This window comes from Pseudonocardia sp. TRM90224, assembly GCF_021245725.1.
Classification (GTDB): domain Bacteria; phylum Actinomycetota; class Actinomycetes; order Mycobacteriales; family Pseudonocardiaceae; genus Pseudonocardia.
The window spans coordinates 1-57,671 of the sequence record NZ_JAJGSX010000022.1; the positions used below are offsets into that span (position 1 = coordinate 1).

Here is a 57,671-nt window from a genome sequence, read left to right on the forward strand (position 1 = left end):
CTGGACACCGAGCCGGCGGGTCGGGTGTTGACCGCTGACTCGAACGCGACCGCGAAGGTCGACTGTGACAGCCCGACGTGCAAGGGCACCGGCGCCACTGAGACCACCGGTGCTGCATCGGGTGACATCACCGGTGTGCGGGATTCGAAGGGGTCGGCGAACTGCACCGCGAACGGCGGCGGGTGCAAGGCCACCTCGGGCACCGAGGTCACCGACCGGGCCGCGACCAAGGCCTTGAGGACCGACCCGGCCGGGGTGACCCCGGTGTCGGGCCCGGTCAGCGTCTCCACCGCGACCGCGACGATCACCTGCGAGGCGGGCGCGGCGGAGTGCGGCGGCAGCGGCGCGGCGGCGACGAGCGCTCGTGACACCGCGGTCACGCCGGATGCGCGGGGCACGTCCTCGACGGCGGAGTGCACGGTCAAGGGCGGCGGTTGCAAGGGTGAGGCGTCGTCGAAGGCGTCCAGCGCTCCGGACTTCCAGGTGCTCGACCCGGTGACGGGTAAGCCGGTCGCCGGTCAGCCGCTGACCGGGCCGTCGTCGACGTCGTCGTCGACCGCGACGATCAGCTGCGAGGCCGGGAACGACTGCTCGGGCACGGTCAAGACGGCCACGACGGCGTTCGAGGGCACCGCGGCGCCGCGGACGTCGGAGGGCACCGCCACCTGCACCGGTGGCACGGGTGGGTGTGAGCTGGTGTCGAAGTCCAACGCGTCGAGTGGCCCGGGTGCTGCGCTCGCGTTTGCCGGTGAGGACAACAAGATCAACCTCGCCCGCCTGCCGGCCGGTCCATCGGCGGCGTCGGTCGCCGGTGCGGTCCTGGTGTGTGATGGCGCGAAGTTGTGCGATGGGAAGGTCACCAGTTCGGCGACCGCGACGGACCCGAGCGTGTCGGGGGAGCCGCGTGGTGCGCGCAGCGAGGGCACCTGCACCGGTGTGACCGGTGGTGTGTGCCAGGCGGTGACGAACTCGGGTGCTTCGACCGGGCCGGACGCGAACGTGATCGCTCCGGTGGTGCAGGCCAAGTCGACCGCGAATGCGACCGTCTCGCAGGAGACCACCGGTGAGCAGCAGCCGCAGCCGTCGGAGGAGCAGGGTAAGAAGGGCGAGCAGCCCGCAACCACGCCGGCTCCGACCGCGCCGGGTTCGTCGGCGAATGCGGGTGGTCCGACGGTGGCGGGTGCGTCGGCATGGTCGATGGCCAACGCGACCATGGACTGCGCGGCGGGCACCAAGTGCTCGGGCACGGCGTCGAGCACGGCGGCGGGTTCTGATGGTCCGATGAACGTGGCCGGGGCGAACGGGGCTCGTGGCCCACCGGAGGGTGTGTCGACTTCCAGCGGTAGCTGCTCGGGCAAGGGTGGTTGCCAGGTTCAGACGAGTTCGACCGCGGGTGCCGGCCAGGTTGTGGCCGACGTGATCGCGGAACAGCAGAACCAGACCGCCGAGGCGCTTGCGGAGCAGGCGAAGCAGGCGGAGCAGGACGCCGCGAAGGCGGCGAAGGTCGCGGCCGGTACGGGTGCGACCGAGGACGAGAAGAAGAAGGCTGCAGAGGCGGCCGAGACGGCGAAGCAGACGTCGGAAGCTGCGAAGCAGGCTGCCGAGCTGGCTGCGAAGCCGGTGACCGGCGCCCCGGCCACGATGTCCGATTCCACGGCGTCGGTGCAGTGCCTCTCGAAGGGCTGCACCGCGAACACGGTCGCCGAGTCGACCGTCACGGCCGCGCTGGCCGGCGAGCAGGACCCGGCCATGGCGAGCGTCTCCCGTGCGGAGGCGACCTGCCGCTCCGGCGCCAACGGGTGCATGGTCGAGTCGACCGCATCCGTCACCACGACCACCGATTCCGGCATGCCGGAGAGCACCGACCCCGGCGCGGCGATGATCCCCGGCCGGGCCGGCGGCACCCAGGCCGCCGCCACCGTCCAGTGCCCCGACAAGGACTGCACGGGCACGGCGACCGGCGAGTCGATGTCCGCCGCATCCCCCGACGGCGGCGCTCGGGCCGCGCTCGCCGCCGCGCAGGACCCGAACGCCCCGACCCCCGCCGGCAACGGCGACGCGACCGACCCGACCAGCGTCTCCCTCGCCAAGGGCAGCACCGTCTGCCCCGGCACCGGCCCCTGCGAGGCCGGCATCTCCGTGAGCTCCGCGGCCAGCGGCTCGGCCGGGCATTTCGGCACGACGACGGCCACCGTCCAGGGGATGTGCCGGACCGAGGCCGGCGCCTGCCCGGTCACGACGAGCAGCACTACCGTCGCCACCGACGACCCGGCGACGATCAGCGAGACCGTCCGGACCGGCCGCGCCGGCCAGCTGCCGCAGACCACCCGCGCCATCGGCACCACGACCTGCGCGGCCGACGGGGCCTGCGAGGGCGGCACCAGCGGGTTCGTCGGCGACTACATCGCCGAGGTGACGGCGGGCTGCCTCGGAACCGGCTGCACCACGCGGATCGAGGGCAACGCCGCGTTCGCCGGCCCGGAGGGCACCAACACCGCGACGACGACCTCGGCGTGCACCGCCGGCGCCGACGGGCAGTGCGCCGGCTCGGGACAGGTCGGCGCGTCCGCAGCCGGCACGCAGGTGTCGTCGTCGTGCGCCGGCGACACCGGCTCGGCGTGCACCTTCGTGTTCTCGGCGACCTCGGCGGCGGCAGCGACCGCCGCCGGCACCGCCGCCACGGCGAACGCGGGCTGCCAGGCCAGTGGTGGCGCCGGTGAGGGCTGGTGCGCGACGAACGCGATGGCCGTCGCCGAGGACGGCGCCGCAATGGCCGCGGCCGGTTGTGTGGGCAGCGAGAACGCCGGCTGCACCTACAGCTACCGCGCCAGCGCAGCCGCGGCGGACACCGGCCGGGGGACGAAGGCGTCGGCAAACGCCCTCGGCCACGGGTCGGGCACGATCGGGCAGGGCCAGGTGATGGTCACCGCGCAGGCCGAGGCCGGGCCGGGCAGCGCCCAGGCGTCGGCGTCCTGCCAGGGCTCGCCGGGCACCACCTGCACCCACTCGTACTCCGCCTCGGCCAACGCTTCGGCCGGCTGGACCGGTCCCGGCGGCAAGAGCTCGGCGCGGGCGTCAGCACGTGGCTCCGGCGGCGGCGCGATGGGCGGCGGCGGGGTGGCCGTCTCCGCGCAGGCGTCGGCCGGGCCCGGCTACGCCAACGCGTCGGCGTCGTGCTCCGGCGCGGCGAACTGCACGACGAGCTTCTACGCCCACGCCGAGATGCACGACGCCGTCCAGCGGCCCGAGGGCCTCTACCTCGCCGACGCGTGGGCGACCTGCGGTGGCGGCGGCGCGAGCGGCGGCGGCTGCGGTGTGACCGCGGAGGCCGACGCGTTGCGGCAGATCGCGAAGTCGGACTGCTTCGGCGACGGCTGGTGCGAGAAGGATGCGAAGGCGAGCTTCATCCCGGCGAAGCCGCAGCCGAAGCCCGGTGAGGAGCCGCTCGGCGACAAGATCCACGGTGGCCAGGTCGTCTGCGACGTCGCGGCCAAGACCTGCGACGTGATCCTCTTCGAGCCCGACCGCCCCGCGGCTGGCACGCCGTCGGTGCCGTGCCCGATGCCCTGCCGCCTGCCCGGCAAGAGCGGCCAGACCGTCACGGTCGACGAGCACGGCGTCGCGACCGTCGAGAACCCGCGGACGGCCGGGCGCCCGGACCTCGGCGTCGACAAGAACGTCGGCACGGGCGGCGCAGCCATGGCGGTGGCCGATGAGGAGGGCCACGCCAACGGCTGGGTGAAGGGCCGCAACTCGACGACGTACGACAGCTACAGCCGCTCGACGGTCACCTACGACCGCGGTCCCGCCGACGCGACCCACTACATGTCCTTCGCGGACAGGACAGGCCGCACCTTCCGCACCGAGTGCCCCAACGGCTGCTCGGGCACGGTCGGCTTCCGCGACAAGATGGAGAGCTTCGTCATCGCGGGCACCAACGCGAAGATCAACGCGATCGACGAGGCCGGTCACCAGTCCGACATCTCCTGGAACGGCGCCGGCAAGCTCACCCCCTACGGCCAGCCGACGATCTTCGCCGACGGCAACGGCCCGGCCAGCAAGATGGGCGGCTGGACCCGGGTGCTCGGCCCCGGTCTCGACGCGCAGGGCAAGTGGAACCCCGGCTCGTTCGTGATGACCGCGCAGAGCGGCAGCTTCTTCCTCGGCAACGGGTTCAAGTACGAGAACGTCAACAAGAACCCCGGCGAGAACGACCGGCTGGAAGGCATCTTCACCGACGACGAGGGCAAGGGCGGGCGCGCGGTCTGCAACGGCCCGTGCGTCGAGACGATGCCCGACGGGATCGCCAAGAACATCACGTGCACGAGCGGCTGCGCGTGGGTCACCCGCTGGCAGGACGACAACGGGCTGAAGCTGGGCGTGACCAGCTGCGAGAACTGCTTCATGGAGCGGGAGTTCCGGGCCACCCCGATGGCCCCGAACGGCTACTTCTCGATGACCAACCACACCGACGGCCCGATCCTCTACGTGAGCCCGACGGGCGAGGGCCAGGTCTGCCTGAAGAAGTGCCACTTCACCAACGTCTCGCCCGACGCGCAGGGCAACGGCGGCTACACGATCTGCGCCGGGCACGCGTGCGGCATCGGCAGCTCCCGCACGGGCGAGGCGATCGAGAACGTCACCCCGGACAGCACGATCGGGCTCTTCTTCGGCAACACGGACGGGACTGGCCGCCGCTACATCTGCAGCGCGGAGTGCAACACCTACAACCTGGCCGGCGTGCCGCGGGAGCACGGCGGGTTCGCCGGGAGGATCCCCAACGGCAATTCGACGAAGTACGACTGGATCGGCGACTCCGACCGCGGCTGGCTGCCGCACACCGTCCGGCCCGACGCCGACCGGCCGTCGATGCACACGCCGAAGGACGACGCGATCGCCGTCGCGATGGGCAAGGACCCGAAGGACCCGAACCTGCGGCTGCCGCTGCTCAGCACCGACAGCTACAACCAGCTCTCGGCCGAGGAGCGGGCGCAGTACGACAAGCTGATCCCGATGTCGGACGCCAACCACGACATCGCGATGGGCTCGTTCTACGAGGCGCGGATCCGCGACGACGCCATGCGGGTGAAGGCACCGGGCATCGAGCAGGACATGCGCGACGTCGCCGCGGGTGTCGAGGCGTACCGCACGACCGGTGACAAGTCGAAGCTCGACGCGGTGCAGCCGACCATCGACAAGATCAACAAGGCGGTCGGTGACGACAAGACCGGTGAGCTGGCGCAGTGGGTGAAGGACCGCGGGCTGATCGACACCATCACCCTCGCGAACCTCCCCCAGGACTTCCGCAACGCCGACGGCGACCTGCAGGCGAAGCCGGAGGTCATCGCCAAGATCAACCAGCTCGACCCGGAGCGCACGAGGGACATCCGCAAGGACGACCCGACGCTGACGCCGCTCCAGGTGGCGAACATGAACATGCAGTCGATCATGGCGGAGCGCGGCCAGGCGCAGACGGTCGCGATGGGGCTCGCCACCGAACGCCGCAAGCTCGAGAACGACATCGCGGCGTGGAACACGTCGGCCGACGCCTTCGACAAGTCGCCGAACCAGACCCAGGAGTGGGCCGACCAGCTCAACAAGGACCGCGGGGCGCTCATCGACCGGCAGAACGCGTCGAACCAGCTGCTGGGCGCCGCGAACGAGCAACTGGACCGGTCGTCGGCGATGCTGCGGCAGGCCGATCTCGCCATGGTGAGCGGCTCGACCGACAAGGAATGGGCGAACCGGCTCATCGCCACCAACGGCGACATCGCGCGGTTCAACGGGCTCGCCAAGGCCATGGAGACGTCGAACGACCAGCCGCAGATCGTGCTCGCGCCGACCATGTGGAGCTACGGCACGTTCGCGGAGACGCACTACAGCTCACTGCGGCAGAACCCGATCGACCCGAACGAACGGCTCGGCCGGTACGTCCAGCTGCCCTCGACCGGCCGCACGGACAGCCTGATGGCGCAGCAGGTCGCGATCAACACACCCGGTGCGCTGCACTTCGCCGACGAAGGGACGCGGCAGCAGTTCGAGGCCCGCTACAAGAACGACACCCTCGCCAACGTCATGGCGAGGTACACCGCGCAGGGCTTCCTCGACACGGAGAAGCGGGCGCGGGCACTGCCCGAGAAGGACCGTGCGGCGGCGCTCGCGGCGGCCGGCATCACGGGCGGCAAGGCCGACGAGATCCTCGCGCGGATGCGAGACGGCGACGTCACCGCGATCCCGATGATGTATCGCGACCCGGAGAGCGGCGAGACGTCGGAGCCGGTGCTGTTCCGCGTCAAGAAGGGCGGCACCGAAACCTTCATCGACGAAACCGGGGCCACCTGGGAGAGCGTCGACCAGTTCCGGAACAAGAACGAGATGTTCTCCCCCGACGGCTACCTGTCGTGGACGAAGGACCTCGACGGCGCCGTGGGGACCGTGCGGCTGAACTCCGCGGAGGCGAAGTACACGACGTTCTGGCAGGACGCGGGCAAGGTGGCCACGACGACCGTCATCGTCGTGGGTGTCATCGGGGCCACCGCCGCATCCGGCGGGACGGCACTGCTGTTCGGCGGTGCGGCGTTGGCCGCCGGGGTGGGTAGCTCGCTCTACAACCTCAACGACCGCGCCGCGCACAACCAGGACAACAGCTGGGACAACCCGACCGCGCGCGCCGAGTACATCAACCTCGGGCTGAGCGCGCTGCCCGGCGCAGGCCGGCTGGTCGGGGCGATCCCCAAGGTCGCCTCCAAGGCCGGCGTGAGCGCGGCGATCATCCGGGGTGCCGACCGGGCGGCCGTCGCCGGCGGGGTGGCCATGTACGGCGTGCACGTCGGCGAGGTGGTCGACGAGTTCGGCGAGCTGGGGCCGGAGGGCCGGAAGATCGCCATCTCCGGGCTCGTCCAAGGGGCCGCAACATTGCTCGCACCGGTCGCCACCAGGTCCGGCCGGACCAACATGGTCGGGCTCTTCGTGCCCGGGCGGTCGACCGGGATCCGCCTCACCCCGACGCTGGACAACCTCGGCAACCCGATCGCAGGCGGGTTCCCCGCCTCGGCGAGCGTGGGGCGCAACCTGCCGCTCGGAGAGCGGATCGGCAACCTGCTGAAGGTCAACCCCGGCCTGCCGGTGACGACGATCGCCCACCAGCTCGGGGTGTCGCGCAGCGAGGTGTCGGCCGCGATCTCGGCGAACCCGGCCAGCATCGGACGGCGCACGTTCGAGGTGGGCGGCGACGGCGTGACGACCATCCGGCCAGCCACACCGTCGGCGGCCGGCTTCCACACCGGCCCCGGACCGCGCGGGTCGACCGGCATCTACTGGTGGAAGGGCCCGAACCCGGTCACCAAGGTCGACATCGACAACGGTGTGGTCACCCTGCGGCAGCCGCAGTCGTCGACCCCGGACCCGCCGGCACCGGCACCCGAGGCCCCGCCGTGGACCGGCAGCAAGGAGCTCGTCGTCTACGAGCCGCCCGCGCCGCCGACCTTCAAGGTGGTGCAGACCGACTCGGGCGAGATCGTCCTGGCGCCCGTGCCGCCGGGCGGCAAGCGGACTCCGACCGTCGAGTTCCCGGTCCGCCTCGGGGAGGCCGAGCGGCAGCTGTCGAACCTGCCCGACCGGCCGGCCGAGTACGAGCCGTGGATGCCGGGATATTCGGAGAAGCGGCAGGTGCTGGGGCCGATCGTGCTCGCGGCGACGAGCATCATCGCGCCGGCAGCCGGCGACGGTGCCCCGGTGCACGTGGCGCCGGAGATCGGCGTGCACGCCTCGGCCGTTCCCGGCAAGAACGTCGGCGCCCCGGCCGGCCTGCGGTCGACCCAGCCGGCGCCCGACGCACCGTCGCCGTTCGGGCAGGCGCGGGCGGCCGCGCCGCGGTTCAACGAAGCCGGCCCCGCCGGCGCGGCGACGGTCGGCAACCCGATCCGCTTCGGCTCCACGGCCGCGACGCTGGGGCTCTCGGCCGCTGCCGGGGCCATGGGCAGCCCGGTCGCCGATCCCCTCGGCGGCCCTGGCGGGCCCGATCTGCTGCTGCCGCCGCGCCTGGCCATGACTCCCGAGCTGGAGCGGGCGATCAACAACGGGACGCTGGGCGGGCTGCGGATGGTGCCGGTCCGCACCCGGGCCGCGCTGCCGGCCGGTGTGCGTGCGTACCTCAGGGCGCAGATGTGGCAGGAGCTGGCGAAGGACGCGTCGAGCAACGATGCGCTCACCGAGCAGCTCGCGTCGTGGCGGAGCGAGGTCCTGCCGACCGCCGTGGAGCAGTTGGCCATCGAGACCCGACGGATGGCCGACCACATCCTGCCTGACAAAGCGGCCGGCAGGGAGCTGGCGGCAGCGGTCCGGGCGGGCGAGGTCACGCAGGCCGACTTCGTCGACATCGTCGCCACCGTCCTGCGCTCGGGACCGATCAGCGCCGACCGCGCGTTGGCGAAGTTCGCCGACGAGCAGGGGCTGGCGTGGCGTCCCGCCGCGATCGGCGCGCTCGCCGACGGCATCCAGGACCTCGCGTTCGAGCGGCTGCCGCAGGCGAAGCTCACGAAGTTCAAGGAGTCGCGCGCCGCCCTGCGCAAGATCTTCGCCGACGTGGTGCGGCAGCAGGGTGAGCAGCGCGGCATGCAGCTGACGTGGCAGGGGCTCGCCGACGAGCTGAACCGCGCCGCCGACGAGCTGCTGAAGACCGTGCCCTACCAGGCTTTCCTGCCGCCGCAGAAGCGCAAGCCCGGCCGTCAGCCGGACGTGAGCTGGAAGAAGGCAGCCGATCGGATCCTGGCGCAGGTGGCCGACCTGCGCGGACGTGCGGACGAGCTGGAGCAGAAGGCGACCCTCGCCGGTGTGAAGGCCGACGCGCTGCAGCGGTGGATCGTCTCCGGCGACTTCGAAAAGGGCTCCGACGAGGTCGACCCGCCGCCCGCGAAGCAGGAGCAGCTGCCCTGGTGGCGGTGGTCGGGGCTGGCCCCGCCGGTCCGCGCCGGAGTGCTGGCGGCAGGCGTCGCCTTGCTCCTCGGTGGCGGCCTGGCGATCGCCGGGTACGTCTTCGGGCTCGGCGCGCTGATCGCCGGCGCGCTGGTCGGAGCGATCGCAGGGGCGAAGCTGCGCCCCATCAGGAGCTCACGACAGGCGCGTGGCCCACCGCTGGTCTCCCGACTGCTCGCGGCGGCGGAGAACCTGCCGGCCGCAGCCATCATCGGTGTTCTGACCGGCCTCGCCTTCGGTGGCGGCGCCGCGATGATCACGACCTCCGGCGCGCTCGTGGGCCTGATCGTCAGGGCTCCCGCGGCAACCGTCGGTGCTACCTCGCCCTCGACACGGGTACTGCTGGCCGGCGGCCTGCTCAGCACGGCGCCGCTGGTGGTGATCGCGTCCTCCGGTGGTGTGGGGGCAACCCTCGCCGCTGCGCTCATGGCGGTCACGGTGGTCGCCATCGCACTGACCGCTCCGAAGACGACCTCCGCAGGGAAGGACAACACCAAGGGCACGGCCCAGGAGCAGAACCAGAACACCGGACGCACCAAGCGGGCGGTCGTTGCTTCCGCGCTCCTCGGAGCGCTGATGCTGCCGATGCTCGGCCTCGGTGCGATCGTCGCGCCGGACGCAGCGCAGGCCGCTCCGGCGTCGGCAGTACGGATCGTCGTGTCCGGCACCGCGGTTGTGGTGACCGGTGGCATCAACCAGGTCGCGTTCACGGGCGCGCCGGGTGACACCGCCGGTGCGGTCGCAGCTGCACTCGGCACGGACTTCGCGACGTTCAACGCGGCGAACGGCTACGCGTTCGCCGGGCCCGGCACGGCGATCGGCGGGTTGCAGCTGGTCACGCAGCCGGGCTGGTCGGGGATCTGGGTGACCATCGACGGCGACTCGCTGTGGACGGTCTTCCACACCCGGTTCCACCGCCCGCAGCTGTACGACGCCGCCTACGCGGCGGACCCGAGCCCCGACCTCATCCACCCCGGCGACAAGCAGGTCGTCGAGCAGGCCGCCCCGGTGCCGCCGGTCACGCCCCCGGGTCAGCCCAACCAGCCCGGCCAGCCGAACGTGCCGGGAACGAACCCGTCCCCGACCACCCAGGCGCCGACCACCCAGGCACCCACGACCCAGGCACCCACGACCCAGGCACCTACAACGCAGGCACCCACCACCCAGGCACCGTCGACCCAGCCGCCCGGCACCCCGCCGACGATGGCCCCGCCGGTGCGCGGCCCCACCGGCGGCAGCGGCCTCCTGACGTGGCTCGGCATCGTCATGGGCGGGCTGGTGCTCGTCGTGCTCGGTGGTGCCGGGCTGCGCTACCTCGCGACGGTCGGACCGCTCTTCCGGCTCCGGCTGGGGGTGACCGAACGCCGCACACTGCGCGGTCGGGTGGCCGAGCGGGCGGGTGAGCTCGGCAAGGCGACCGGAGCCGCCGAGCAGAACGCCGCCGCCGGCGAACTCGTCACCGCGGTCGTGGACGCCCTCGAAGCCGGCGCGAGCCCGCGCAGCGTCGCGCGCAAGGCCGGCTGGCCGGTCGAGCTGGTCCGGCTCGCCCGCGAGTACGAGCAGCGCCGCGCGGAGTTCGTGGCCGCGGTCGCGCTCAAGGGCAGCCGGACCCGCCAGGAGTGGGAGGCCGCTCGCGCGGCGATGCGGGTGCTCGACAAGCTCTTCACCGGCAGCCCGACCCCCGAGCAGGTCGCTGCCGCATGGGCCCGGCTCGCGGAGCTGACCGCCGTGCTGGACGGCACCTGGTCGGCCCTGCAGGCCTGGCGCGGGGTCGCCGAGGCGAACGGCGTGACGCTGCGGTTCGGACGCGACGGCGGGATCGTCGCCACAACGTCCGGCGGGCGGCGCATCCGGCTCACCGCCGACGAGGTGCGTGAGCTGCTCGCCGATCTCGGCCCGCGCCCGACGAACGACGCAGACCGCGCCGCGCTGCGCGGGAACGCCGCCACGTGGTGGGAGGAGCGGCTCGGCAACGGGGCCCCCGGCGCACCGGCCGTGCAGACCCCGCAGACGCCGCCGGCCCAGACGCCGCCGGCCCAGACGCCGCCGGCCCAGACGCCGCCGCCCGGCTCGCCGAGCGTTCCCGCTCCGCCCGCTCCGCCGGCCCCGCCGGCCCCGCCCGCACCCGCGCCGGCTCCGCGCCCGCTGACGTTGCTCGGTGTGTTCCGGACCCTTGCCGGGGCGTCCGGCGCCGTGACCGCCGCCGACGTCCGCACGCGGCTCGGCGTCACCGACCCAGTCCGCGCCGTCACGGCGGTGCTCGACGAGCTGGCCGCGGCGGGGCTCGCCGAGTCGCTCGGCAACGGCACCTACCGGCTCGTGCCGCGGCTGGTGGAGCTGCTCACCGCCGCGCCGCAGGGGTTCCGCGACGAGCTGGCCGGCATCGGCAACCCGATGGACACCGTCGCGCTCGCGCTGCGCGAGCTCGACGCCCGCACGCTGGCCGGTCAGCCGGAGCGGATGGCGCAGGCGGTCGAGGCGGTCGACGGGCTGCTGCGCTCGGGCATCCCTGCCAGGAACGGGCTGCGCGCCTGGACCCGTCAGCTCGGCGTGCTCGCCAGGCACCTCGCCCGGATCGCCGCCGCGGTGGTGCAGGCCCGCACCCGGGCGTTCACGCTGACGAACACCCGCAAGATGATCGTCTCCGGGCTCACCGGCGAGCAGCGCGGCTGGCTGCGCTGGCTCGGCCAGAACGCACCCGCCGGCGTGGACGTCGCCGCGCTCGTCGCGGACCGGCTCGGGATCACCCAGGTGGCGGCCGCGAAGCTGCTCGCGGACACCAAGGTGGCGGCGACGGAGCCGCCGCTCACGACGGGTCCCTTCGTGGACGTCGTCGCCGACATCGCCGACCGGATCGCCGATGCCAACCCGACCGACGTCAAGGACGTCGAGGTGGTCCGCTCGGCGCTGGAGATCGAACGGGCCGCGGTCCAGGACGCGCAGCGCGACGCGCTCGACGCGCTCGCACTCAGCGGGTTCGGTGCCGGGCCGCGCGGCCGCTGGGCCGCCGGGATGGTGGAGCGCGCCGGACGCGGCGCCGGCATGGTCGTCCGCACGGTGCGTGCGGCGCACCGGATCGGCCTCGACCGGCTCCGGATGCCGAGGTCGACCGCGACCGCGGGCGCCGCGCTCTTCGTGATCGGCGGCGCGATCGCCGGGTTCGTCGCGTTCCTCCCGCCGACCTGGCCGGTGTTCGCCGCCGGCACGCTGCTCGGTGCGCTGTTCGTCCGTCCGGCGCTGCAGGCGCTGCGCTGGCTGGTGCAGGCCCGGGCGCCCCCGCTGGCGAAGATCGTCCGCGCCGGCGCCGCGCTGCTCGGGGCTGCCGTCGCAGTGGTGGTCAGGGTCGACCCGGCGCTGCTGGGCGATCTGGTCACGGTGGTCGTCGACGCCGCGAAGTGGCTCGCGCAGCGCCCGCAGTTCCGGCAGGTCGCCAACTCGTGGCTGGTCGCTCTGACTATCAGCACGGCGCTGGCGTTCCGCTACGTCCTGCGCCGCCAGACGCTGAACCGCAGCCGCGGCCTCGAGCGCAACCCGCGCGGCGACGGGCGCTGGACGGCGCTGGGCTTCGGCCTGGTGACGGTCGCGTTCGGCCTGGCCAAGCTGCTCGCGACGGGCGGCGTGGCCGGCATCGTCACCAGCCTGCTGGCCGCCGGGCTGGTCGCCGCCGTAGTCAACGCCTTGCAGCGCAAGGACACCGGGTTCAAGCGCGGCTCGAACGCGGTGATCGCCGGCCTGTGGGTGCTCCCGGCCAGCCTGATCAGCGGGATCATCGGCGCGCAGGTCGTTGCGACGACCACGGGGCAGTGGTGGCTCGGGCTGCTCGTCACGCTGCTCGTCGTCGCCCCGGTGCCGTTCATCAGCGACGCGGCGGCGGCGTTCTGGGGCCGGATCATGTCGAAGCGCGCGACGGACAAGTGGTCGCAGCTGGGCGCGAAGACCCGCAGCCCGGACCACGAGGCGGGCTGGTGGTTCCGCTTCCGCATCAGCTGGGCGGCCCGCCGGATGCTCGACCGGTTGAGCATCAACCCGTTCGACCCGCGCCTGTCGTTGCTCAAGCTCGACTCGGTGCTCAGCGCCGGGATCGCGTACTTCGTCACGCGGCCGTGGCCGGGCGACAACCTTTGGACGATGCTCGCCCGGCTCGCCGTCGGCGGCGTGTTCCTGATCGTGCTCAACCGGTGGCGCGACGCGTACGAGTGGTACGCCGGCTACTACGGGTACTCGAGCCCGCGGCAGATCCGTGCGCCCGTCCGCCCGGGCGGGGTGCTCGGCCCGATGCAGCCGGGCGGTCGGCTGCGGGCCGGGTTGCTGACGCTGCGCGACCAGCTCGGCGAGGTCGTCGGCGACCCGGACGTGATGACCGGGCTCGGCACGATGACCGTCGCGGAGCGGCGGGACCTGGCCGCGAAGATCGCCGAGCGGCTCGCGACGCGGCTCACCGAGGTGGTGACCGACGAGCTGGACGGGTGGATGACCAACTCGCCGGGTGCCGGCGTGGCCGCCGCTGTCGCGCGCGAGCGGGAGAAGGCGAAGGAGCGCCAGGAGCAGCACGTCGTCGCGGCGGCGCACGTGATCGCGCTGCTCTCCGCGATCGCCGGCCCCGAGATGCGCGACCGCGCTGCGCAGCGCCTGCGCGGCGCGGGCTACTTCGACGCGGAGGAGCTGATGGCGTTCTTCGGCCTCCTGCTCGACGCGCTCCGCGCCGACCCGGCCATCGTGGGCGCGCTCCCGGCCGGGGTCGGCCCGGAGGGCGATTGGGGCGGCCGGCTGGCGGAGCAGATCAAGCTGCGGAACACGTTGCGGGTCGGGTACCTCGCGCTCCGCCATGAGCTGCTCATGGAGCTGCGGCTGGTCCACCCGCACGGGTCGAGGGAGCGGGAGTGGGTCGAGCAGGAGCTCGTGCTGGTCAAGGTCGACGACGCGAAGGCCGACATCCGCAAGGGCGACGTCGACCCGCTCTACGCCGGCACCCACCTGATGGGCGAGCGGGCCGGCAGCCTCGTCGACCCGAACCGCAACCGGCAGCAGAGCCAGGCGGACCTGCGGGCCGGTGAGCTGGCGCACCGCACCGCGATGCAGCTGGCGATGCTGGTCACCGAGCTCGTCGTCGCGCCGGCGGAGCAGGCGCGGGCCCAGGACGAGTGGCATGATCACCTGCTGGAGGCCACCACCGGGCCGGTCGTTCTCGACCAGCTCTCGCCGCTGGGGGTGCTGCTCTCGGTCGCCGGCCGGAACACGCCCGTCACCGCGGAGGCGTTGGCGGCCGAGTACGGCGCCGGCACACCGCAGGCCTGGCAGCTGCAGCTCGATGCGCTCGCCGCCGCGAAGGCGGTCGAGGGCTCGGCCGCGGCGGGCTACCTGCTCAACAAGGAGCTGAGCGCCCGCTGGTCGGCCGCCGACGCCGTGCTGCGCCACGCGCTGCGGCACAACCCGGCGGTGCTCCCCGGCAACAACGAGCTGGCCCCGCTCACGCGGCTCGACGCGGACGGGGCGGCGGTGGCCGCCGGGGTGCGGGCGCTCTCGGAGGTGCTGCGTGCGGTCACGGTGATCTTCCGCAGCCCCTACGACGGCTTCGGCTACGAGACCGCCGCGCTGCGCGCGCTGTTCGCGAGCGTGCGCTACCAGGCGGCGCACCCGCTGGGCCGGCCGATCTGGCCGAGCGACGAGGCCGAGCGCAGCGCGTTCGCGGAGACGAGGGCGCAGCTGAAGGCGGTCCGTGCGGCGCAGCAGCCGAAGGTGCGGGCGTCGGTGCTGAAGCAGCACGCGGCGGTGCTCGACGAGCACCGCCGGCAGGTGCTGGTCGCGACCCGGCTGCTGGAACGCGCGCTGCGGGCGTTCGTCAGCTCCGGAACGGTCCCGGGGCTGCAGCCGCGTGGCCCGCCGCAGGCCGTCCTCGACGCGCTGCTGGCCGCGCGGATCGCGCAGACCCACGCCTACATCGCGCTGTACGAGGCCCGGGCGGCGGCGGAGGAGGCGGCCAGGGCGGCCAACGCCTACCCCCACCAGATCGACGCGCTGCTCGCCGCCGCCGACGAGACGCTGGACGCCCGGCCGGGCGCCGACCCGTCCGAGCCGGCCGTGCTCTCGTACCTGCGCCGGATGCGGGCGAACCTGAAGGAGGTGCGCGCCACGCTCGCCGCCGCGCCGAGCAGCGAGGCGGCCAAGCGGACCGCACTGGTGGCGCTCGGGCTGCACGACGTCGCGAACGACGCGGCCTGGGAGGCACTGCACTGGCGGACGCTCTTCGGTTACGTCGCGATCGCCCGGGCCCGCAGCCAGGCCGACAAGCTGCGCCGCCAGCTCGCCGCCGCCGGCGGGGCCCCGGCCATCGAGCAGGGCATCGGCGTGCTGTCCGAGCCGGGCTCACCGGTCGGTGCCGCAGCCGTCAGCGTGCGCGGTCGGCGCCACCCGGTGAACCAGGACAGGGCGCTGGTCGGGTCGACGGTCGACGGGATCGGCCGCTTCTCCGTCACGGCCGACGGGCTCTCGGTCGGTTTCGGCTCCGAGCGCGCCGCACGTGCCGCCGTCGACGCGGCGGCCGGTGTGCTGCGGCGGCACCAGCCGGGCGACGACCCCGCGGCGACCGTGCGGCGCGCGTACGACGCGGCCGTTGCGGCGGTCGGCGAGCTGGGCCTGCCGGACGCGGCGCAGCCGCCCGCGACGACCCTGGTGATCTCGCTGGTGACACCCGCGGTCAGCACCGGCCGGTTCGACGTCCACGTCGCGTGGGTCGGCGACACCCGCGCCTACTGGGTGCCCGAGGGTGCAACCGCCGCCGAGCAGCTGACCGTCGACCACACCCGCTCCGGGGCGCTCACGGCCTGGATCGCGATCGACCGCAGGCCGGAGCCCGCCACGCAGAGCAGGCACGACGTCGGCGCCGGCAGCGTCATCGCGCTGACCGACGGGATGTGGGAGGAGGTCGGCGACCCGGCTGCCGCCCTCACCGCCGCCGGCCGCACCGACCCGGCGGTGGCCGTCGACAACCTCTTCGTCGCCGCGGGCGCGGCGAGCCGCACCGACGACCAGACCGCGGCGGTCATCACGATCAGCCGGATCACCGGCGGCGGGCCCGTCATGGTCGACGGGCGCGCCGAGCCGAGCGTCGTCGAGACGGTGCTCGCGGCGCTGCCGGGCCTGGAGCACCGGATGACGCCGCTGGAAGCGATGCCCCACCGGAGGCCGCGCGGCCCGCCCGGCGTCACCGTGCTGGTACTGGACGGCGAGCTGCCGGCGCCGGGGGTGATCGCGTTCGGATGGGCCGAGCGCGACGTCGTGGTGATCACCCGGGCGATGCTCGACGAGATCGTGGAGCACATCGCGGTCGGCCGGCTGAGCGAGCAGTGGTGGTTCGACATGCTCGTGCACGAGCGGGACTTCCACCTGCCCGGCGGGGCGCACTTCCCCGAGCACACGGGCGTCCGGCACGACGCCGACGCCGGCCCGTTCGCCCGTGATCTGCGGATCGCCCGGTGGAGCCTGGTCACCGACGCGTTCGTCCAGCGGCTGCCCAGGGACGTCGTGGAGTCGCTGCCCGCGCGGCCCGGCACGGAGGGTGTGCCGGCCGCGGTGCTGACGTACCTCGTCGCGAACCACCCGCGCGAGCTCGCCGAGGTGATCGAGCGGTTCCGGGCCGTGATGGGCCCGCTGGAGCGTCTCTACGAAAACGCGCACCCCGAGCTGATGGCGGCCCTGCGGCAGCACGGGCGGCAGTGGCGGGCCGCCGCGCTGCAGGCGGCGGTGGTCGAGGCGGGCGGAACGGCCCGGTACGTCGCGAACCCGCTGTTCCGGGCCACCGCCGCGGACCGGGCGTGGTTCGCCGAGCTGCACTACGACGACTACCGCCACGCCGAGGGATTCGTGCTGGACCGGGTCGCGGGCAACCCCGCACTGACCGGGATCCCGCTCGAGGAGCTCGTCGCGGTGAACCTCTACACCGCGGTCGACGCCCCGGCGCTGAACCGGGCGCTGCGCGACTCCGGCACGGAGCTCGACATGTGGTCCTCGCCGGCGATCAACACCTACGACGCGCGGATCGCGGTCACCGTCTCCGGGCTCAACCAGCTGCCCAGCCACGTCGGCTGGGTCAACCGCGGCATCGAGGTGGCCGCCCCCGACGAGGTCGCGGCCGGGTACCAGCGCGGTCGGATCGTGACCGAGCGGCAGTTCCTCTCCACGAACGCAGGCGACCGCGGGTTCGGCGGCAACATCGAGTTCGTCATCTACTCCCGCACCGGCCGCAACGTCGCCGCGGTACAGCGCTACCAGCGGTCGGTCGCCTTCGGGATCGCGATGAACGAGGTGGTGTTCGCGCCCGGCACGAGGCTGCTGCCGCTGCGGCGCGAGCGCAACCCCGTCACCGGGCACTGGAAGATCTGGCTGATCGACGTCACGCCGGACGTCCGCCTGGCCGGCGCGGGGGCGATGCTGCCGGCGCCGTTGATCGGGCTGGACGGCGGGTGGCTCGCCGACGCCGTGCAGGTCGTCGCACAGGTCGGGCTGGTCGGTCTGGCCGGCGCGGGTGTGTTCCTCGGCGTGCGCTGGCTGGTCGAGGCGCTGCGCGGTGGGCGGACCACGACCGGGCCGCCGAACGGACTCCGGCGGGCCGCGGCCGTCGTTGCGGCGATGGGTGCGCTCATGATCGGCGGCGGCTTCGCCGCGATCGTGCCGGCGGCCGCAGCGGACACCGCGCCGGTGGTTCCCACCGTCCAGCGAGCAGCCGTGCAACCGCCCGCGCAGGTCGAGTCCGACGAGCGGGCGCAGCTCGCGCAGCGGGCCCGGGAGCTGTACGGGCAGGCGGACGACCTGCTGCGCCGGTCCGACGCGTACTACTCGGACGACGTCCGGCACTCCGCGTGGGACCTGTCGTGGCGGGCGCTGCAGTTCGCCGACGACGACGAGTCGCGCCGGATCCAGGATGCTGCGGAGCGGATCGCGCAGCAGGCCCGACCGGACATCCCGGAGCACATCCAGCCGTACTTCCTGCGCGGATACGCCCACCGCCTGCAGGGCGACGCCACGAACCCGCGGATCGCGGTCGCGGCACTGCGCCGCAACGCCGACGACCTCGCGGCGGACATCGACGCGGCCGACCGGATCCTCGACGCCACCGACGCGAGGCTGCCCCGACTGCGCTCCGAGCTGACCGAGCTGACCCAGCGCCAGCAGGACCGCGAAACCTACCGGCAGATCCTCATCTGGGCGCTCGCAGGCGGCGGGGTCCTCGGCACCGGCGGCACGTGGTTCGCCGTGTGGTGGCTCCGGCGTGGCAGCCGCTCCCGGAGCGAGAGCCTGGAGGTGCTGGGGCACGACCTCGACGACTGGTTCCGGCAAGCCGCTCGCTCCCAGGACACGCGACCGCTCGCGGACATGTGGGCCCAGCTCGAGCGGGTCGAGCAGGGCCTGCGGACCTACGCGCGGCTGCGCCGCGTGCTGAGCGAGGACCGGCGCTCGGCGGACCACACCGGCGACCTCCGGCGTCGGCTGGCCGTCGCGGAGTCCTACCACCTGCTCGGTGGGGGTCACGGTGCCGTTGCCGACGCGGTCGACTGGGCGCGGCTCTGGCAGCTCCTCGCGATGCTCGACGGCCAGAGCAGGAACGTGAAGACGTGGCGGCTCCGGGTGGCCGGCGCGATGCTGCAGGTCGGGCCGCCGCTGGACACCGGCGTCCTCGACGACCCCCGCCTGCTGCATGCGCTGCGGGTGCTCGTCGACACCGACGCGCACCTCCTCGGCGCGTGGGAGCGGTTCGACCCCGCCACCCGGCTCGCCGTTGCCGCGCTGGCCGTTGCGCCGGGCTGGACGGGCCGGCTGGCCCACCTCGGCGGTCCGGAAGGGCCGCGGCACGTCGTGGAGGGCGTCGACGAGGCGATGCAGGCCACCGTGACGCTGATCTTCGAGTCGTGGCGGACGAGCCGCACGACGCTCGACGCCCACCTCGCCGTGGTCCGTGCCGGGCTCAGGCTGCTGGAGGTCGGCGAGCCGGTGCCGGCCGAGGCGCAGCGGCTGCGTTCGACGCTGGCCGCGTTCGAGCGCACCCTGCCGCTGCTGCTGGCACTCGGCGTGCGGCGCGACCTGCCGCCGTCGGCACAGGAGTGGGCGCAGGTCGGGCCGGTGCTCGCCGGGATCGCCGCGACGCCGCCCGCGCAGCGGCTCTCGTTCGAGGGCTACGCCGTCCAGCGGGCCGCGGCGGTGCTGCTCTCGGCCATGGAGAAGATGGCGCTCGGTGGCGCCGAGCAACCGCGCCTGTTCGCCGATGTGATGCTCGGCGGGATCACGACCGCGCTCGGTCCGGCCGGTGGATGGGTGGCCGGCTACTGGGCCGACGCCACGGACGAGGACCGGGCGGCGCTCGCGATGGCCGTTCTCGCCGTCGGCGGCGACGGGGTGCTCGCCGAGCTGCCGGAGTCCGGTCGCCGTGCGGACGTCCTGTGGGCGCTCGCCGACTGGGGCGTCGCACTCGACCTGGAGGCGCTCACCGCCCCCGTCGAGGCGCTGCTGCTGCTCGCACCGGACGAGCCGGGGCGACCGGAGTTCGTCGAAGCCTGGCTCGGGCTGGTCCGCACGCTGGTGTCCGACGCGCAGGTGCTCACGCACGGCACGCGACCGGGCCCGGCGGCCGTCCGGCTCGTCGAGCGGCTGGACGCCGGGCTGCGCGCGGCGGAGCCCGCGGAGCGGGCCGGGGTGCTGGAGCGCACGACGGCGGTGCTGCGCATCGCGGCGGAGCGGCGACTGGGCACGGCCGGCGCCCGGACGCCCGAGGCCGAGCAGCCGTGGCGCAACCCGCTCGTCGTCTCCCCGAACCTGCGCACGAGCGTGCTCGAATGGTCGGCAGCCGAGCTGGACCGGCTGGCGAAGCTGCCGCCCGATCAGGCGCTGCGGCAGGTATGGGCAGCTCAGGGGACGGACGGCCCGCCGGTTCTTGTGTCCGCCGCCGAGTGGCCCGCGATCGTCGCAGCCGGGCACCGGCCGATGTACCGCGGCATCTCGGGCGCCTACTCCGTGCGGATGGCCGAGCAATACCGCAGCCACGAGGCGTTCATCGGCTGGGCGGCCAACATGCGGGGCCGCGGCACCAATTTCGCCACTGACCACAGCACGGCCGACGAGTTCACCGGCTCGGACCACGATCGGAGCTTCAGCCTGCGGCGGCGCAGCGCCGCGTCCGCGTTGCTGCTGGGTTACCTGCACAAGGACGCCGTCATCGTGCACTCGAAGGAGGCCGACCAGCGCCGCGACGCCGACGTCGCCGCTCTGCGCAAGCGCGGGCGGCGCGCGATGGCGGACGCGCTCGCGAAGGACATCGGGCTGTGGGCGGCGCTCAGCGGGGTCGATGCCGTCTGGATCGAGCGGGGACAGCCGGACTTCGGGCGGCAGTACCTGATCGTCAACCGGACCGCGACGCTCGTCGACCCCGCGCCGCCGGCCGACGCGCCCGAGCCGGCGTGGTCGGGCGACGACTGGATGGCCTGCACCTGCGGGGAGCAGCACTGGGGGCTGCACGGCGCGGCCGGCCTCCTGCTCACCCACCAGGCACCGGACGGCACGCGGTACGTGCTCATGCAGCTCCGCTCGGGCATGAACCAGCACGCCGGCACCTGGGGCCTGCCCGGCGGGGCGCGGGCGTACCGGGAGCCGGCGGAGCACGCGGCCGGGCGCGAAGGGCGTGAGGAGGCCGGGATCAGGCCCAAGCACTACCGCGTCACCGGCCGGTACGTCGACGACCACGGCAACTGGAGCTACACCTGGGTGCTCGCCGAGGCCGACTCGCTGCTGACGCCGACGTCCGACCACGAGAGCATCGAGGTGCGCTGGGTCCGCGTCGACGAGATCGAGGCGCTCGACCTGCACCCCGGCTTCGCCGCGAAGTGGCCGACCGTGCGCGACGAACTGCTGGGCGACGAACGTGGCCCGCGGTCTCCTGGCTCGCGCCGGGCCGGTTCGGCGGGCATGGCCGGGCTGGTGGTGGTCGGCGAGGGTTGGGCGGCCGACGTGGTGCAGGCCGTCGCGCAGGTCGGGTTGGCGCTTGCCGCACTGGCCGGTGCGGTGCTGGCGGTGCGATGGGCCGTCCGCGCGCTCGCGGGCGCGCGCACGACCCGGGGGCCGCCGCGCATGCTGCAGCGCGCCGTCGCGGTCGTGGCCGCGGCCGGGGCGCTCATGATCGGTGGGCTCGTCGGAGCGGTGACATCGCGGGCGGACGTCACCCCACCGGTGTCGAGCAGCACCCTGCGCACCGCGGCGCAGCCGGACGGGGGCGAGCGGGTTCCGCCGGCGGATCGCGCTCGGGAGCTCGTCGGGCAGGTCCGCCGCCTGACGCTGGCGCAGGACGCGCTGCGGCCCGACGAGGTGCAGGAACCGGCGCGGGCGCTCGGCGACCGGATCTCGGCATACGCCGACGCGAACGACACGCAACTCCGGCAGGACGCGGCCGCCGCGTACGCGGTCTCCCGGCGGATCCGCGAGCTGCTGCCGGACCGGCTCTACCACGGCTACCTGCTGGAGGACGCGTTCACGCTCGTGCGGGATGTAGCGGACCCGGCCGTCCCCGCGGTGGCGGTGGCGGCACGGCTCGACGAGCTGCAGAGCCGGCTCGACGAGCTCGCCGGCAACATCGAGACCCTGCGCGGCGAGCTGCCGCGGCTGCGCGCGGACCTGCAGGAACTCACGGATCGGCAGGACGGCCGCGAGGACCTGCGGCAGCTGACGAGGCTCCTGCTCCTGCTCGGCGCGCCGACGACGGTAGTCGCCGCGTTGCTGCTGGCCCGCCGGTTCGGGACGGGCCTGCCGTATCCGGGCGCGGCCGGGTCGGTCGAGGACGTGCTGCGCCGCCCAGGGCCGGCAGGAGCCGGGCCGGTGGATCTCGACACCCTGCGTGGGCACGTCGCTGGCGTGCTGGAAAGCGGCGTCCGGCCGGAGGTCACACCCGCGCCCGCGGCCGAGGAGAGAACATCGGGCCAGTGCCTGAAGTGCGGCGGGTACCACAGCGGACCGGGCGCCGCCGGTCTGCTGCTGGTGCACCGCGACCGGACGGGCCGGCCGTGGGTGCTCCTGCAGCTGCGCGGGCGGATCAACGAGCACGCCGGGACGTGGGGGATCCCCGGCGGCGCCGTCGAGCGCGGCGAGACCCCGGCGCAGGCCGCCGTCCGGGAGACCCGGGAGGAGACCGGGCTCGTGCGGTGGGCCGACTACACGCTCGCCGACCGGCGCTACGAGGACGACCACGGCGGCTGGATCTACACGACGGAGCTCGCGCACGTCGAGACCCGGCAGAAGCCGCGCCTGCCCAGGGGCGTTCGGCACGAGACCAAGCGGGTCGCCTGGTTCCCGCTCGACCGGCTGCCGCGCCACCTGCACCCGGCGTTCGCGATCATCCTGCCGGCGCTCGTCGAGAACCTGATCCTCGACCGGGCGACGGCCCCGACCGTCCAGGAGACCGCCCTCACCGACCGGGAGCGGCAGCTGCTCGTCCGCTACGACAGCCTGCTCGCCGAGCTGGAGGGCGAGCTGGCCGCGCTCGCGCCGCTGCTTGTTGATGCCGACACCGCACCGAAGCAGGTGGAACAGCTGGGCCAGCTGGCCTGGCTGGCCAGCATCGTCGGCGCTGCCGCCGAGCGCCTGGGTCTCGCGTCGCAGCCGCTGGACCTGCTCTCACCGGCCTTGCTGGCCGGCGTCGACGCCCGCAGCCCGCTCGGCTACGTGCTCGCTCACCGGCTCGGGGCAGCGGACGGCCCGCGCTCGCACTTCGCGCGGGCCGACCCGTCCGCGTCGGTGCTGGACGTCGTCGGCGACAAGCACGCCGGCGGGTTGATCGGGCAGGCGCAGGCCCGCTGGTGGGACTGGCGCCAGCTCGTGCAGTCGATGGTCGCCGACGCCAGGCCGGACGCGGAGCCGTCGATGTCGGCCGAGACTGTCGCGAAGCTGCGCCGTACCGCCGCGATCCGGTACGGGCTGACCACCCGGCTGGCCGGGTTGCCGCTGGTCCGCCGCGTGGTGGCGCACACCCCGGTTCTGGATGTGGTGGTCGACCCTGCAGGGCCGGGAACGGGCGGCCGTGAGCGCGTTCAAGTACTACAACCTCGCCGCCCGCGCGGCGCTCGACCACGCCGCCGTCTTCGGGCGGTCGACCGGCCCGAGGCACGATCAGCTCACCCGTGACGTGCCGGTGGTCTACTCGGCGCTCGCGCACCACCGCCGCGGCATGCCGCAGCTCGTCCACCGCGGGTTCGCCGTCCGCGTCCGGCCCTCGAAGCTCGGCGCAAGCGCGGCCGGGACCGTGCCGACCTCACCCGACGGGCGCCCGCTGCGGGCCGGTGACGTGCTGGAAGCCGCCGCCCCGGAGTTCGTCTCCTACGAGGGCAAGCACCCGCGTTCCTACGCCGGCTGGCACCCGGAAGGGCACGTCGGGGTCCTGTTCGAGTACGTGACGTCCGCGGCGGTCTGGCTCGGTGGGAAGCGGCCGTTCGTCCAGTGGGAGGGGGTGCTCCCGCCAGGACACCGTGCGGTGGTGCTGTCGGTCGAGCCGCCGACCGCCCGCAGGCCGTACTTCCGGGTGTGTGCGGTCGAGGAGCGGCTGTTGCTGGGGCGGGAGCGGTGAGCCGCCGGCTCAGCGCTGCGCCGCGCGCGCCCGGGTCGTGTACGGCAGCACGAACAGATACAGGCCCGAGACCAGCAGGAACGCGAGCGGGAACAGCGGCACGTACGCCACCCATTCGGCCGGCTCGGGCTGGAACAGCACGATGGCGGTGACGATGCTGGAGATCACGAACGTCATCGCGACCCAGCGGTGGATCTGGCGGATCCACATGCTCCTGCTCATGAGGCACCTCCTGAGAAGTTGGTGCTGGTCACGCTAGGTAGTGCGGTGTGAGCGGTGCTTCTTGATTCCTGATCGATCCGAGGGCTACAGCCCCAGCAGCTCCGGTGCCGCGGCGTGGGCGCGCCAGTGCTCACCGGGCCGGGGGACCAGCCGCCGCGTCGAGAGGTCCATCAGCCCGGAGACGCTGCTGACCTCGGCGGCGAGCACGCCGTCGCTGCGGTGGAGCTGCTGCACGACCCGCGACGTCTTGCCTTCGCCCCACAGCATGGCCGTGCTGACGCTGACGATGTCGGAGGCCCGCACCTCCGCCGCGAACCGCACGGTGGTCTCGAGGTTGACCGGACCGAAGCCGCGTTCGAGGAGACCGTTCACGTCGACACCGGCCGCGACCAGCCCGGCCCACCGCGCGTGGTCGGCGTACGCCAGGTACGCCGGGCCGCGGACGTGCCCGTTGACGTCGAGATCGTCGGCCCGCACGGGCAGCACCACGATGTCCATGCCGACGATCCTGCGCGCCGGCGGGCTACCGGATCTGGTCGATTTCGGCCACGTCGCTGTGACGTCGCCAGGTCGCTGTCAACCTGGCCAGCGACGAGCCCGACAGCCGCCGGCACTCCCGCCCCAGGTGCGACTGGTCGGTGTACCCGGACGTGAACGCGGCCGCGGCGATCGTCGTCCGGCCTGCCGCGATGTCCGGCAGGACCTGCAGGAACCGTTGGAACCGGAACACCCGGTGCAGCTCCTTCGGCCCGAACCCGGTGGCCGCCCGCACCTGGCGGCGCATGGTCCGATCGCTCGTCCCGACCTGCTCTGCAACGTCGTCGACCCGCGCGTCCGGCGCCGCCAACGCCGCGACGGCCCGCAGCACCACCGGCTCCGGGCAGAACCCGCGGCGCAACCGCCCGGCGATCAGTTGCTCCAGGACCAGCCGCTGTGCCGCGGGCGCCCGGGCAGTGCGCAGCTCGTCGCGGAGCCGGAACTCGCCGGGCAACGTCCAGCGCAGGATCTCTCGAAGGTCGACGACCCTTCGATGCATCCACGAGTCGACGTCGACGCCCAGCAGCCTGCCCGCCACGCCGCTGCGCAGCCGGATCCCGACCGTCGTCCCGGACGCGGCGACGGGCAGCCACAGCGGCGCCGAACCGGCCGAGACGGCTCTGACCCTGGCCCCGTCCCACGTGATGTCGATGCAGCCGTCCGGCACGACCCGCAGCATCCGGGACCACCCGGGCGTGCCCTCCCACGTGCCGCAAGCGGCCGCCGCGATCTCGGGCGCGGGCTGCCACTCCCGGTAGGACGATCGGCGCCCACCGGGGCCGACCGACCGAGCCCGCAGCGGCACCCCCACGGCTCCATCCTGCCGCGGCCCAGCAATTTCGGAGAAGGTTGCTCGGATCGGTGCTGTCTAGCGTCGGTGCCATGCAGATCGCCATCGTCGCGGTGCCCGTCCGCGACCAGGACCGCGCGAGGGAGTTCTACGTCGGGAAGCTCGGCTTCCGGCCGGTGGCCGACGACGTCTTCGGCCCGGACCGGCGCTGGGTCCAGCTCGCACCGCCGGGCGGCGGCGCCACCGTCACGCTGGTCACGTGGTTCCCCTCGATGCCGCCCGGCTCGATGAAGGGTCTCGTGATCGAGGTGGCCGACGTCGCCGCCACCCGCAAGGAGCTGATCGCCGTCGGTGTTGCGGTCGGCGAGGTCGACGATCAGCCGTGGGCTGCGCTCGCCCAGCTCGACGACGTCGACGGGAACGGGATCGTCCTGCAGCAGAGCCGCCTCACCTGAGATCGGCCGGCAGGAACACCGCGGCCGCTTCCTCGGCGAGCGTGTCGGGGTCTGGAGCGTGCGGATCGGTCTGGGCCAGCTGCAGCAGCCCGAGGATGGCCGCGTACGCGACGCGGGCCCGTGATTCCGCGCGGTCGGGCGGCAGGCCGAGCTCGATGTACGTGCTGGTCATGAGCCGCAGCCGCGCCTGGTTCACCTGCTGGACGGCGTCCTTGACCTGCGGGTTGTTGCGGTCGCCGAGCAGGCTGAGCTGCACCGACGGCGCCAGCGGCCGGACCGCGTGCACGACGGTGTCGAGCAGCTCGCGCAGCCGCTCGGCCGGATCGGCGATCGCGGCGAGCCCGGCGAGCCCTGCGTCGCCGTGGCTGCGCGCCCATTCCGTGAGCGCTGCGGCGACCAGCTCGTCGCGGTTGCGGTAGTGCGCGTAGAAGCTGCCCTTGGTGACGCCGAGCGTCCGGGCCAGCGGTTCGACCGCAACCGCGGGGAGCCCGCCGTCGGCGATCGCCTGCAGCGCGGCCCGCGCCCAGTCCTGGGCGGACAACCGGGTCGTGTCCTTCACCACGGGAGAGAACATACGCCACCGTATTGACCGCTCCCGACCACGAAAGATACGGTGCCGTATGGATACGCCACCGTATGGAATCCGCAGGGTGGTCACCGGCCACGATGTCGACGGCAAGGGTCGCGTGGTGGACGACGGCGCGGTCGAGCCGATCACGTCCGACCTGATGCCCGGCTACGCCGCCTACCGACTCTGGGGCAATGACGAGCCTCCGACGTTCCCGGACGACGGCTCGCCGCTCCCGGCCGACAGTTACTTCCCGCCGCGGAACGGTTCCCGCTTCATGGTCAACCTGATCCCGCCGGGCGAACCGAGCCCACCCGCGGACGTCGACGTGCCCGCGGCGCTCGCGGAGTTGGACCTGCGCATGCCGGGCGCGATGGCCCACATGGAGCCCGACACGCCGGGGATGCGCACCACGGACTCCCTCGACTACGTCGTGGTCGTCTCCGGCGAAGTGACCCTGGAGCTCGACGACGGCGAACGGACCGTACTGCGCGCCGGCGACGTCGTCGTCCAGAACGGCACCCGGCACGCGTGGCGCAATCACGGCACCGAGCCCTGCATGATCGTCGGGGTCGCGGTCGGCGCGGACCGGTCGACGTGAACGGCATGGCGTGGATTCTGGTCGGGGTCGATCCATTTGGGTGGGATGAACTCCGGTAGGCCATCGACTATTCGCACGGACCATTCCGTGGCATGGATCTCCCGGTGATGCATTCGGCACAACATCACCAGGTTGTTGATCTTGGTTGATCCGCCATTCTGCCATTCAACAATATGGTGGATGTCGCACCAGCTCGCCGGGCGACCACAACGGGCGCATCCGCGGTCACGGGCGGCGACGGCTCGGCGCATTCCGTCGGGGATGACGCGGTTTGCGCGGCCGATGTCGAGTGGTTGGCTGTCGCCGTTATGACGATGGGGATGACTGCGGCGTGGCAGGCGAGCAGCCGCAGATCCTTGGTGGTGATAGTGCCGCCGAAGTCGAGGATCGCGGTCCGGACCCGGTTCTCCAGCTCTTCGAGTGGGATGTGCACGTTGAGGTGCGGGCGGTGCCCGCCGGCGTGGGGGACGTCGCCGTGGTCGAGCACATACCCGCAGATATCAGCGAGTGCTGCGGCTTGGCGCTGTCCCATGCTGCGCTGATCATCACTGGTGGCCGGCTTCGACTTCGCATCGATCAACGTCGCGATGGTGGCGAACAGGACCGCGTTGTCGAACCGACCCTTGATCGTCCCGCCCGGTCGGTCCGGATGACGAGTGATCGTCAGCTCGTTCACCTCGGACTCGGGTCAGTCGTCGGGTTCGGGTCCGTCCTGGTCGAACGACCGGACGATCCGCATCCCCAACACGTACAAGCTCTGCGGTTCGAACACGGGCGCGTGGTCTGCGAGCTGGACCTCGACGTCGGCGCACACCGCCGGGGTCAACCGCCCAGCCTCTTTCGACCCGAGGACTTCGGCGATCTTCTCCACGTGCCGCAGGCTCATCGCCCCGGCCGCGAACGCCGTCGCCGTGGCGGGCAGCCGGGGTGGCAGCACCTGACCGTCCAGCGTGATCTGCGGGCAGATGTGCTCGGCTGCGGTGACGTACCGTTTGGCGTCGTTGTGGTCGAGGTTCCACAGGTCCCGGATCGCGTGGATCGGCGACTTGTAGCCACGGGCATGAAAGCCACCCTCACGAACGAAAGCACTGATCGCGCAAACCCTCGCGAAGTCCACTCGCCGCCCGAGAATCTCTAACTCGCGGGTCGCACTACAGCGTTCTTCGAACGTCCCGACCAGGGTGTCTGCCTGCAGTTGTGTCACCCCGTCGAGGGCGGTCTGCAGGTTCTCGGACATGCCTCCATTTTAGACGCGGTGAAGACTCCAATTTCGATTTCTTCCCTCTTTTCCGGTGGTGCCGTCTAGAGACGGTTTTCGCACCGCACACACCGGATGGACTCCGCACACACGTCACAACATGTGTGCCGACACCACCACGTGTGTGCCGTCGCGCCAACAGCGTGCCCGCCACCCACCGCACCGCAGGGGAAACCGTCGACAACGACGTTCTGGCTGTTTGTGAACGCTAACAACAGCCAAAACGTCGTTGTCGACACCCAAGCCCGGCCTGCGCCGACGGCGTGCCCGCCACCCACAGGTGGGGCCGAGAGTGCCATCCCGTCGACCTGGAAAATCCCTACCACACGGCCGCCCGTGGGCGGCCCTCAACGAATCCGCAAGGCAACAAAGCAAGCTCCGCCCACGGGCGGCCGTGTGGTATTCCCAAGGAGGTCGACGGGATGGCACGACCCAACCCATCCCGGAGATCTGCCCGCCCGGCGAGGGCGCCCTTGAAAACGCGCGACCACCAAGACCAACAGAACCACCACCGCGAGACCATCCGCCACGAACCCACCCAACGAACCACGTCGAGAACCCACCCCCACCCACCCAACCGCGAGACTCACCGCTCCGGATCGCGAGACTCACCGCTCCCGAATGCGAGACTCGCCGCTCCAAAACGCGCGACTCGCCCGCCGAGACGTGGGACTCGCCGTGCCGGAGGTGTCGACTCACCGTGCCGGAAGTGTCGACTCACCGTGCCGGAAGTGTCGACTCACCGTGCCGAAGGTGTCGACTCACCGTGCCGGAAGTGTCGACTCACCCGCCCACCCCGACTCGCGCACTGTCGGGCCCCGACTCGCACGGTGTGGTCGAGGACGCGCGGTCCCGGATTCGAAGAGGAGTCCTGTCAGCGTGAACACCGGATGCACGTCGGCTGAACCTCCTGTGCTCCCAGGTATTTGGCGCACAGCTTTGGATACGTTCCCTTACCGAAGCTCAATTCGAAAGGATCCGCATGAACCTCCTCGCCAAGCTGAGCGACCGGATGCTCGACGTCCTCGTCCACAAGACCACCGCGGCCGCGTGGAACCAGCAGGGCTGCTCGACGGAATGCCGTCACGAAGCGGCGTGCGGCCCCGCGTACTGGATGGAGTGCCGGTACTGCGGCGGCGGCCGACCGTCCTGCAGGTGCAACGCCCTCTGCAACCCGGGCTGAGCACCTACGTCCAAGCCGCCCGTTCCCGCGTTGTCGGTCGGTAGTCCGACCACTGCGGGAACGGGCGGTCCAGTTTGTAGCGGAAGTCGGGCTGGCGGACGAGCGTGTAGCTCTCGGCGTTCTCCGGGTTGGAGAGCGATTCGAAGAAGTCGACCGACCAGTGGAACCAGCGCATGCAGAACAGCCGCATGGTCAGGCCGTGCGAGACGATCAGGACGTTTCGCGGCGAGCCCGGATGGTCCCAGTCGCGGTGCAGGGTCTCCAGGAACGTCGAGACCCGGTCGTAGACGTCCGCGCCGGACTCACCGTCGGTGAAACGGTAGAAGAAGTGGCCGTACGAGTCGCGCAGCTCGCGCTGCCGGGCGATGTCGACGCTGTCCTGGAAGTTCGCCCAGTCCTGCTCGCGCAACCGCGGCTCCTGCCGGGCCGTCTCGACGAGGTCGTCGATGCCGAGCGCGTCGAGCGTCTGCAGGGCTCGGCGGTACGGCGAGACGTACACCCGCACCGGCAGCCCGTCGAACCGGCTGCGCAGCGCCGCGCCGGTAGCCGCGGCCTGGCTGCGGCCCGCGTCAGTGAGCGGGATGGCGTGATCGGGCACCCGTTCGAATATCGACTGGTCGATGTTCGCCTCGGACTGCCCGTGCCGGAGCAGGACGATCCGCAGCGGCCGCCGGCTCAGATCCATCGCCCGATCATGGCAGTGCACCAACCGTTGCGTGGGTTCGGTAGAAGCACGCATCCCCACCCGGTCGGGCGTCAGCAGGATGTGTGCATGTTCCTCATGTCATCCGCCCAGCGTCGGTCGCCGGCACTCGACGACATGGGTCTGCGCGAGCGGTGGCGGCGCGCCCGGCTCGGCATCTACGGCGGCGCGCTCACGGGCGTCTACGGGCTGACGAACCTACACCCGGCGGTGTGGAAGGGCCTCGTGCGCACCTACCGCCCCGCATTCGACGCGCTCGCGCGCCGGCACGCCCGGCTGAGCTGCGCGTACGCCGCGGTCGACGTGCCCGCGTACCGCGACCTCGTGCGTCGCACCGGCGCCACCGGCCACCGGCGCCTCTCCGACTTCCCGGAGACGACGAAGGACAACTACGTCACGGTCTACGACGAGGTGAGCCGCTGCCAGCACGGTGAGCTCGACATGGTCGGCACCGTCGTGGACGAGTCGGCCGGCTCGTCCGGCCGCCCCTTCAACTGGGTGCGCGGCAAGCGCGAGCTGCGCACCGTCTACCGCAACACGTCCTGCTACACCGAGCTGGTCTTCCCTGCCCGGCGGCCGTTCGCGATCAACGCGTTCTCGATGGGCGCGTGGGCAACCGGAACCACGACGGGCACAGCGATGGCGCGCATCGCGATGGTCAAGAACACCGGGCCGGACGTCGAGAAGATCGTCGACACGCTCACCCACTTCGGGCCGGGCTTCGACTACGTCGTCTCGGCCTACCCGCCGTTCCTCAAGCACCTGCGCGACCGGCTGGACGCGGTCGGCTTCCCGTGGGCCGAGTACCGCATCCGCGGCATGGTCGGCGGCGAGCCCATGACCGAGGCCCTGCGCGACTACCTGCAGGAACGCTTCGAGATCGTGCGTTCCGGCTACGGCGCGAGCGACCTGTCGATCGGCATCGGCGCGGAGACCGGCTTCACGGTGTGGCTGCGCAAGGAGCTGATGAGCGACGCCGAGCTGCGCCACGAGCTGCTCGGGCCCGACGAGCAGCGGCTGCCGATGATCTTCCAGTACAACCCGCTCGAGACGTACCTGGAGACCAATGAGCGCGGTGAGCTGCTGTGCACCGTCAACAGCAGCCACGTGCTGCAGCCGAAGCTGCGCTACAACGTCGGCGACGAGGCGCGGCTGTTCTCGCTGCGTGACGTGCGGCGGCTGGTCCGCCGCGACCCCGACCGCTGGGAGCGTCTCGCGGAAGTGAAGGACGAGCGGATGAGCCTGCCGCTGCTGTTCCTGTTCGGCCGCAAGGACAGCACGATCTCCTACATGGGGGCCAACATCTACCCCCAGGACGTCGAGTACGGGCTCTACAACGACAACCCGGCCGCCGCGGCAATCGCACGGTTCTGCCTCACGATCGAGGAGCAGGCCGACCTCGAGCCGCGACCGGTGGTCAACATCGAGCTGCGGCCCGACGCCGAGCTGGACGACGACGGTCGTGCCGAGCTGGCGCAACGCTGCCGCGACGGTGTGCTCCGGCATCTCGCCACGGTGTCCAGGGACTTCGCCCAATCGCTCTCGGAGGACCCGACCGCCGCCGACCTGCGGGTGCGCGTGGTGCGGCCGGGGGAGGGGCCGTTCGCCGCGGCCGACCAGAAGATCAAGAACACCTACCTGGTGAGGCAGTCGTGAGGACCACCGACTTCAGCGCAGCGCCCGCGCAGGCGCAGGCCACCGCGATGTTCATCGGCGCCACCCGCTACCGCGGCATCCGCTCGATCATGACGCTGACCAGGACGTGGTTCCGCCTGGTCCGCGACCTGAAGCGGGTGCGCGGCTACTGCTGGCACAAGGTCTACTGGGAGTTTCCCTTCACCCTGGGGACGATCGCGTTCTTCACCGACCGCGACGCGATGCTGACATTCGCGCGCAGCCGGCACCACCGTGCGCTCATGCAGTGGGTGTGCGACGGCACCCGCAACGCCGACGGCGGCTGGATCAGGCTCTACTCGGCGGACGAAGGCGGCTACGCCAACGGCGTCTGGCGCGCCGAGGAGAACGTCATGCGGCACATCGAGACGTTCAGCCCGCTCTCGCGCGAGACCAGCGGCCCGCCGGTGGTGCGCCGGTGAAGCTCGAACCCGTCACCGACGGCAGGGCGCTGCGCGAGTTCATCGGAGTGACCGACCGGATCTACGGGCGCGACCCGCGTTTCGTCCCGCCGACGCGGGCGGCGGTGCGGGGGTGGCACGCCGACCCCGCCGTCGGGCTGCACGTCCTGCGCGACGGCAGCGGGAACGTCGTCGCCCGCACGACGCTGCACGCCGACGACACGTTCGACGCCAAGCTCGGGCGCCGCATGCAGCTGTTCGGGCTGACGGAGTTCGTGGACGACCCGGCGGTCGCGGCCGCGCTGTTCGACGGGATCGACGCGGCTGCCCGCCGGTCGGGCCGGGACGAGGTGTTCGGGCCGGTGTCGTTGCTGCCCAACCAGTCCGGCGGGGTCGTCACCTCCGGGTTCGCGGATCGCGGGTTCGTCGACAGCGCGTGGAACCACCCGTACTACCCGGCCGCGTACGAGCGGCACGGGTTCGAGCAGCGGTTCCGCTCCGACACGTGGATCTGCCCCGACCTGCAGGCGGACGACCGCGAGGCCGGCGAGGTCTTCGCGTTCGACGACCGGCGGATCGCCGCCGAGGAGCTGGTCGTGCACCGCGGCCGCCGTCGCGGGCTCGACCGGCAGCTGCCGCTGCTGCGCGAGATGCTGAACGCCAGCTTCGCCCAGCTCGGCTACTACACCGAGATCTCGGCCGAGCAACTGCGCGCGGCGACGGACGGCCTCGCGTTCCTGCTGGACGAAGGGCTGCTGCTGTACCTGACCAAGGCCGGCCGGCCCATCGCGTTCGTGCTGTGCGTCCCCGACATCTCGGAGTTCCTCTCGGCCACCGGCGGCAACCTGCACCCCGCCAACCAGCTGCGGCTGCTGGCCACCCGCGGCCGCTACCGCCGGGACGCAGTGCTGATCATCAAGGGCGTGGTGCCGGACGAGCAGCGCAAGGGCTACGCCCAGCTGCTGAACCGCGAGCTGCTGCGCAACCTGCGCGCCGGCGGCTACCGGACGCTGCGCAGCACGTGGGTGGAGCGCACCAACAATGCGTCGGCCGCGCAATACCGGGCGATGGGTGGGCGCCCGCTGCACGGCTACACCTTCTACGCGAAGGCCGTGGCGTGATCTCCGACCTCGACGCCATGCGCGGCCTGGAACCGGACTTCTGGCGCGCGCCGAGCGCGCACAACACCCAGCCGTGGGTGCTGCGCTACGCCGGGGACCGCGTCGAAGTGGCGTGGGATCCGGCCTGCACGCTCCCGGCCGGCGACCCCACCGGTCGCGACCTGCTGCTCGCGATGGGTGCCTTCGTCGAGACGTGCCTCATCGTGGCCGCCGACGCCGGGATCGCGCTGGACTTCGTCGCCGACCATGACGGGCCGGCGCGGCGCGTCGGATGGCTGGTTGATGCGCCGCGGCCGTACCGGACGACCTTCGACACCGCGGCGGTCCGCGCCCGGACGACGAACCGCGGCGCGTACCTGCCCGGCACGCTGCCCGCCGGCGTGTCGGTGCGGCTCGGCGCGCTTGCCGCCGAGGCCGGCGGCGGTGTCGAGGCGCTGCCCAGTCGCGATCTGGTCGAGTCGCTCGCCGAGGCCGACCGGCACATGTTCGGCGATGCTGCCGTCGCCGCCGAGCTCGGCGCCTGGCTGCGGCTGACCCCGCGCCACCCGCGCTACCTGCTCGACGGCCTCACTGACCGTGCGCTCGCGTTGAGCGCGGGCGAGGCACTCGGCCTGCGGGTGGCGCTGCGAGCACTTCCGGCACTGCGGCGGGTCGGCCTGCCCCGCCTGCTTGCGGCGGCCGGGCGCGGTCTGCTCGACCGTGACGGAACCGTGCTCGTGCTGGTCGCGCCGGACGGGAGTGGGCCGGACGGGACCGTGACGCTGGGCCGGGCACTGATGCGGATCTGGCTCACGCTCTCCGGCGCCGGATTCGCGTGCCACCCGGTCAGCCAGATCGTCGACTGCGCCGCCACCCGAGCGCGGCTCGCGGCCCGCCTCGGGATCGCCGACCCGCGCCGGCTGATGCACGTCACCAGGGTCGGGCGCCCGGCCGGTCCGGCGCCCCGATCGGCCCGCCGGATCGCCTGAGAACCGTCATAGGTCGACTTGACCTGTAAATAATACGGCAATATTGTGTGGATCGTGGCGCAGATGATGGATGCGGACGTCCGCAGGGAACAGGTGGTCGAGGCCGTCGTGGCGGTGATCGCCGAGCGCGGGCTCGCCGAGACGAAGCTCGTGACGGTCGCCGAGCGGGCCGGTGTGTCGGTCGGTCTGGTGCAGCACCACTTCAGGTCGAAGTCGCAGCTGCTGCGCTCGGCCGTCGAGCACGTCTCGCAGCGCATCGAGGCGCGGGTCGAGCGGATCAGGGACGTCCGGCCGCTCCGCGTCGGGTTCCAGGAGCTGGCAGAGGTGCTGCTGCCGCTGGACGACGAGCGGCGTCGCGAGGCCGTCGTCTGGGCGGCGTTCGTGCCTGTGACGGCCGTCGACGACGATCTCGCTGCGTTGCACCGGGCTGCGCTGGATCGCCAGCTGGTGGGGTTCGAGCGCGTGTTCTCCGCCGCACAGCACCTCGGCGAGGTGCCGGCCGGGCTCGACGGCCGGCTCGAGTCGGCAGCACTGACTGCGTTCCTCGACGGGCTGTCGAGCTGCATGCTGCACAGCCCCGACGTCTACGACGGCGATACGGCCCGTCGCATGCTGGGGGGATATCTCGACCGCATCTTCGCCGGCCGGCACACGCCGGGAGCGGAAGGCGCACGATCATGAGCGACGCGGGGAGCGAGAAGCTTCCGGAGACCTTCCAGGACCAGCTGAGCTGGGCGTGGAACCACGTCGGCGGGGTCACCGGCACGATCCTCACCACGATCCCGATCCTCGCCTTCGTGGTGGGCAACGCCATCGGTGGCTTGTGGCCGGCCATCTGGTTCTCGATCGGATCGGCGGTGCTCGTCGGGGCCGTGCAGCTGCTGCGCAAGGAGAAGCTGACGGCGGCGATCGCCGGCCTCGGCGGCGCCGTGTTCGCGTGCGCCGTCGCGCTGGTCGTCGGCGCCGCCAAGGGCTACTACCTGTGGGGAATCTGGGTCACCTTGGCGATCGGGTGCGTCCTGCTGCTGTCGGTCGTCGTGCGCTGGCCGCTGATCGGCGTGATCTGGTCGGGCACGAACCTGCAGGGCATGTCGTGGCGCAAGGACCGCGCGTCGCGCACCTACTACGACGTGGCGACGATGTTCTGGGTGCTGCTGTGCTTCGTCCGGTACGCGGTGCAGAGCTGGCTCTACGGGATCGACGAGACCACGTGGCTCGGGATCGCACGGGTGGCGATGGGCTGGCCGCTGACGCTCGTCGCGGCCTTGGTGACGATCTGGGCGGTCCGCAACGTCGACCGCCGCCGCAAGCTGCTCGCCGCCGCCTGAGCCGCAACTTCCCCACCGTTTTGCCTACTTGCAGACCCTGAAGGGTGTGCAGGTTGGCAAAACGGTGGGGAACTTGGCCATCCGGCCGGTTCCGCGGCGGCTGACCTGGCATTAGCCTGCGCCGGTGATCGTGGGGCGGCAGGCCGAGCGGTCCCGGCTGAACCGCCTCGTCGCCGACGCGAAGGACGGTCGGAGCCGGGCGCTGGTGCTGCACGGCGAGGCCGGGATCGGCAAGACGGCGCTGCTGGACTACGCGGCGGGCATCGCGGGCGGCATGCGGGTGATCCGGGCGGCCGGGATCGAGTCCGAGGCCGAGATCCCGTTCGCGGCGCTACAGCTGATGTTCGCGGGCGACGCCGACCGCGTCGACGCGCTGCCGGCGCCGCAGGCGAAGGCGCTCGGTTCGGCGTTCGGGTGGAGCACCGAGCCCGGCGACCGGATCATGGTGGGCGCGGCGACGCTGACGTTGCTCGCGGAGCTGGCCGGCGACCAACCGCTGCTGTGCCTGCTCGACGACGTGCAGTGGTTCGACCGGTCGTCCATCGACGCCCTGCTCTTCGCGTTGCGGCGGCTCCGCTCCGATCCGATCGCGACGGTGCTGGCCGTGCGTGACGGCGACCGGCCGTTCAGCGCTCCCGGCATCGAGCCCGTTACGCTCTCCCGCCTCGACCGGGGCGATTCCGCCCGCCTGCTGACTGCGGTCCGGCCGCTGCCCGACGACGTCGCCGATCGGGTGCTGGCGGAGTCGGGCGGCAACCCGCTCGCGATCGTCGAGTTCGCGTCGACCACGTCCGGTCGCCGCCCGCTCCCGCCCGCCGTCGCGCCGCTGTCCGCCGCGGGCCGCCTCGACGAGCACTACCGGCAGCAGATCCGGCAGCTTCCCGAGCGCACCCGCATCGCGTTGCTCCTCGCGGCGGCCGATCACGGTTCGGAGCCGCGGTCGTTGCTGGCCGCAGGCCGTCGCATGGACGTCGTGGCGACGGACCTCGAACCGGCCGAGCAGGCCGGGCTCGTCCGGGTCGGCCCCGACGCCGTGGCATTCCGGCACCCGCTGATCCGCGCGGCGGCCTACCAAGAGGCGTCGTTCGCCAAGAGGCTGGAGGCGCACCGGGCCCTGGCCGAGGTGCTCGGCGAGCCGCGCGACGCCGACCGGCGGGCGTGGCACCTCGCCGCGGCCGCCGGCGGGACCGACGAGAGCGCGGCCGTCGAGCTGGAGCGGGCGGCGCAGCGCGCGACGACCCGCGGTGCGCCGTCCGCGGCGGCGCACGCGCTCGAACGGGCAGCTCAGCTGGGTGCGGACCACTCCGCCAACGGCCGGCGGCTCGTCGCTGCCGCGCGAGCGGCGTACGACGCGGGCAGGCTCGACCACGCGGTCGAGCTGGCGACGTCCGGGATCGCGCTGACGAGCGAACCGGGCGACGTCGCCGAAGCCGGCTGGATCCAGGCGCAGGTGGCGTACGAGCGGCACTCGCCCGCGGAGGCGGCCGCGCGTGCGCTCGACGCCGCCGAGCCGGTGCTCGCCCTCGACCCGCGACGGGCGGTGTCCGTGCTGACCGAGGCCACGTGGTGTGCCCGTGACGCCGCAGACGAGCACCTGCTCCGCCGTTGTGCGGAGCTGCTCGGCGCGGTGCGTGGCGGACCGTCGACCGTGATCGATGCGGTCACGGGCTTCACCGTCCTGCTGCGTGGCGACGTCGAGCACGCCGTCGCGCCGCTGCGAGCGCTCCTGCGGGCGGGCGCCGGCGACGCCGACGAGACCCTCGACCGGTTGACCGCCGGGTTCGCCGGGCTGCTGATCGGCGAGGACTCGCTCGCCCTCACGGTGCTGGACGAGCACGTTGCGGTACTGCGAGCACAGGGCGCGCTCGGCTGGCTGTCGTACGCGCTGGAACCGCTCGCGCTCGCGCAGCTGCTCACCGGCCGGTTCCGCGACGCCGAAGCGCACGCGGAAGAGGCGAGGGCAGCGGCCGCCGATCTCGGCCAAGGCATGGAGGTCGTGGTGCTCACTGCGATCTCGGCGTGGCTCGCGGCCGTCCGGGGCGACGCCGCCCGGGCCACGGTGCTGGCCGCTTCCGTCCTGGCCGACACCCGGCGCCACGCGATGGCGGCCGGCCAGGCGACGTGGGCGCTCGCGCTCGTCGACCTCATGGACGGTGATCCCGAGGGCGCACTCGAGCAACTCGGCGCGGTCTGCAGTGGCCCGGTGGGTTGGGACCTGTCCATCCGTGCCGTCGCAGACCTGGTCGAAGCCGCCGTCCGCGCCGGCGACCCGGCCCGCGGGCGGCAGCAGCTGTCCCGGCTCGCCGAATGGGCACGGCACACCGGCAGCCCGACCGGTGCCGCGCTCGTGCTGCGGTGCGACGCGCTTCTCGGCGCGGAGGACGAGGCGGAGAAGGCCTTCGAGGCAGCGCTCGGCATCGACGGCTGCAGCCCGTACGACCGGGCACGCACGCAGCTCGTCTACGGCGAGTGGCTGCGGCGCCACCGCAGGCGAACCGTCGCGCGGACCGTGCTGGAAGCGGCGCAGGCGACGTTCGGGCAGATCGGCGCGATGGGGTGGCAGCGGCGGGTGCGCACCGAACTCGGTGCGCTCGGCGGCTCCGCGCCCGACCGGGACGTCGATGTCACCGGCATCGGCGTGCTCACGCCGCAGGAGTTGCAGGTGGTGCGGCGGGCGGCGCTCGGGCTGACCAACCGCGAGATCGCCGTCCAGCTGTTCCTGAGCCCGCGCACCGTCAGCCACCACCTGTACAAGGCCTATCCGAAGCTCGGGGTCAGCAAGCGCAACGAGCTCGCGGACCTCGACTTCTGATCCGCGGCCGGTGGCGACCGGTAGAGCAACAGACAGTTGACAGATTCCGTGGCCCCTCGACGTCCCTAGCGTGTTCGGCACTTGCCACAACCAGGGAGGATGTCGATGAGCAAGATCGTCTACTTGGACATGAGCATGTCGGTCGACGGGTTCGTCGCGGGCCCGGGGGTCAGCGCCGAGTCGGGCCTCGGCGCCGGTGGGGAGCGCCTTCACGAATGGCTGTTCGTCGACCCCGCCCCGGAGAGCAGCGCGCTCCTGGACCAGACCATGAAGCGGATCGGCTCGATGATGACCGGCCGCCGGACCTACGACATCTCGCAATGGGGACCGGACGGGCCGGCCGGCGAGCTGCGGCTCCCGGTGTTCGTCCTCACGAACCGCGGAGTACCGGGACCGGAGGCCGGCAGCGTCTACACGTTCGTCACGAGCGGCGTCGACGAGCTGGTGGAGCGGGCAAAGGCCGCCGCGGGGGAGAAGGACATCGCGGTGAGCGGCGCCGACGTCGGCCAGCAGCTGCTGCGCGCCGGGTATGTCGACGAGCTGGTGGTCCACGTCGTCCCGGAACTGTTCGGCGAGGGGCTGCGGCTCTACGACCAGGTGGGCGCGCACATCGGCCTCGAGATCATCGAGACGATCCCCACCTCCCGCGTGACGCACCAGCGCTACCGCGTCCTGAACCGGAAGGCGGGCTGAGCCGTGGCGAAGCTCATCGTGCACAACGCCGTCACCGTCAACGGCGCCTTCGAGTCGCCCGCCCCGGACACGTGGCTGGAGGTCGACAACGACAGCAACGACGCGTCGCTCGAACAGCTCATGCTGGCCGACGCGCTGGTGCTCGGGCGGAAGGTCTACGAAGGGCTGGCCGCCGTCTGGCCGCACCTCGGCGCGGATCCGGCGCTCGGCCGGTTCGCCGAGCGGGTCAACGGCATGCCCAAGTACGTCGCGTCGCGGACGCTCACCGGGCCGCTCGACTGGAACGCGACCCTGATCGAGGGTGAGCTCGAGGACGCCGTCCCGCGGCTCAAGGAGGAGCACGACGGCAACCTGATCGTCAGCGGGTGCGGCGAGCTCGCGCACGCGCTGACCGTGCGCGGCCTCGTCGACGAGTTCTGGTTCTGGGTGAACCCGCACCTGTGGGCGACGGGCCCGCGGATCTTCGACGGCGTCGGGCCCGTGCGGCTGCAGCTGGTGGCGTCGACGCCGTTCCGGTCGGGTGTGATCTGGTTGCGCTACCGCCCTGCCGCGTCCTGATCGTCGTGCGCTGATCGGAGCCGGGTCGCTGCTTCGGCGGCGGCCTCGTCCATCGCGCGTTCGAGGGCCTCCCCGACGGCCTCGACGGCCAGCCCGCGGAACCGTTCGATCGCCGGTGCCAGCTGCGCGATCCGGTCGAGGGTCGGATCGTCGCCGACGACGTACCGCTCGAACAGCGCGACGTAGCGGTCGGCGATCCGGCGCGTGTCGGCCGTGAGCGCCTCGAACTCGTCGAGCGCGACGGCGGGCGGGACCCCGTAGCCCGCCAGCGCGCGCCCGACCTCGACGAACGTCGGGCTCGGTGCGCGGATCTCGGTGCCGGACGGGCTCACCTCGATCAGGCCGAGGTCGACCGCGCGGGTGACTACCTCCAGGTCGATCGTGCCGTCGGGGAACAGCGCCATGAACTCCGCCGGGTCGAGCCGGGCCGGCGGGCGGCCTTGTTTGATGCCGAGCAGTTGGTCGAGGCGCGCGCCGCGCCGGTAGCCGTCGAAGAGCTCCTTGATCGCGGCGAGGGAGTAGCCCCGCTGCTGGAGCGACCCGATCGCGCGCAGGCGGCCGACGTGGGCGGCGGAGTAGTAGCCGACCCGGCCGCGCACCTCGGGCGGGTCGAGCAGGCCCTTCGTCTGGTACATGCGCACGGTCGAGGTCTTGGTGTCGGCCTGCCGTGCCAGCTCGTCGATGGTCAGGTCCGCGGACATCGGCCCACCCTATGTCTTCGGTCACGATCTGACATGTCACTACCTCGCTAGTATTTACTAGAGAAGTGAACGCTAGCGTAGAACGTCTGATCTGGGTGCTGGTGGTGCTGTTCCTGGGCTGCAAAGTTGCGGTCCTGTGCAGTCGGCGCCCCGCGATGGGCCGCCGGACCTGGCTCTTCCTGCTGTGGCCGGGGATGGACCCCCGGCCGTTCGTCGAACCGGCGGTTCCGCAGCGCGGTTGGCCGTGGCTGGGACGCGGGACGACCGGGCTGCTCATCGGGGTGCTCGGTGGGTTCGCGCTGCAATGGGCGGCGCCGGGGCTCAACCCCGACGTCGTCGGCTGGCTCGGCGTCGCCGTCATCCTGACGGCGTTCCACATGGGGTTCACCGATGTGGTCACCGCCGCGCTGCGACGGGCGGGCTACCCGGTGCGGCGGCTGTTCCGCGACCCGCTGTTGAGCCGCTCGCTGGGCGAGTTCTGGTCGCGCCGCTGGAACCTCGCCTACGTCGAGCTCAACCAGGTGCTGTTCGTGCCGCTGCTGCGGCGCCGTGTCGGCCGCCGCGGCGCGCTGGCTGCGGCATTCGTGCTCTCCGGCGTCTTCCACGAGCTCGCGATCAGCTTCCCGGTGCAAGCCGGGTACGGCGGGCCGCTGGCCTATTTCACCTTGCACGCCGCGCTGGCCGCGGTCGAGCCGCGGCTGCGGGTCGTCCACTGGCCCGATCTCGCCGCACGGCTCTGGACCTGGTTCTGGGTGCTCGCGCCGCTGCCCCTGCTGTTCCACGCGCCCTTCCGGAGCGCGCTCGTCACACCTCTCTTCTGGAGCTGATCATGAGAACGATCTTCGACATCGCCCTGTGGCTGGCCGCAGTCGGGCACTTCACGCTGCTGACCGTCAGCGTCAACGTCCCCCGCCAGCTGAAGTGGCGCACCGAGCTGGCCGTCCTGTCGCCGATGAACCGCAAGTTGCTGTGGATCTACGGCGGGTACGTCGTGTTCACGTACCTGGCCTTCGCCGTGCTGACGCTGGTCCTGCACGACGAGCTGCTGAACGGCGACAAGGCGGCTCTTGCGCTGGCGATCTTCATCGGCCTGTACTGGCTCGTCCGGCTGGCGATCGACCCGTGGATGGGCAAGTCCGCGTGGCCGAAGGGGCGGTTCTTCACCATCGCCTACATCGCGCTCGACCTGCTCTTCGCCTACTTCGCCTGCACCTACCTGGGCCTGGCGATCTGGCACGCCGTCACCTGACGTGGAACCTTCAGGACGACAGGAAGTCGACGAGCGCGCCGGTGAGCTCGCTCGGCCGGTCCTCGTGCAGGAGGTGGCCGGCGTCGGCGAACACCCTGAGGTCGGCTCCCGGGATTCGGGCTGCGAGGTCGCGCCCCCGGTCCACGGGGACCCACCCGTCGTCCTCGCCCCAGCAGACGAGAACGGGTACGTCGATCGTCGCGTAGCGGGCCTGCATCGAGTCGGTGTAGCGCTGGTCGTCGAGCCGTGCGGCGAGCTGGCGGTAGAACGCCGCCTGGCCGTCGCCGCCGAGCCACGGCTCCATGAGCGCGTCGAGGGTGGCCGGATGCAGGCCGGGGCTGCTGGCGGAGTTCACGTACTCCCGCAGCACCGCGTGGTGCACCGGCGCCGGCAGGCGCGCGAAGACGTCGGCGTGCTCGCCGACCAACTGCGAGAACGGGCTTCCCCACGGCGGCAGGGCGACGGCGTCGACCAGCGCGAGCTTCCGGTACGCCGCGCCGTGCAGCAGGTGCGCACCGAGCGCGACGGCGCCGCCGGAGTCGTGGGCGAGCACGGTCGGCTCGGCCAGGCCCCACTCGTCCAGCAGCTCGACGAAGACGCTGCTCTGCATCGCCAGCGAGACGTCCTGCCCCTCGGCCTTCTCCGACGACCCGTACCCGGGCATGTCCCAGACGTGGACGCGGTGGTGTCGGGCGAGCGTCCGGGCGATGCCGCGCCAGACGTACGACGAGAACGGCGTCCCGTGCAGGAGCACGACGGGATCGGCGGCCGGGTCGCCGATGCACTCCCATCGGACGACACCCGCCTTGCTGCGGTAGGTGTTCGGCAACTGCCAGCGGCCCGTCACCCGGCCATGATCGCTGGTTCAGGCGGCGAGCGCATGACTGCGCAGGCTTGGCTCTGCGAGGTAGCGCTGACGGTGCCAAAAGTATCGACTCACCGTGCTGAAAGTGTCGACTCACCGTGCTGAAAGTGTCGACTCACCGCTCTGGAACGTGGGACTCGCCCGCCGGAACGTGGGACTCGCCCGCTGGGGCGTGGGACTCGCGCCCTATACGGCCACGAGGGCTGACGGCAGCACGATCGTGCCGAGGGCCACGACGACTAGCAGGGCGATCGCGGCGAGGAGGCGCACCGGCGATACCGACGCTCGGCGGCGGCGTGCGCCGACCAGGTGTGCGACGAGCGCGATCACGCCGAGCGTGCTGAAGATGATGCCGACCACCATCAGCGACGTGACGAACCCGATCTCCGAGATCAGCGCCAGCGATATCGGGGCGCCGAGGAACCCGGTGACGATCGCCGGGGCGACCCACCAGCCGCGCAGCGCCACGTACGGCCGTGCGGCATCCTCCCGTCGCTTGGCCGCGGCCCGTTCCGTCGGTGTCGGCGGGATCTGCGCGGGCGGGCGCCATCGCGTGCCGCGGTGCGCCGTCCACCACGCGACGACGGTTCGGTGCTGGTCGGCCGGGTCGCCGCTGGGCGGCAGCGGCAGCCACTCGCCGTCGACCAGCAGGAAGACCTGGTGCGCGCCGTGCACCGTGCCGACCTCGCGCCACGGCACCGTCCGCGAGCCCACCGCGCCGGTGATGCGCACGTGCTCGCGCTCCAGCGTCGTGGCCGAGCGCAGCGCCCAGAGGACCGCGAATGCGATCACCGCGAACACGACCACGGCGATCAGGACCGACACCCAGCCGGGCAGCTCCATGGCTCCGAGCCCGGCGAGGGTTCCCGTCACCAGCGACGCCGCCGAGATCAGGATCGCGGCTACCGTGCCCCCGCTCGCGTCGCGATAGCTGACCGGTTCGTGGAAGTCCGGACTCATGCAGCGCGTCTCCCCGGGAGGTCGAGAGGTCGACCTTAGGGGGTCCGTCACCCGTTCGTGATCACGAAACGGTGACGCTCGACCGTCACCGGTAGGCGGACGTGACCACCACGGTGACGGTCGAAGCGGAGGCTCCGCCGATGAGGTAGGTGAACATCCCGTTGGGGGAGACGCGGAGGTGGTCCCGTTCTTCTCCGTCGATGGTGAATTCCTCGACGGCGTGGCTCCGGGTCGCATCGACCATCGATACCGTCCGCCCGTTGAGCAGGACGCGGATGTTCCTGCCGTCCGTGGAGGCGTGCATGTCGTCGACGGCGGCCGGTCGCCCCGCCAGGTTCGGCAGCGGGGTGAGGCTGATGGGGCGCAGCTTCTGGGCGTTGGATCCGTAGATTTCGACGGTGCTGCCGCGAGCCAGGAAGGCCCTGTTCCCTTCGTCCATCGCGACGGTGGTGACGTCGAACGAGTCGATCTTGTAGGCGAGCGCCTCCGTGGCGGCATCGACCACGGTGAGTCCTTCCGGATTCCGGACGTAGACGTACCGGCCGCCGGGGCTGAACCGCGGGCTGCGCACGTCGAGGCCCGACCGGTCCGACATCGGGATCGGGTCGGGGTCGACGGTGTTCGTCCGGGTGTCGATCGCGGTGAGCGAATAGCGCCGGGTGAAGTCCTGCATCAGGACGAACGCCTTCGGATCGTGCGGGGCCACCGCGATCCCGACCGCGACCTGCGGCGTGCTGATCCTCGCCTTCTCCTGCAACGAGGAAGTGTCGATGACCGCGACGGCGCCCGCTGTCGTCACGTACGCCTCCGGGCGGTCGGGGGAGAGCGCGATGCTCGTTGCGTGCGGCAACGGGATCGAACGCAGGATCTGTGACGTCGCGGTGTCGACAACACCGATCCCGGCATTCGTGGCGACGAAGGCTTGGTTGCCGTCACCGGAGAACGCGACGTCGTTCACGGTGTCGCTGAACTGTATTTTTGTCGAACTGACGACTTTCGGCTGCTGAGCCAGGTAGATGCTGAACGCGATGATCACGACGACGGCGGTGGCGGCCGCGATCCAGCGGACGGGATGCCACTTCCGCCGGACGGGCGGGCGCAGGTCGACCGTGGCCCGAGCTGCCGGATCGGCTACGGGCAGCGGGGGCGCGGGCGCGGGCTCCACGACGATCGGGCCGTGTGCCGGCGTAGTCCCGAGCGCCAGGCGGGCTGCCTCGGCCAGCGCGGCCGCGGAGGGCGTGCGCTGCTCCGGGTCCTTCGCCAGCGCGTGCGCGATGACGTCGTCCATCGCGGGCGGGATCCCTGGGAGGACCAAGCTCGGCCTGGGCGGCGGCGCCTGCTGGTGCGCGTTCATGACGGCGTAGATGTTGGTCGAGTCGAACGGCTGCCGGCCGGTGAGGGTCTCGTGCAGCACGCACCCGAGCGCGTAGATGTCGGTGCGGTGGTCGCCGTCGCCGGAGAAGCGTTCCGGCGCCATGTAGGCCGGGGTGCCGACGACGCTGCCCGATCGTGAGATCCGGGAGACGTCGCCGGCGTGCGAGATCCCGAAATCGATCAGGTAGACGTGGTCGTCCGCGTCGACGGTGTTGACGAGGATGTTGGACGGCTTGATGTCGCGGTGCACCGTGCCCGAGCGGTGCGCGACGGTCAGGGCTTTGGCGACTTGGCCGATGATGCCGAGCGCACGCTGCGGTGGGAGCGGCCCATGCTGTTCGAGCAGCTCGCCGAGGTCCGTCCCGGAGATCAGCGCCATGTCGATGAACAGGTGCCCGTCGATCTCGCCGTAGTCGTGGATCGGGACGATGTAGGGGGAGCTCAGCTTCGCGGAGAGCGCCGCTTCCCGGCGGAACCGGCGGGCGAAGTCGGGGTCGTCGCCCCACCAGGGGCTGAGCCGCTTCAGCGCGACGATGCGGTCCTTGCGGGTGTCGCGAGCCCGCCAGACCTCGCCCATACCGCCGCGACCGATGAGGGAGATCAGGCTGTACGGCCCGAAGATCTCCTCAGCCATGCACCACCCCCCTCACCCGCGGGCCACCATATAGGACCTCCGGGGGCGGTCAGGGCGGACAGGCTTGCCGTCGATGAGCTGGCGGCCACCGGCGACGTCGAGGTGGCTGCCGTAGCGGGCCGGGCCGGGGTTAGCGTCGGGCTGCCGTACCGCTACTTCGGCACGAGGAGCGGCCTGCTGACGGCGGTGCTCTCCGCCTTCTACGACCGGCTCGACGATGCGGTCATCACCAAGCAGTTCGCCGGCCGCACATGGCACGAGCGGGAACGTGCCAGGGTCAGGGCCTGGGTCGCGATCGCGCTGACCAGGTCGCCGCGGCCGCCGGGTACCCAGGTCGCCGACGAGGTGTGGGCGTTCGTCGCCGGAGCGGCGGCGACGGCATGAGCGGGCAACCGGAGGTGTGCCGCGCCACGGTCTGGGCGATCGACGAGTTCACCGAGGAGAACGGCGCCACCGTCGTCGTACCCGGCAGCCACCGCTGGCCGGACGGCCGGACCCCGACCGGAACCGATGCGCGCCACGCCGCCGTGATGCCGGCCGGCTCCTGCATCCTGTTCGTCGGCACGCTCTGGCACGGCGGCGGCGCCAACCGCAGCGCCGCGCCGCGGCTTGCCGCCACGGCGCAGTACTGCCAGCCGTGGCTGCGCACCCAGGAGGCGTTCACGCTCTCCACCAGCGCTGATGTCGTCCGGGAGGTCTCGGAGGAGATCCGCGGGATGCTCGGCTACAGCATCCACCCGCCGTTCGTGGGCATGGTCGACGGGGCGCACCCCGAGCGCGTCCTCGACCCTTGAGCCTCGTTCAGTCGGACGGCCCGCGCTGCGCCGGCACCGTCACCAGCCGCTCGGCGTCCGAGCGGTAGATGTCGACCTCGGTGCCGATGGCCGCCTGCTTCCACATCCCCATCCGGGCAAGGGCTGCCGCGACGCCGGCGGCGTCCTCGCGCAGCGGGATGTGGTCGACCACCAGGAAGCCACCCGGCCGCAACCCGGAGCAGAGCGCGGCAGCGGCGTCATCGACGTTGTGCACGTGTTCGAAGATCTCGAACGCGGTGATGGCGTCGTACTGCGCCACCGGCAGCTGCTCGGTGCACAGGTTGATGAACGTCGCGTCGATCCGACGCCGACCGAGTCGGAACCGGGCGAAGTCCAGCACCTCCGGCGTGATCTCGGCGAGCGTCGAACGCCATCCGGAGCGGACGAACAGCTCCGTCATGACGCCGACGCCGGAGCCGACGTCGAGGTGCCGGCGGCCTTCGCAATGCCGGTCGAGCCACGCGAGCGCGGCGACGATCGACGGTGGCTCGGCCGTCCGCGTCATCGTGTAGGCGTGCCAGAGCAGGGCGCTCGCGCGCAGCCGCCCCGGCCCGTCGTCGTGGCTCCCGATCGGGTAGTAGGTGGCGAGGTCGTCGATCACGGAGTCGCGCGGGGTCAGCCCGTCGTGCGCGATGCAGTCGGCGTAGAGGGCGTGCAGGCTCGAAACGGAGGCGTGCCGCGACCGGGTGATGCGGTGCGTGAGCGTCTGGACGATGGACATCGGCGCGGTCCCCTCGAGGTCGGTGAGCGGGGTGGCTCACCCCGGCTTTCCTCTTACGTTCACCACGTTAAGAGCGGGGTGGTGAGGGGATGGGACGCGAATGGTTAGCGGACGACCAAACCTTTCTGTGCAGTTCATAAGAAGATTTTGGTCAGCCTCCCAGCATTCGACCGGCCCGTTCGCCGGCGGCGAGCGCGTCCCCGTTCCCGCGGGCGTGGGACTCGACGGCGACCTCCACGAACTTGATCGCGTGCTCGTCGCCGCTCGCGACGGCGCGGTCGACAACCGTGTGTATGTCCTCTGCGCCGACGTCAACCGCGTCCGCGGTCGGCGCTTGCGCCTCGTGCGCGGGTCGGTAGGCCGCGATGATCGTTGCGCTCACCGCCCAGGCCATGTCGTACGTTGCGGCCCACATCGTCTCGGGCAGCGTCGGCAGCACGAGCGCGGCGGCGCGCGGCGCGGGTCGCGGCATGCACGAGCAGCACGGGACTGCCGTGCGCCCAGCGCCGGTAGCGGGCGACGGCCAGGTCCACCAGCTCGTCGAGCGCCCCGGGCACCGACGCGGCGGACCCGGCAGGTCGGGCGGAGCTGATCACCTGCGACCACGCCGGGATCTCGGCCAGGCGCGCGAGCCGGGTGCGGGTGCCCCCTTCCGCCTCGATGACGGGGAGTCGCTCCATGGCCTCGTCGACGCCCACCGTCCCCGACGGCGCCGGGTCGCCGTGCAGCGGCTGCCAGCGCGCCGCCCAGTAGCCGAGCGCCTGCCCGAGCTCGTCGAGCCGCTGCGGTGTGACGTGCTCGCGCAACGCCCGCACGGCGTGCCCGGTGCGGATCAGCCCGTGCGTCGACGACGCGATCGCGCCGGGGAGCAGCCGGGGCCACCACTGCGCGAGCAGGTCCTCCCACGGCCGGTCGTGCACCCGGCTGCCGAAGAACTGCAGCCAGTCGCCGAGCCGCGACGGGTCGCCCAGCGGCTCCCGCCAGCCGCGGTCGTCGATCGCCCACCGCGGGCTGGGCTCGCCCTCCAGGCGCTTCGTGTAGGCGCCCACCCAGTCCTCGACGACGTCTGCGCGGCCGAGCCGGATGAGCGTCGGCGGCCATCGGGCCGTGGTTGGTCAGCCACCCGTCGAACTCCGGCCCGGTGCAGCTGAACCGCTCGTACGCCTCGTCACGCAGCTCGTCAGATCCCATGTCGACGATCCTCGGAGCTGAAGTCGGCTAGAGGTCAAGAGCCTCGGGATCGACGGGCGCCGCAGGCCGCGTTCGGGCCGACGGCATACTTCCGGGTCACGGCGATGGAAGGATTCGCACGTTGCTCACATGGACGGCACGTCGGCGGTCTGCCGCACGGGGAACGGTCATCGGGCTGGCCATCGGGCTGCTCGTCGCGGGTTGTGGCGGTGCGCCGACGGCAACCGCGCCGCCCGCGGCGGCGCCGCCGACGCGGCAGCTGTACGTCAGCCCCACCGGCTCGGACAACAACGACGGGTCGGAAGGCTCCCCGTTCAAGACGATCCAGGCCGGGCTCGACGCGGCCCAGCCCGGCACCGTGGTCAACCTCGCGCCCGGCGTCTACAGCGAGCGCGTTGAGACGCAGCGCGACGGCACTGCGGCGGCGCCGATCGTGATCAAGGGGCCGGAGACGGGCAAGGAGAAGAGCGGGCGCTACAAGGCGACGCTGCACTTCACCGGCCGGATCTTCAGCATCAACCACAGCCACTACACGCTGGAAGGCTTCACCATCGACGGTGAGGAACAGCTGACCGGCACCACGTTCCCCACCGACTTCCGGCAGGCCGACGCCTTCAAGGACAAGGTCAAGGCGAAGGTCGAGGACAGCAAGCTGATCTACATCGGCGCCGCCGACGAGTCGCGCGACATCACCGGCGTCACGGTCAAGGACATGTTCCTGAGCAGCGCCGGCACCGAGTGCGTCCGGCTGCGGAACAACGCGCAGGGCAACTCGATCATCGACTCGGTGATCCAGTACTGCGGGCTGTTCGGCAAGAAGAAGGGCGACGGCGTCGCCCGCGCGCTCTACCACAACGGAGAGGGCGTCTACATCGGAACGAGCCCGAAGTCGTCCGACCAGCCCATGGCCGCCGACGACGGCAGCTCGCGCAACACCGTCGCCCGCAACACCATCCGGACGTTCGGCTCGGAGTGCTTCAACGTCAAGGAGAACGCGCACGACAACGTGTTCGAGGACAACATCTGCTCCGACAACGCCGAGTCCAGCGAGTTCCAGGGCAGCAACATCGAGCTGCGCGGACACTCCAACATCATCCGGAACAACCAGATCACCAACAGCGCGGGCGTCAGCCTGAAGATCAAGAGCGACGACGAGAAGTACGACAAGGGCGGCAACGTCGTCCAGGGCAACCGGATCTCGGGCGCACCGACCGCGTTGCTGTTCGACTCGAAGGCGCCGCCCGGGGCGATGTGCGGGAACGTCGTGGAGACGCAGTCGGTCGTGTCCGCCGAGGACACCGACGACGACGCGGCGCCGCCGAACATCGCCGCACCCTGCTGACCGGCTGGTCCGAACCGAAGAGGGGGAAGCACGTGGTTGCACGGATCTGGAACGCGAAGGCCACCGAGGAGGGCGCCCGGCGTTATCACGAGCACTTCGTCGGGGCCGTGCAACCCGCGCTGGAGGGGACGAGCGGGTTCCGCGGCGCCATGCTGCTCGAACGCGCCGGGGACGAAGGCGTCGACATCCAGGTCGTCACGCTCTGGGAGTCGCTCGACGCGATCCGCAACTTCGCGGGCGCCGACATCGACACCGCAGTGGTGGAACAGGCCGCACAGGAAGCGCTGCTGACCTTCGACAAGAAAGTCACGCACCACACGGTGACAGCCCAGGTATGACCGTCGACAACGACGTTCTGGCTGTTGTGAGCGCTAACAAACGGCCAGAACGTCGTTGTCGACGTCAGAGAGTGGGGCGCAGTTCCGCGTAGCACCACTCGGCGAGGGTGGTCGGTGTTGTGGTTGCCGCCGTGCGGGATTGCTCCGGGGTGAAGCCGTCGCGCAGGCCCGTGGACATGCCCATGATCGCGTTCACCTGGCCTTCGCTCATCCCGCCGCCGGCGAGCGTCTCGCGCATCCGCTCGTCGGGGATGCGCTCGGCGCGCACGGGCCGGCCGGTCACTTCGGAGACGATCGCCGCCGCCTGCGCCCACGTCAGGTCGGCCGGCCCGTGCACGCCCTGCACGGCCCGGCCCGACCACGCCGGGTTGAGCAGCCGGCCGACGGCGACCTCGGCGATGTCTCGCGGCGCCACCCACGCCATCGGCTGGTCGACCGGGAGCACCACCCTGATCACGCCGTCGCGGATCGTGTCGAGCTCGAACAGCAGGTTGCTGAAGAAGAAGCCGCAGCGCAGGTGGGTCACGTCGGCGCCGGTCGCGTCGAGCAGCTCCTCGGTGCGCGCGAGGCCGTCGATCTCGCCCGCGCCGCCGCGCTTCTCCGCGCCGACGCTGCTCTGGAAGACGACACGGCCGATCCCGTTCGCCTTGACGGCGCTCGTCGCGTGCGCCCCGACACGTGCGTAGTCGGCGCCGGGGTCGTCGCCGAACATCGGCGGCGCCACCCAGTACAGGGCGTCGACACCGACCGTGGCCGCGACGACCGCGTCCTCGTCGCGGAGGTCGACGGCAACGGTGTCGACGTGCTCCTTCAGCGTGGGGTCGAGCCGGCCGGGGTCGCGCAGCAGCGCCATCGGCCGCACGCCCGCGCGGACCAGCCCGGCGATGACGTGCCGGCCGACGTTGCCGGTGGGGGTGGTGACCGCGATGCGCATCCGTGCTCCTCGTCCGTACGTCCGATGGGATACCCCCGAACGTAGGCGGCAACGCGGTCAGATCCTGGCCACATCTTCCTGCAGCGGATGAGCGGGCACGAACCGGGCATCCAAGACGTTGGCGGGACGACCAGGAGGGGAGACAGCGTGCGCTACAGGATGCGCAAGTCGTTCAAGCTCGGCCCGATCAGGATCCGGTTCACCGAACGTGGCTACCAGGGCTGGGGCCTGAAGATCGGACGCTGGTCGTGGGACGCCCGCTCCGGCGTCCACAGCGTCGACACACCCGGCCTCGGCGGCTTCCGCTCGCGGGGCCGCCGCCGCTGATCATGTCCGTCGGCGGGCTCACTCCCAGACGACGACATTGCGCCGGACGGGGGTGGGGCCGCCGTCCTGCGCGAACAGCTCGGGTGCTCGCGCCCTGATGCGTTCCACGTCCTCGAAGACCGCCCGCAGGTGCGTCCGCATGGTGTCGCGCGCGCGGGACAGATCCCCGTCGAGCACCGCCTGGAGGATCTCCACGTGCTGCTCGACGAAGGGCGTCACGGCGCTCTCGATCAGCCCGAGCCGCCGGGCGCGGTCGAGGTGCGCCTTTGCGGAGACGACCGTCGACCACGCGCTGGCGTGGCCGCTCAGTCGCAGCAGGCCGTGGTGGAACGCCTCGTCGAGCTCGAAGAACTCCTCGATCGCGATCCCCGGCCGGTGCTGCTCCTCGACGTTCGCCCGCAGCTCGGCAATGACGTCCTCGTCGAGCGCGCCGGGCAGGTCGTCGAGCGCGGCCAGCTCGACCGCCTCCCGGAGGAACTGCGCGTCGGCGACCCGTTGCGGGTCGACGCGTGAGACGAACGACCCCACCTGTGGGAAGACCTGCACCAGGCCTTCCTCGGCGAGCAGGATCAGGCTCTCGCGCACCGGCGTGCGGCTCACCCCGAGGCTCGTGGCCAGCTCGTTCTCCGAGAGTGCCGCGCCCGGCGGCAGCTCCAGCGTGAGCACCTTGCGTCGCAGCAGCTCGTAGACCACACGGCGGTTGCTGCGCCGCGCATCCGTTCCTGCCATGGCGAGAACGGTAGCCGGACCTTGACCCCACTGCGCGACCGATGCTTGTATACCAGCACTGCCATACCAGTGGAGGGTGGATCGGTGAGCACGATCGAACGTGCCGAGGTGTTCGTCGCGTCGCCGGGTCGGACGTTCGTGACCTTGCGGATCACGACGTCCGACGGGGTCACGGGGCTCGGTGACGCGACGCTGAACGGCCGCGAGTTGGCGGTCGCCGCCTACCTGCGCGACCACGTCGTGCCGCTCCTGATCGGCAAGGATCCGGCGCGGATCGAGGACATGTGGCAGTACCTCTACCGCGGGGCGTACTGGCGGCGCGGCCCGGTCACGATGACCGCGATCGCCGCCGTCGACGTCGCGCTGTGGGACATCAAGGGAAAGGTCGCGGGGCTGCCGGTCTACCAGCTGCTCGGCGGGCGGTCGCGCGACGGCGTGATGGTCTACGGCCACGCCAGCGGCGCCGACGTGCCCGAGCTGCTCGACGACGTCGCCCGCTTCCGCGACCTCGGCTACCAGGCGGTGCGCGCGCAGGCCGCGGTGCCGGGCGTCGGTACGTACGGCGTGCGTAAAGGGACCCGCAGCTCGTACGAGCCGGCGTCGACGGCACTGCCCGAGGAGCAGCCCTGGTCGACGCCGGCCTACCTCGACTTCGCGCCGACCTACCTCGCGGCTGTGCGGGAGCACCTCGGCTTCGGCTTCCACCTCCTGCACGACGTGCACCACCGGCTCACACCGCTGGAAGCCGCCCAGTTCGGCAAGCGGGTGGAGGAGTGCCGGCTGTTCTGGATGGAGGACCCGACACCCGCGGAGAACCAGGAGTCGTTCCGGCTGATCCGCCAGCACACGACCACGCCGATCGCCGTCGGCGAGGTGCTGACCTCGATCTGGGACGTCCAGACGCTCATCACCGAGCAGCTGATCGACTACGTGCGCACGACCGTCGTGCACGCCGGCGGGATCACGCACCTGCGCCGGATCTTCGACCTCGCGGCGCTCTACCAGGTGCGCACCGGCTCGCACGGCGCGACCGACCTCTCCCCGGTGACGCTGGCCGCGGCCGTGCACGTCGACCTCACCGTGCCCAACTTCGGCGTGCAGGAGTACATGGAGCACGCGGCGGAGACGATGGAGGTCTTCCGCAGCACGGTCCGTTTCGACGCCGGCGCGCTCGACGTCGCCGACGACGTGCCCGGCCTCGGCGTCGAGTACGACGAGAAGGCCGCTGCGGCCTTCCCCTACGAACCCAAGTACCTCCCGGTGGCGCGCCGCCTCGACGGCTCCGTCCACGACTGGTGAAGGAGCGAGCGATGGCGCCGAAGGCGGCGACGAGGACGACGAGCGACCTCAGCAAGGCGGCGGTCTCGGGCTGGCTCGGGACGGCCATGGAGTTCATGGACTTCCAGCTCTACTCGCTCGCTGCCGCGATCGTGTTCAACAAGCTGTTCTTCCCCGAGGTGAGCCTGGCGATCGGGCTCATCGCGGCGATGGCGACGTACGGCGTCGGGTACGTCGCGCGGCTCGTCGGCGCGATCTACTTCGGGCGGATGGGCGACCGGATCGGGCGCAAGAAGGTCCTCTTCATCACGATCGCGCTGATGGGCGCCTCCACGACGCTCATCGGAGCGCTGCCCACCTACGAGGTCATCGGGATCGGCGCGCCGATCCTGCTCGTCGTGCTGCGCCTGATCCAGGGCTTCGGCGCCGGTGCGGAGATCGCAGGCGCAACGGTCATGCTGGCCGAGTACGCGCCGGCCAGGCGCCGCGGCGTGATCGCCTCGCTCGTCTCGCTGGGCACGAACTCCGGGACGCTCGCGGCGTCGGCGCTGTGGGCGCTGCTGCTCGGGGTGCTGACCGAGGAGCAGCTGCTCAGCTGGGGTTGGCGGCTGCCGTTCCTGCTCAGCTTCGTGCTGATGATCTTCGCGGTGTGGCTGCGGGCGAACCTCAAGGAGAGCCCGGTGTTCGAGGAGCGTCCCGCGGTCGGGACGGGGGAGAGCGTGCTCGTGGCCGGGCTCAAGCAGCGCAAGGGCAAGGCGTTCTTCCTCGCGCTCGGGCTGCGGTTCGGGCAGGCCGGCAACTCGGGGCTCGTGCAGACTTTCCTCGTCGGATACCTCGGCACGACGCTGCTCGTCGACAAGGCGGTGCCCACGGCCGCGATCGTGTACGGCTCGCTGATCGGGTTCGCCACCATCCCGCTGGTCGGGTTCCTCGGCGACCGGTTCGGTCGCCGCCCGATCTACATCGCGCTCTCCGCGCTGACGATCGTGCTCGCCTTTCCGGCGATGCTGATGATCACCAGCGGCGACGCGCTGGTGATCACGGTGGCGATGATCGTCGCCCTGAACGTGGGTGTGCTCGGCCTGTTCGCGCTGGAGAGCGTCACGATGGCGGAGCTGTTCGGCTCGCGGACGCGGTTCACGCAGCTTGCGCTCGCCAAGGAGATCGGCGGCATCCTCGCCACCGCGATCGGGCCGGTCGCCGCGGCGACGCTCACCGCCGCCACCGGACACTGGTGGCCGATCGCCGCGATGCTCGTCGCGTACTCGCTGATCACGCTGGTGTCGGCGGTGCTCGCACCCGAGACCCGCGGCCGCGACCTCGTCCGACTGGAGGACGCCGTATGAGGGCCGTTGTCGTGCACGGCACGGGTGACCTGCGGATCGACGAGCTGCCCGACCCCGTGGCGGGCGAGGGCGAGGTGCTCGTCGCGATGGAGTGGGGCGGGATCTGCGGCTCCGACATCTCCTATTGGCGCCACGGCGCGTCCGGGACGGCTGTGCTGCGGCACCCGCTGGTGCTGGGGCACGAGGTGGCCGGGCGGGTGGTCGGGATGGGCGGCGGCGTGGCCGGCGTCGAGGTGGGGCAGCCGGTCACGGTGCACCCGGCGGAGCTGGTCGGCGACGCCGACCTTCCCGCGGACCGCGCCAACCTGCACCCGAAGGTCCGCTACTACGGCTCGGCCGCGTTCGATCCGCACACACAAGGTGGGTTCAGCGAGCTCAAGACCGTTCCCGTCGGCCAGCTGCGATCGTTGCCCGACGGGGTCGACACCCGCAGCGGCGCGCTGGCCGAGCCGCTCGCCGTGGCGATGCACGCAGTGCGCCGGGGCGGCGACCCGACCGGCCGGACGGTGCTGGTCAACGGGGCCGGACCGATCGGGTGCCTGGTGGTCGCGGCGGCGAAACGGGCCGGCGCGGCGCGGGTGATCGCGGCCGACGTCGCCGGGAGCGCCCTGGCCACCGCCCGCGCCCTCGGCGCCGATGAGGTCCGCAACATCGGGAACGGTGACCCCTTGCCCGAGGACGTCGAGCTGGTCTTCGAGGCGTCCGGAGCGCCGGCGGCGCTCGGCGCCGTCCTGCACGCCACCGCGCGCGGCGGCACGATCGTGCAGGTCGGGAACCTGCCGGGGACACCGGCGCCGACCGTGCTCGGCGACCTCGTGACCCGCGAGATCACCTGGCGCGGCTCGTACCGGTTCGCCGAGGAGATCACCGACGCGCTGCTGGCGATGCGCGACGGGTTCGACGTCACCCCGGTCGTCACCCACACCTTCGACCTCGACCAGGCGGCGGAGGCGATGGCAACCGCGGCGGACCGGTCGACGGGCAGCAGCAAGGTCATGGTGCGACTGGGCGGCGGGAACCGAGCTGCAGGCGCGTCGCCGCGATGACGACCAGCGCCGCCCCGACCAGCGCGGCGGTGCAGGTGATCGCGTCGCCGTTCGCCCCGAGCGCGGGGAAGAGCAGCAGGAACGTGCCCGCCGTGTTGACCGAGCAATGCAGCAGCACCGCGAGCAGGAGGCTGCCACCGGTGTTGTTGTAGACCCAGGTGAACACGACCGCCAGCGCCGTCGTCCCTACGACGAAGAGCCCGAACGACACCGCGACGTCCAGCGGGCCGCCGGTCGCCCCGTTGTAGCCGGCGACCAGCACGTACACCGGCAGGTGCCAGAGGCCCTGCAGCGCGCCGAGCACGAACGTTCCCGGCAGCGGACCGAAACGCTCCTGCAGACGCGGCAGCGCGAAACCGCGCCATCCCGGCTCCTCGCCCAGCGGGCCGCCGGTGACCAGCACGAGCAGGTAGACCGACAGCGAACCGGCGACCTGGCCGGCCGTCAGGACCTGGAACGATCCCAACGCCTCGGGCTGCTGGACGAGCGCCGCGATGACGAACACCGCGGGCAGACCCAGCACTGCGACGACGCACCAGACCGGGCGCACGCGCCACTGCGCGAGCCCGCGCAGCAGGTCGAGGACGCCGCGCCGACCGGCCGCAGCGGCCGTCACCACAACCGCGGCGATCGTGGGACCGAACGAGCCGAGGGCTCCGGCGGCGCCCAGGAACGGGAGTCCGAGCAGGCCCAGCGCGACGACGTGCCACGTCCAGGTCAGCCCGAAGGTGAGCACGAGGTACGTCCCCAACGGATGTCTGATCACATGTCCGATCATGTGGGGGACTGAACCGCTCGGGTGGTGACAGCAGCGGAACAGGCGACGTCACCGCCCTGTAACCGGCTGTGCGGCATGCTCGGGGCGGTGCGGATCCTGCTGGTCGAAGATCACCGCGAGCTCGCCGCGACCGTGGCGGCCGGTCTGCGCCGCGAAGGCATGGCCGTCGACGTCGTGGGGGACGGTGCGGCGGCGCTGGAGCGCACCTCCGTGCACCGCTACGAGGTGGTCGTGCTCGACCGGGACCTGCCCGGCGTGCACGGCGACGAGGTGTGCCGCGCACTCGTCGCCGACGGCAACCCGGCCAGGGTGCTGATGCTGACCGCGTCGGCGACGATCGAGGACCGGGTCGACGGGTTGAGCCGTGGCGCCGACGACTACCTGCCCAAGCCGTTCGCGTTCGCCGAGCTGGTGGCCAGGATCCGAGCGCTGGCCAGGCGGTCGCAGCCGGCGCTGCCACCCGTCCTGACCAGCGGTGACCTTCGACTGGACCCGGCCACGCGGGTGGCGACCCGCAACGGGCTGCGCCTCGACCTGAGCCCCAAGGAGTTCGCCGTGCTGGAGCTGCTGCTCTCCGCGCAGGGCCGGATCGTCTCCGCCGAAGAGCTGCTGGAGCGCGTCTGGGACGAGGCGGCCGACCCGTTCACCACGACGGTCAAGGTGACGATCAGCCGGCTGCGGCGCAGGCTCGGTGAGCCGCCCGTCGTCCAGACGATCCCGCAGGCCGGGTACCGGATCTAGAGATGGGATCGCAACGGCGATTGACCATCCGGGCGCGGCTCACGCTCCTGTACGGCGCGCTGTTCGTCGCGACCGGAGTCCTGCTGCTCGCCGTCACCTACCTGCTCGCCGCGCATGTGCTGCCCGTGTTCGGGGTCGCTCCGCCGGCGCCGCCGCCGGTCCCGTTCGGCGGCCCGACGGTGCCGGTTGTGCCCTCACCGGCGCTTCCCGCCGAGCTCACGGCTCTCGACGGGCAGCGGGCGGAGGACCTGCGGTTGCTGCTCGTCGCCTCGGGCATCGCGTTGCTGCTGATGACGGTCGTCGCGGTTGGATCGGGCTGGCTGATGGCAGGGCGGATGCTGCGGCCGGTGCGCACCATGACGGCCACGGCACGCACGATGTCGGCCCGCGACCTGCACCAACGCCTAGAGCTGGGCGGGCCGCGCGACGAGCTCACCGATCTCGCCGATACGTTCGACGGCCTGCTCGCCAGGTTGGAGGCGTCGTTCCGGTCGCAGCGGCAGTTCGTCGCCAACGCCTCGCACGAGCTGCGCACCCCGCTGACGCTGGAGCGGACCCTCATCGAGGTGGCGCTGGCCGACCCTGATGCCACCGCCGGCGAGCTGCGGGCGACGTGCGAGCGGCTGCTCGCCAACAACCAGCACCAGGAACGGCTGATCGAGGCGATGCTCGTGCTCGCCCGCGGGCAGCAGGGCCCGTGGAGCCGGCGCGAGCTCGACCTCGCCGACGTCGCCGGGCCGCTGCTCGACGCCGCGCGTCCGACCGCGAGAGCCGGCGGCATCCAGGTGGATGCCGTGCTCGACCCGGCGATCACCAGCGGCGACCCGGCGCTGCTCGACCGGCTGGTGGCCAACCTGATCGACA

43 protein-coding genes and 1 pseudogene (1 of these 44 running past the window's edge) are annotated in these 57,671 nt (G+C 72.1%); 26 read left to right on the forward strand and 18 right to left on the reverse strand.

Annotation, left to right across the window (positions count from 1 at the left end; all coding sequences use genetic code 11):
- Together LL648_RS26540 and LL648_RS26545 are read right to left on the reverse strand one after the other, a co-directional pair.
- Positions 1-425 (reverse strand): hypothetical protein (locus LL648_RS26540; RefSeq protein WP_232665457.1); only part of this gene is annotated, 425 nt, incomplete at its 3' end.
- 93 nt (positions 426-518) lie between these two features.
- Positions 519-1,247: a hypothetical protein gene (locus LL648_RS26545; protein WP_232665458.1), complete on the reverse strand. Its 729-nt coding sequence runs from the start codon at positions 1,245-1,247 to the stop codon at positions 519-521.
- 160 nt (positions 1,248-1,407) lie between these two features.
- Between LL648_RS26545 and LL648_RS26550 the strand changes: the two genes are divergently transcribed.
- On the forward strand, positions 1,408-23,127 hold the full coding sequence (locus LL648_RS26550; RefSeq protein WP_232665459.1) for an NUDIX domain-containing protein: 21,720 nt from the start codon (positions 1,408-1,410) through the stop codon (positions 23,125-23,127).
- Positions 23,024-23,566 (forward strand): hypothetical protein, encoded by a 543-nt coding sequence (locus LL648_RS26555; protein ID WP_232665460.1) that lies wholly within the window; start codon positions 23,024-23,026, stop codon positions 23,564-23,566. The genes LL648_RS26550 and LL648_RS26555 overlap by 104 nt, the downstream gene beginning before the upstream one ends.
- A gap of 9 nt (positions 23,567-23,575) precedes the next feature.
- Here the strand turns inward: LL648_RS26555 and LL648_RS26560 are convergent, their stop codons facing one another.
- From LL648_RS26560 to LL648_RS26570, 3 genes are all read right to left on the reverse strand, one after another.
- Positions 23,576-23,788: a hypothetical protein gene (locus LL648_RS26560; RefSeq protein ID WP_232665461.1), complete on the reverse strand. Its 213-nt coding sequence runs from the start codon at positions 23,786-23,788 to the stop codon at positions 23,576-23,578.
- 84 nt (positions 23,789-23,872) lie between these two features.
- The gene (locus tag LL648_RS26565; protein WP_232665462.1) at positions 23,873-24,286 is read right to left on the reverse strand and encodes an acyl-CoA thioesterase; all 414 of its coding nucleotides are present in this window, start codon (positions 24,284-24,286) and stop codon (positions 23,873-23,875) included.
- Positions 24,287-24,311: 25 nt separating this feature from the next.
- On the reverse strand, positions 24,312-25,136 hold the full coding sequence (locus LL648_RS26570) for a helix-turn-helix domain-containing protein (RefSeq protein ID WP_232665463.1): 825 nt from the start codon (positions 25,134-25,136) through the stop codon (positions 24,312-24,314).
- A 71-nt stretch (positions 25,137-25,207) separates the two neighbouring features.
- On the opposite strand from LL648_RS26570, the gene LL648_RS26575 reads away from it, so the two are divergent.
- Positions 25,208-25,570 (forward strand): VOC family protein, encoded by a 363-nt coding sequence (locus LL648_RS26575; RefSeq protein WP_232665464.1) that lies wholly within the window; start codon positions 25,208-25,210, stop codon positions 25,568-25,570.
- Here the strand turns inward: LL648_RS26575 and LL648_RS26580 are convergent.
- A complete protein-coding gene (locus LL648_RS26580) occupies positions 25,563-26,132 on the reverse strand; it encodes a TetR/AcrR family transcriptional regulator (RefSeq protein ID WP_232665465.1) in 570 nt (189 codons plus the stop codon). The two genes, LL648_RS26575 and LL648_RS26580, sit on opposite strands and share 8 nt — an antisense overlap.
- A 58-nt stretch (positions 26,133-26,190) precedes the next feature.
- Between LL648_RS26580 and LL648_RS26585 the strand changes: the two genes are divergently transcribed.
- Positions 26,191-26,739, forward strand: a complete 549-nt coding sequence (locus tag LL648_RS26585) for a cupin domain-containing protein (protein WP_232665466.1) — start codon at positions 26,191-26,193, stop codon at positions 26,737-26,739.
- Here LL648_RS26585 and LL648_RS45825 read toward each other — a convergent pair.
- Both LL648_RS45825 and LL648_RS26590 read right to left on the reverse strand, forming a co-directional pair.
- Positions 26,679-26,921: an HNH endonuclease signature motif containing protein gene (locus LL648_RS45825; RefSeq protein WP_374112113.1), complete on the reverse strand. Its 243-nt coding sequence runs from the start codon at positions 26,919-26,921 to the stop codon at positions 26,679-26,681. The genes LL648_RS26585 and LL648_RS45825 overlap by 61 nt on opposite strands.
- Positions 26,864-27,976: pseudogene (locus LL648_RS26590) on the reverse strand (DUF222 domain-containing protein). Before LL648_RS26590 ends, LL648_RS45825 begins: the two are co-directional and overlap by 58 nt.
- 1,003 nt (positions 27,977-28,979) lie before the next feature.
- Between LL648_RS26590 and LL648_RS26595 the strand changes: the two are divergent.
- Entirely contained in the window at positions 28,980-29,180 is a 201-nt protein-coding gene (locus LL648_RS26595) for a hypothetical protein (protein WP_232665467.1), read from the forward strand.
- A gap of 4 nt (positions 29,181-29,184) precedes the next feature.
- Here LL648_RS26595 and LL648_RS26600 read toward each other — a convergent pair whose 3' ends face one another.
- Positions 29,185-29,865, reverse strand: coding sequence for a histidine phosphatase family protein (locus LL648_RS26600; protein ID WP_232665468.1), 681 nt, complete (start codon positions 29,863-29,865; stop codon positions 29,185-29,187).
- 87 nt (positions 29,866-29,952) lie between these two features.
- Between LL648_RS26600 and LL648_RS26605 the strand changes: the two genes are divergently transcribed.
- The 9 genes from LL648_RS26605 to LL648_RS26645 all read left to right on the forward strand — a co-directional run bounded on the left by LL648_RS26605 (position 29,953) and on the right by LL648_RS26645 (position 39,438).
- Positions 29,953-31,539, forward strand: coding sequence for a phenylacetate--CoA ligase family protein (locus LL648_RS26605; protein WP_232665469.1), 1,587 nt, complete (start codon positions 29,953-29,955; stop codon positions 31,537-31,539).
- Positions 31,536-31,979 carry a hypothetical protein gene (locus LL648_RS26610; RefSeq protein ID WP_232665470.1) on the forward strand — a complete coding sequence of 148 codons (444 nt, stop codon included), beginning with the start codon at positions 31,536-31,538 and terminating at the stop codon, positions 31,977-31,979. The genes LL648_RS26605 and LL648_RS26610 overlap by 4 nt, the downstream gene beginning before the upstream one ends.
- The gene (locus LL648_RS45380; protein ID WP_232665471.1) at positions 31,976-33,079 is read left to right on the forward strand and encodes a GNAT family N-acetyltransferase; all 1,104 of its coding nucleotides are present in this window, start codon (positions 31,976-31,978) and stop codon (positions 33,077-33,079) included. Before LL648_RS26610 ends, LL648_RS45380 begins: the two co-directional genes overlap by 4 nt.
- Complete coding sequence (locus LL648_RS26620) at positions 33,076-34,047, forward strand: hypothetical protein (protein ID WP_232665472.1); 972 nt, start codon at positions 33,076-33,078, stop codon at positions 34,045-34,047. Before LL648_RS45380 ends, LL648_RS26620 begins: the two co-directional genes overlap by 4 nt.
- Before the next feature lie 63 nt (positions 34,048-34,110).
- Positions 34,111-34,728: a TetR/AcrR family transcriptional regulator gene (locus LL648_RS26625; RefSeq protein ID WP_232665574.1), complete on the forward strand. Its 618-nt coding sequence runs from the start codon at positions 34,111-34,113 to the stop codon at positions 34,726-34,728.
- On the forward strand, positions 34,725-35,375 hold the full coding sequence (locus LL648_RS26630; RefSeq protein ID WP_232665473.1) for a DUF3159 domain-containing protein: 651 nt from the start codon (positions 34,725-34,727) through the stop codon (positions 35,373-35,375). The genes LL648_RS26625 and LL648_RS26630 overlap by 4 nt, the downstream gene beginning before the upstream one ends.
- A gap of 124 nt (positions 35,376-35,499) precedes the next feature.
- Positions 35,500-38,187 (forward strand): ATP-binding protein, encoded by a 2,688-nt coding sequence (locus LL648_RS45385; protein ID WP_232665474.1) that lies wholly within the window; start codon positions 35,500-35,502, stop codon positions 38,185-38,187.
- A gap of 105 nt (positions 38,188-38,292) precedes the next feature.
- The gene (locus tag LL648_RS26640; RefSeq protein ID WP_232665475.1) at positions 38,293-38,880 is read left to right on the forward strand and encodes a dihydrofolate reductase family protein; all 588 of its coding nucleotides are present in this window, start codon (positions 38,293-38,295) and stop codon (positions 38,878-38,880) included.
- A 3-nt stretch (positions 38,881-38,883) separates the two neighbouring features.
- The gene (locus LL648_RS26645) at positions 38,884-39,438 is read left to right on the forward strand and encodes a dihydrofolate reductase family protein (protein WP_232665476.1); all 555 of its coding nucleotides are present in this window, start codon (positions 38,884-38,886) and stop codon (positions 39,436-39,438) included.
- On the opposite strand, the gene LL648_RS26650 is transcribed toward LL648_RS26645, so the two are convergent.
- Positions 39,417-40,139 carry a MerR family transcriptional regulator gene (locus tag LL648_RS26650; protein ID WP_232665477.1) on the reverse strand — a complete coding sequence of 241 codons (723 nt, stop codon included), beginning with the start codon at positions 40,137-40,139 and terminating at the stop codon, positions 39,417-39,419. The genes LL648_RS26645 and LL648_RS26650 overlap by 22 nt on opposite strands.
- Positions 40,140-40,204: 65 nt before the next feature.
- Between LL648_RS26650 and LL648_RS45390 the strand changes: the two genes are divergently transcribed.
- Both LL648_RS45390 and LL648_RS26660 read left to right on the forward strand, forming a co-directional pair.
- Positions 40,205-40,966: an MBOAT family protein gene (locus LL648_RS45390; RefSeq protein WP_232665478.1), complete on the forward strand. Its 762-nt coding sequence runs from the start codon at positions 40,205-40,207 to the stop codon at positions 40,964-40,966.
- A gap of 2 nt (positions 40,967-40,968) precedes the next feature.
- On the forward strand, positions 40,969-41,388 hold the full coding sequence (locus LL648_RS26660; RefSeq protein ID WP_232665479.1) for a hypothetical protein: 420 nt from the start codon (positions 40,969-40,971) through the stop codon (positions 41,386-41,388).
- A 10-nt stretch (positions 41,389-41,398) separates the two neighbouring features.
- Here the strand turns inward: LL648_RS26660 and LL648_RS26665 are convergent, their stop codons facing one another.
- From LL648_RS26665 to LL648_RS26675, 3 genes are all read right to left on the reverse strand, one after another.
- Positions 41,399-42,235 (reverse strand): alpha/beta fold hydrolase, encoded by an 837-nt coding sequence (locus LL648_RS26665; protein WP_232665480.1) that lies wholly within the window; start codon positions 42,233-42,235, stop codon positions 41,399-41,401.
- Between the two features lie 204 nt (positions 42,236-42,439).
- A complete protein-coding gene (locus LL648_RS26670) occupies positions 42,440-43,213 on the reverse strand; it encodes a hypothetical protein (protein WP_232665481.1) in 774 nt (257 codons plus the stop codon).
- An 85-nt stretch (positions 43,214-43,298) separates the two neighbouring features.
- Positions 43,299-45,221, reverse strand: a complete 1,923-nt coding sequence (locus LL648_RS26675; RefSeq protein WP_232665482.1) for a serine/threonine-protein kinase — start codon at positions 45,219-45,221, stop codon at positions 43,299-43,301.
- Positions 45,222-45,323: 102 nt separating this feature from the next.
- Here LL648_RS26675 and LL648_RS26680 point away from each other — a divergent pair, with 102 nt between their 5' ends.
- Together LL648_RS26680 and LL648_RS26685 are read left to right on the forward strand one after the other, a co-directional pair.
- Complete coding sequence (locus tag LL648_RS26680; RefSeq protein WP_232665483.1) at positions 45,324-45,605, forward strand: TetR/AcrR family transcriptional regulator; 282 nt, start codon at positions 45,324-45,326, stop codon at positions 45,603-45,605.
- On the forward strand, positions 45,602-46,015 hold the full coding sequence (locus LL648_RS26685) for a phytanoyl-CoA dioxygenase family protein (protein ID WP_232665484.1): 414 nt from the start codon (positions 45,602-45,604) through the stop codon (positions 46,013-46,015). Before LL648_RS26680 ends, LL648_RS26685 begins: the two co-directional genes overlap by 4 nt.
- Before the next feature lie 7 nt (positions 46,016-46,022).
- Here the strand turns inward: LL648_RS26685 and LL648_RS26690 are convergent, their stop codons facing one another.
- Both LL648_RS26690 and LL648_RS26695 read right to left on the reverse strand, forming a co-directional pair.
- Positions 46,023-46,757, reverse strand: a complete 735-nt coding sequence (locus LL648_RS26690) for a class I SAM-dependent methyltransferase (RefSeq protein WP_232665485.1) — start codon at positions 46,755-46,757, stop codon at positions 46,023-46,025.
- A gap of 311 nt (positions 46,758-47,068) precedes the next feature.
- Positions 47,069-47,806: a hypothetical protein gene (locus tag LL648_RS26695; RefSeq protein ID WP_232665486.1), complete on the reverse strand. Its 738-nt coding sequence runs from the start codon at positions 47,804-47,806 to the stop codon at positions 47,069-47,071.
- 263 nt (positions 47,807-48,069) lie between these two features.
- Between LL648_RS26695 and LL648_RS26700 the strand changes: the two genes are divergently transcribed.
- Positions 48,070-49,290: a DUF1565 domain-containing protein gene (locus tag LL648_RS26700; RefSeq protein ID WP_232665487.1), complete on the forward strand. Its 1,221-nt coding sequence runs from the start codon at positions 48,070-48,072 to the stop codon at positions 49,288-49,290.
- A gap of 32 nt (positions 49,291-49,322) precedes the next feature.
- Positions 49,323-49,628: an antibiotic biosynthesis monooxygenase family protein gene (locus LL648_RS26705; protein ID WP_232665488.1), complete on the forward strand. Its 306-nt coding sequence runs from the start codon at positions 49,323-49,325 to the stop codon at positions 49,626-49,628.
- A 64-nt stretch (positions 49,629-49,692) separates the two neighbouring features.
- On the opposite strand, the gene LL648_RS26710 is transcribed toward LL648_RS26705, so the two are convergent.
- Positions 49,693-50,562 carry an NmrA family NAD(P)-binding protein gene (locus tag LL648_RS26710; RefSeq protein ID WP_232665489.1) on the reverse strand — a complete coding sequence of 290 codons (870 nt, stop codon included), beginning with the start codon at positions 50,560-50,562 and terminating at the stop codon, positions 49,693-49,695.
- A 147-nt stretch (positions 50,563-50,709) separates the two neighbouring features.
- Between LL648_RS26710 and LL648_RS26715 the strand changes: the two genes are divergently transcribed.
- A complete protein-coding gene (locus tag LL648_RS26715; protein WP_232665490.1) occupies positions 50,710-50,889 on the forward strand; it encodes a DUF4236 domain-containing protein in 180 nt (59 codons plus the stop codon).
- 18 nt (positions 50,890-50,907) lie between these two features.
- Here LL648_RS26715 and LL648_RS26720 read toward each other — a convergent pair whose 3' ends face one another.
- Positions 50,908-51,618, reverse strand: coding sequence for a GntR family transcriptional regulator (locus LL648_RS26720; RefSeq protein WP_232665491.1), 711 nt, complete (start codon positions 51,616-51,618; stop codon positions 50,908-50,910).
- Between the two features lie 84 nt (positions 51,619-51,702).
- Between LL648_RS26720 and manD the strand changes: the two genes are divergently transcribed.
- From manD to LL648_RS26735, 3 genes are read left to right on the forward strand one after another with little or no spacing between them, the layout of a single operon-like run.
- Positions 51,703-52,917 carry a D-mannonate dehydratase ManD gene (gene manD / locus LL648_RS26725; RefSeq protein ID WP_232665492.1) on the forward strand — a complete coding sequence of 405 codons (1,215 nt, stop codon included), beginning with the start codon at positions 51,703-51,705 and terminating at the stop codon, positions 52,915-52,917.
- Positions 52,918-52,928: 11 nt separating this feature from the next.
- Positions 52,929-54,242: an MFS transporter gene (locus tag LL648_RS26730; RefSeq protein WP_232665493.1), complete on the forward strand. Its 1,314-nt coding sequence runs from the start codon at positions 52,929-52,931 to the stop codon at positions 54,240-54,242.
- The gene (locus LL648_RS26735) at positions 54,239-55,288 is read left to right on the forward strand and encodes an L-idonate 5-dehydrogenase (protein ID WP_232665494.1); all 1,050 of its coding nucleotides are present in this window, start codon (positions 54,239-54,241) and stop codon (positions 55,286-55,288) included. The genes LL648_RS26730 and LL648_RS26735 overlap by 4 nt, the downstream gene beginning before the upstream one ends.
- Here the strand turns inward: LL648_RS26735 and LL648_RS26740 are convergent.
- Entirely contained in the window at positions 55,236-56,054 is an 819-nt protein-coding gene (locus LL648_RS26740) for a CPBP family glutamic-type intramembrane protease (protein ID WP_232665495.1), read from the reverse strand. The genes LL648_RS26735 and LL648_RS26740 overlap by 53 nt on opposite strands.
- A gap of 99 nt (positions 56,055-56,153) precedes the next feature.
- On the opposite strand from LL648_RS26740, the gene LL648_RS26745 reads away from it, so the two are divergent.
- The gene (locus tag LL648_RS26745; protein ID WP_232665496.1) at positions 56,154-56,807 is read left to right on the forward strand and encodes a response regulator transcription factor; all 654 of its coding nucleotides are present in this window, start codon (positions 56,154-56,156) and stop codon (positions 56,805-56,807) included.
- 2 nt (positions 56,808-56,809) lie between these two features.
- On the forward strand, positions 56,810-57,671 hold the 5' portion of the coding sequence (locus tag LL648_RS26750) for a sensor histidine kinase (protein ID WP_232665497.1). The gene runs 308 nt beyond the window's last position; 862 of the gene's 1,170 nt are visible here — the first part of the coding sequence; the start codon lies at positions 56,810-56,812; its stop codon lies beyond the right edge, outside the window.

What these genes read in the sequence shown, in the direction of transcription:
- LL648_RS26650 (WP_232665477.1), bottom strand. Translation starts at nt 40,139, where the DNA reads ATGTCCGCGGACCTGACCATCGACGAGCTGGCACGGCAGGCCGACACC.
- LL648_RS26630 (WP_232665473.1), top strand. Translation starts at nt 34,725, where the DNA reads ATGAGCGACGCGGGGAGCGAGAAGCTTCCGGAGACCTTCCAGGACCAG.
- LL648_RS26735 (WP_232665494.1), top strand. Translation starts at nt 54,239, where the DNA reads ATGAGGGCCGTTGTCGTGCACGGCACGGGTGACCTGCGGATCGACGAG.
- LL648_RS26690 (WP_232665485.1), bottom strand. Translation starts at nt 46,757, where the DNA reads ATGTCCATCGTCCAGACGCTCACGCACCGCATCACCCGGTCGCGGCAC.
- LL648_RS26575 (WP_232665464.1), top strand. Translation starts at nt 25,208, where the DNA reads ATGCAGATCGCCATCGTCGCGGTGCCCGTCCGCGACCAGGACCGCGCG.
- LL648_RS26560 (WP_232665461.1), bottom strand. Translation starts at nt 23,788, where the DNA reads ATGAGCAGGAGCATGTGGATCCGCCAGATCCACCGCTGGGTCGCGATG.
- LL648_RS26710 (WP_232665489.1), bottom strand. Translation starts at nt 50,562, where the DNA reads ATGCGCATCGCGGTCACCACCCCCACCGGCAACGTCGGCCGGCACGTC.
- LL648_RS26585 (WP_232665466.1), top strand. Translation starts at nt 26,191, where the DNA reads ATGGATACGCCACCGTATGGAATCCGCAGGGTGGTCACCGGCCACGAT.
- LL648_RS26605 (WP_232665469.1), top strand. Translation starts at nt 29,953, where the DNA reads ATGTTCCTCATGTCATCCGCCCAGCGTCGGTCGCCGGCACTCGACGAC.
- LL648_RS26660 (WP_232665479.1), top strand. Translation starts at nt 40,969, where the DNA reads ATGAGAACGATCTTCGACATCGCCCTGTGGCTGGCCGCAGTCGGGCAC.
- LL648_RS26685 (WP_232665484.1), top strand. Translation starts at nt 45,602, where the DNA reads ATGAGCGGGCAACCGGAGGTGTGCCGCGCCACGGTCTGGGCGATCGAC.
- LL648_RS26625 (WP_232665574.1), top strand. Translation starts at nt 34,111, where the DNA reads ATGATGGATGCGGACGTCCGCAGGGAACAGGTGGTCGAGGCCGTCGTG.
- LL648_RS26730 (WP_232665493.1), top strand. Translation starts at nt 52,929, where the DNA reads ATGGCGCCGAAGGCGGCGACGAGGACGACGAGCGACCTCAGCAAGGCG.
- LL648_RS26595 (WP_232665467.1), top strand. Translation starts at nt 28,980, where the DNA reads ATGAACCTCCTCGCCAAGCTGAGCGACCGGATGCTCGACGTCCTCGTC.
- LL648_RS26670 (WP_232665481.1), bottom strand. Translation starts at nt 43,213, where the DNA reads ATGAGTCCGGACTTCCACGAACCGGTCAGCTATCGCGACGCGAGCGGG.
- LL648_RS26720 (WP_232665491.1), bottom strand. Translation starts at nt 51,618, where the DNA reads ATGGCAGGAACGGATGCGCGGCGCAGCAACCGCCGTGTGGTCTACGAG.
- LL648_RS26600 (WP_232665468.1), bottom strand. Translation starts at nt 29,865, where the DNA reads ATGGATCTGAGCCGGCGGCCGCTGCGGATCGTCCTGCTCCGGCACGGG.
- LL648_RS26675 (WP_232665482.1), bottom strand. Translation starts at nt 45,221, where the DNA reads ATGGCTGAGGAGATCTTCGGGCCGTACAGCCTGATCTCCCTCATCGGT.
- LL648_RS26565 (WP_232665462.1), bottom strand. Translation starts at nt 24,286, where the DNA reads ATGGACATCGTGGTGCTGCCCGTGCGGGCCGACGATCTCGACGTCAAC.
- LL648_RS26640 (WP_232665475.1), top strand. Translation starts at nt 38,293, where the DNA reads ATGAGCAAGATCGTCTACTTGGACATGAGCATGTCGGTCGACGGGTTC.